This window comes from uncultured Paraglaciecola sp. (genome assembly GCF_963977085.1).
Lineage (GTDB): Bacteria > Pseudomonadota > Gammaproteobacteria > Enterobacterales > Alteromonadaceae > Paraglaciecola.
In genome coordinates this window covers 57,672-115,342 of the sequence record NZ_CAXBNC010000016.1, presented here as the reverse complement: position 1 = coordinate 115,342, position 57,671 = coordinate 57,672, and the positions used below count along the sequence as shown (strand labels likewise).

The 57,671-nt window shown below is 39.8% G+C and carries 43 protein-coding genes and 1 tRNA gene (2 of these 44 cut by a window edge); 35 read left to right on the top strand and 9 right to left on the bottom strand.

Annotation, left to right across the window (positions count from 1 at the left end; all coding sequences use genetic code 11):
- Nucleotides 1-1,141 carry the 3' portion of an EAL domain-containing protein gene (locus tag AAC000_RS17025; RefSeq protein WP_339724326.1) on the top strand. 83 nt of this gene lie to the left of the window's left edge, so the window shows 1,141 of its 1,224 coding nt (coding positions 84-1,224); its start codon lies off the left edge, out of view; the stop codon is at nucleotides 1,139-1,141.
- Between the two features lie 55 nt (nucleotides 1,142-1,196).
- Here AAC000_RS17025 and AAC000_RS17020 read toward each other — a convergent pair whose 3' ends face one another.
- The gene (locus AAC000_RS17020) at nucleotides 1,197-3,032 is read right to left on the bottom strand and encodes a glycoside hydrolase family 3 protein (RefSeq protein ID WP_339724325.1); all 1,836 of its coding nucleotides are present in this window, start codon (nucleotides 3,030-3,032) and stop codon (nucleotides 1,197-1,199) included.
- Nucleotides 3,033-3,613: 581 nt separating this feature from the next.
- Here AAC000_RS17020 and AAC000_RS17015 point away from each other — a divergent pair.
- From AAC000_RS17015 to AAC000_RS17005, 3 genes are all read left to right on the top strand, one after another.
- On the top strand, nucleotides 3,614-4,975 hold the full coding sequence (locus AAC000_RS17015; RefSeq protein WP_339724324.1) for a family 16 glycosylhydrolase: 1,362 nt from the start codon (nucleotides 3,614-3,616) through the stop codon (nucleotides 4,973-4,975).
- A gap of 85 nt (nucleotides 4,976-5,060) precedes the next feature.
- Nucleotides 5,061-8,504, top strand: coding sequence for a hypothetical protein (locus tag AAC000_RS17010; RefSeq protein ID WP_339724322.1), 3,444 nt, complete (start codon nucleotides 5,061-5,063; stop codon nucleotides 8,502-8,504).
- 151 nt (nucleotides 8,505-8,655) lie between these two features.
- A complete protein-coding gene (locus AAC000_RS17005; protein ID WP_339724321.1) occupies nucleotides 8,656-10,638 on the top strand; it encodes a vanadium-dependent haloperoxidase in 1,983 nt (660 codons plus the stop codon).
- 49 nt (nucleotides 10,639-10,687) lie between these two features.
- Here the strand turns inward: AAC000_RS17005 and AAC000_RS17000 are convergent, their stop codons facing one another.
- Nucleotides 10,688-12,259: a sugar porter family MFS transporter gene (locus AAC000_RS17000; RefSeq protein WP_339724320.1), complete on the bottom strand. Its 1,572-nt coding sequence runs from the start codon at nucleotides 12,257-12,259 to the stop codon at nucleotides 10,688-10,690.
- A 194-nt stretch (nucleotides 12,260-12,453) separates the two neighbouring features.
- Here AAC000_RS17000 and AAC000_RS16995 point away from each other — a divergent pair, with 194 nt between their 5' ends.
- From AAC000_RS16995 to AAC000_RS16985, 3 genes are all read left to right on the top strand, one after another.
- Nucleotides 12,454-13,620, top strand: a complete 1,167-nt coding sequence (locus tag AAC000_RS16995; RefSeq protein ID WP_339724319.1) for a histidine kinase — start codon at nucleotides 12,454-12,456, stop codon at nucleotides 13,618-13,620.
- 22 nt (nucleotides 13,621-13,642) lie between these two features.
- Complete coding sequence (locus tag AAC000_RS16990; protein WP_339724318.1) at nucleotides 13,643-14,464, top strand: LytTR family DNA-binding domain-containing protein; 822 nt, start codon at nucleotides 13,643-13,645, stop codon at nucleotides 14,462-14,464.
- A 117-nt stretch (nucleotides 14,465-14,581) separates the two neighbouring features.
- Complete coding sequence (locus AAC000_RS16985; RefSeq protein ID WP_339724316.1) at nucleotides 14,582-14,974, top strand: VOC family protein; 393 nt, start codon at nucleotides 14,582-14,584, stop codon at nucleotides 14,972-14,974.
- A gap of 96 nt (nucleotides 14,975-15,070) precedes the next feature.
- On the opposite strand, the gene AAC000_RS16980 is transcribed toward AAC000_RS16985, so the two are convergent.
- Complete coding sequence (locus AAC000_RS16980; RefSeq protein ID WP_339724314.1) at nucleotides 15,071-16,378, bottom strand: DEAD/DEAH box helicase; 1,308 nt, start codon at nucleotides 16,376-16,378, stop codon at nucleotides 15,071-15,073.
- Between the two features lie 308 nt (nucleotides 16,379-16,686).
- Here AAC000_RS16980 and AAC000_RS16975 point away from each other — a divergent pair, with 308 nt between their 5' ends.
- The 9 genes from AAC000_RS16975 to modC all read left to right on the top strand — a co-directional run bounded on the left by AAC000_RS16975 (nucleotide 16,687) and on the right by modC (nucleotide 22,753).
- The gene (locus tag AAC000_RS16975; RefSeq protein ID WP_339724312.1) at nucleotides 16,687-17,157 is read left to right on the top strand and encodes a CreA family protein; all 471 of its coding nucleotides are present in this window, start codon (nucleotides 16,687-16,689) and stop codon (nucleotides 17,155-17,157) included.
- An 11-nt stretch (nucleotides 17,158-17,168) separates the two neighbouring features.
- A complete protein-coding gene (locus AAC000_RS16970) occupies nucleotides 17,169-17,735 on the top strand; it encodes an NADPH-dependent FMN reductase (protein ID WP_339724310.1) in 567 nt (188 codons plus the stop codon).
- 117 nt (nucleotides 17,736-17,852) lie between these two features.
- A complete protein-coding gene (locus tag AAC000_RS16965; protein ID WP_339724308.1) occupies nucleotides 17,853-18,359 on the top strand; it encodes a rhodanese-like domain-containing protein in 507 nt (168 codons plus the stop codon).
- A 114-nt stretch (nucleotides 18,360-18,473) separates the two neighbouring features.
- The gene (locus AAC000_RS16960) at nucleotides 18,474-19,043 is read left to right on the top strand and encodes an RNA polymerase sigma factor (RefSeq protein ID WP_339724306.1); all 570 of its coding nucleotides are present in this window, start codon (nucleotides 18,474-18,476) and stop codon (nucleotides 19,041-19,043) included.
- The gene (locus tag AAC000_RS16955; protein WP_339724304.1) at nucleotides 19,040-19,414 is read left to right on the top strand and encodes a DUF6768 family protein; all 375 of its coding nucleotides are present in this window, start codon (nucleotides 19,040-19,042) and stop codon (nucleotides 19,412-19,414) included. Before AAC000_RS16960 ends, AAC000_RS16955 begins: the two co-directional genes overlap by 4 nt.
- Nucleotides 19,415-19,450: 36 nt before the next feature.
- Complete coding sequence (locus AAC000_RS16950) at nucleotides 19,451-19,990, top strand: DUF924 family protein (protein WP_339724302.1); 540 nt, start codon at nucleotides 19,451-19,453, stop codon at nucleotides 19,988-19,990.
- A 183-nt stretch (nucleotides 19,991-20,173) separates the two neighbouring features.
- Nucleotides 20,174-20,962, top strand: coding sequence for a molybdate ABC transporter substrate-binding protein (modA, locus tag AAC000_RS16945; protein ID WP_339724300.1), 789 nt, complete (start codon nucleotides 20,174-20,176; stop codon nucleotides 20,960-20,962).
- A complete protein-coding gene (gene modB, locus AAC000_RS16940; protein WP_339724299.1) occupies nucleotides 20,959-21,654 on the top strand; it encodes a molybdate ABC transporter permease subunit in 696 nt (231 codons plus the stop codon). The genes modA and modB overlap by 4 nt, the downstream gene beginning before the upstream one ends.
- Nucleotides 21,644-22,753: a molybdenum ABC transporter ATP-binding protein gene (modC, locus tag AAC000_RS16935; RefSeq protein WP_339724298.1), complete on the top strand. Its 1,110-nt coding sequence runs from the start codon at nucleotides 21,644-21,646 to the stop codon at nucleotides 22,751-22,753. Before modB ends, modC begins: the two co-directional genes overlap by 11 nt.
- A 269-nt stretch (nucleotides 22,754-23,022) precedes the next feature.
- On the opposite strand, the gene AAC000_RS16930 is transcribed toward modC, so the two are convergent.
- Entirely contained in the window at nucleotides 23,023-23,418 is a 396-nt protein-coding gene (locus tag AAC000_RS16930; protein WP_339721769.1) for a DUF3718 domain-containing protein, read from the bottom strand.
- A gap of 259 nt (nucleotides 23,419-23,677) precedes the next feature.
- Complete coding sequence (locus AAC000_RS16925; protein ID WP_339724296.1) at nucleotides 23,678-24,580, bottom strand: LysR family transcriptional regulator; 903 nt, start codon at nucleotides 24,578-24,580, stop codon at nucleotides 23,678-23,680.
- A gap of 141 nt (nucleotides 24,581-24,721) precedes the next feature.
- On the opposite strand from AAC000_RS16925, the gene AAC000_RS16920 reads away from it, so the two are divergent.
- From AAC000_RS16920 to rpsO, 10 genes are all read left to right on the top strand, one after another.
- Complete coding sequence (locus tag AAC000_RS16920) at nucleotides 24,722-25,174, top strand: MaoC family dehydratase (RefSeq protein WP_339724294.1); 453 nt, start codon at nucleotides 24,722-24,724, stop codon at nucleotides 25,172-25,174.
- A gap of 290 nt (nucleotides 25,175-25,464) precedes the next feature.
- Nucleotides 25,465-28,149 (top strand): TonB-dependent receptor, encoded by a 2,685-nt coding sequence (locus AAC000_RS16915; protein ID WP_339724292.1) that lies wholly within the window; start codon nucleotides 25,465-25,467, stop codon nucleotides 28,147-28,149.
- 171 nt (nucleotides 28,150-28,320) lie between these two features.
- On the top strand, nucleotides 28,321-28,626 hold the full coding sequence (locus AAC000_RS16910; protein WP_339724290.1) for a 4a-hydroxytetrahydrobiopterin dehydratase: 306 nt from the start codon (nucleotides 28,321-28,323) through the stop codon (nucleotides 28,624-28,626).
- A gap of 226 nt (nucleotides 28,627-28,852) precedes the next feature.
- A tRNA-Met gene (locus tag AAC000_RS16905) sits at nucleotides 28,853-28,929 on the top strand.
- A gap of 153 nt (nucleotides 28,930-29,082) precedes the next feature.
- A complete protein-coding gene (rimP, locus tag AAC000_RS16900; RefSeq protein ID WP_339724288.1) occupies nucleotides 29,083-29,541 on the top strand; it encodes a ribosome maturation factor RimP in 459 nt (152 codons plus the stop codon).
- A 51-nt stretch (nucleotides 29,542-29,592) separates the two neighbouring features.
- Nucleotides 29,593-31,086 carry a transcription termination factor NusA gene (gene nusA / locus AAC000_RS16895; protein ID WP_339724286.1) on the top strand — a complete coding sequence of 498 codons (1,494 nt, stop codon included), beginning with the start codon at nucleotides 29,593-29,595 and terminating at the stop codon, nucleotides 31,084-31,086.
- 21 nt (nucleotides 31,087-31,107) lie between these two features.
- The gene (infB, locus tag AAC000_RS16890; RefSeq protein ID WP_339724284.1) at nucleotides 31,108-33,708 is read left to right on the top strand and encodes a translation initiation factor IF-2; all 2,601 of its coding nucleotides are present in this window, start codon (nucleotides 31,108-31,110) and stop codon (nucleotides 33,706-33,708) included.
- A gap of 100 nt (nucleotides 33,709-33,808) precedes the next feature.
- Nucleotides 33,809-34,237, top strand: coding sequence for a 30S ribosome-binding factor RbfA (gene rbfA / locus AAC000_RS16885; protein ID WP_339724282.1), 429 nt, complete (start codon nucleotides 33,809-33,811; stop codon nucleotides 34,235-34,237).
- 5 nt (nucleotides 34,238-34,242) lie between these two features.
- The gene (truB, locus tag AAC000_RS16880; RefSeq protein WP_339724281.1) at nucleotides 34,243-35,202 is read left to right on the top strand and encodes a tRNA pseudouridine(55) synthase TruB; all 960 of its coding nucleotides are present in this window, start codon (nucleotides 34,243-34,245) and stop codon (nucleotides 35,200-35,202) included.
- Between the two features lie 146 nt (nucleotides 35,203-35,348).
- Complete coding sequence (rpsO, locus tag AAC000_RS16875) at nucleotides 35,349-35,618, top strand: 30S ribosomal protein S15 (RefSeq protein ID WP_339724280.1); 270 nt, start codon at nucleotides 35,349-35,351, stop codon at nucleotides 35,616-35,618.
- A 280-nt stretch (nucleotides 35,619-35,898) separates the two neighbouring features.
- On the opposite strand, the gene AAC000_RS16870 is transcribed toward rpsO, so the two are convergent.
- From AAC000_RS16870 to AAC000_RS16860, 3 genes are all read right to left on the bottom strand, one after another.
- The gene (locus tag AAC000_RS16870) at nucleotides 35,899-37,803 is read right to left on the bottom strand and encodes a hypothetical protein (RefSeq protein ID WP_339724279.1); all 1,905 of its coding nucleotides are present in this window, start codon (nucleotides 37,801-37,803) and stop codon (nucleotides 35,899-35,901) included.
- Complete coding sequence (locus AAC000_RS16865; protein WP_339724277.1) at nucleotides 37,803-39,899, bottom strand: toll/interleukin-1 receptor domain-containing protein; 2,097 nt, start codon at nucleotides 39,897-39,899, stop codon at nucleotides 37,803-37,805. The genes AAC000_RS16870 and AAC000_RS16865 overlap by 1 nt, the downstream gene beginning before the upstream one ends.
- Before the next feature lie 1,248 nt (nucleotides 39,900-41,147).
- Nucleotides 41,148-42,428 carry a citrate synthase gene (locus AAC000_RS16860; protein ID WP_339724275.1) on the bottom strand — a complete coding sequence of 427 codons (1,281 nt, stop codon included), beginning with the start codon at nucleotides 42,426-42,428 and terminating at the stop codon, nucleotides 41,148-41,150.
- Between the two features lie 468 nt (nucleotides 42,429-42,896).
- Here AAC000_RS16860 and sdhC point away from each other — a divergent pair, with 468 nt between their 5' ends.
- The 9 genes from sdhC to AAC000_RS16815 all read left to right on the top strand — a co-directional run bounded on the left by sdhC (nucleotide 42,897) and on the right by AAC000_RS16815 (nucleotide 55,904).
- A complete protein-coding gene (sdhC, locus tag AAC000_RS16855; RefSeq protein WP_339724273.1) occupies nucleotides 42,897-43,271 on the top strand; it encodes a succinate dehydrogenase, cytochrome b556 subunit in 375 nt (124 codons plus the stop codon).
- Nucleotides 43,265-43,612, top strand: coding sequence for a succinate dehydrogenase, hydrophobic membrane anchor protein (sdhD, locus tag AAC000_RS16850; protein WP_339724271.1), 348 nt, complete (start codon nucleotides 43,265-43,267; stop codon nucleotides 43,610-43,612). Before sdhC ends, sdhD begins: the two co-directional genes overlap by 7 nt.
- Nucleotides 43,613-45,382, top strand: a complete 1,770-nt coding sequence (gene sdhA, locus AAC000_RS16845) for a succinate dehydrogenase flavoprotein subunit (RefSeq protein WP_339724268.1) — start codon at nucleotides 43,613-43,615, stop codon at nucleotides 45,380-45,382.
- A gap of 11 nt (nucleotides 45,383-45,393) precedes the next feature.
- Nucleotides 45,394-46,104: a succinate dehydrogenase iron-sulfur subunit gene (locus AAC000_RS16840; RefSeq protein WP_339724266.1), complete on the top strand. Its 711-nt coding sequence runs from the start codon at nucleotides 45,394-45,396 to the stop codon at nucleotides 46,102-46,104.
- Nucleotides 46,105-46,176: 72 nt separating this feature from the next.
- On the top strand, nucleotides 46,177-49,002 hold the full coding sequence (gene sucA / locus AAC000_RS16835) for a 2-oxoglutarate dehydrogenase E1 component (protein WP_339724264.1): 2,826 nt from the start codon (nucleotides 46,177-46,179) through the stop codon (nucleotides 49,000-49,002).
- Between the two features lie 9 nt (nucleotides 49,003-49,011).
- Nucleotides 49,012-50,496, top strand: coding sequence for a 2-oxoglutarate dehydrogenase complex dihydrolipoyllysine-residue succinyltransferase (gene odhB, locus AAC000_RS16830; RefSeq protein ID WP_339724262.1), 1,485 nt, complete (start codon nucleotides 49,012-49,014; stop codon nucleotides 50,494-50,496).
- Between the two features lie 122 nt (nucleotides 50,497-50,618).
- Nucleotides 50,619-51,785: an ADP-forming succinate--CoA ligase subunit beta gene (gene sucC / locus AAC000_RS16825; protein ID WP_339724260.1), complete on the top strand. Its 1,167-nt coding sequence runs from the start codon at nucleotides 50,619-50,621 to the stop codon at nucleotides 51,783-51,785.
- Nucleotides 51,785-52,657 (top strand): succinate--CoA ligase subunit alpha, encoded by an 873-nt coding sequence (gene sucD / locus AAC000_RS16820; RefSeq protein WP_339724259.1) that lies wholly within the window; start codon nucleotides 51,785-51,787, stop codon nucleotides 52,655-52,657. Before sucC ends, sucD begins: the two co-directional genes overlap by 1 nt.
- Before the next feature lie 289 nt (nucleotides 52,658-52,946).
- The gene (locus tag AAC000_RS16815) at nucleotides 52,947-55,904 is read left to right on the top strand and encodes a PQQ-binding-like beta-propeller repeat protein (RefSeq protein WP_339724258.1); all 2,958 of its coding nucleotides are present in this window, start codon (nucleotides 52,947-52,949) and stop codon (nucleotides 55,902-55,904) included.
- 554 nt (nucleotides 55,905-56,458) lie between these two features.
- On the opposite strand, the gene AAC000_RS16810 is transcribed toward AAC000_RS16815, so the two are convergent.
- Nucleotides 56,459-57,671, bottom strand: partial view of a CRTAC1 family protein gene (locus tag AAC000_RS16810; RefSeq protein ID WP_339724257.1) — the 3' portion only. 482 nt of this gene lie beyond the right edge of the window; only the last 1,213 of its 1,695 coding nucleotides appear in the window; its start codon lies beyond the right edge, outside the window; it ends in the stop codon at nucleotides 56,459-56,461.

Here is a 57,671-nt window from a genome sequence, read left to right as displayed (position 1 = left end):
AGAAAACTTTTTTCCAAAAAATATTAGTGAGGAAGAAGCCACTGCCAAAATAATTGACGGATTAGAATATAATTTGGGTTTAGAAAGTTTAACTCAAGGTTCATTGGCCTTTATCAACTTTACCCACGATTCGTTAATAAACGGTTATCCTTTGTTGCTAGACAAAGAGAAAATTGTAGTAGAGATACTAGAAACGGCTAAACCCACTAAAAAGCTCCTTGCAGCTTGTAAAGAGTTAAAAGAAAAGGGTTATACCATAGCCTTAGACGATTACGAGCATGGCTCGCCTTGGATGCATTTTTTCCCCTACGTAGACATTATAAAACTCGACTATTCTCTGACATCAGAACAGCAATTTCAGGAAATTAAATCAGCACTCATCTCTTTTCCCGATATAAAACTACTGGCTGAAAAAATCGAAACTTATGCTGAATTTGAACACGCCTTAGGTATTGGTTGTGAGTATTTTCAAGGTTATTTTTTTAGTCGACCTGAAGTCATTAAGACTGTCGCTTTTAATCCTTCGCAGGTTGCCGTTGTTAACTTGATGTCTGAAATCAATAAAGACGAGCTTGATATTAAAAAGATCACGTCCATTTTTGAAGATGAAGTTAATTTAGCGTTTAAGTTATTGCGCTACGTACAATCTCCTATTTTTAAGCGTAAAGCTGCCATAGAATCCATAAGACAAGCCATATTGGTCTTGGGACTTGAAGAATTAAGACGTTTTATTTGTTTGTTGTTTACAGCGCAATTTTCAATAGGTAAACCTAAAGAGCTGACTGCTATGTCCTTATCAAGAGGGCGCTTTTGTGAATTAATGGTGAAAGCAGCCATGCCCACTCAGTCTAAGTCTTCTGCGTTCTTAATTGGTTTATTGTCTTTAATCGATGCTATGGTTGATGGCGACATTCAAGAACTGATGGATAAATTGCCCTTACATCAAGAAATGAAAGACGCCATTGCTAATCGACGAGGTGAGTCGGCCAAATTTTTAAAATTATGTGAATTATTTGAAAAAGCAGACTGGCCAAATATTGAACTGTTTTGTCAGCAATTAGGGATTGAATCGGAACAGTCTGGTCTATTGTATCAAGAGGCTTTGAATTGGGCTGACCTTAGGATGTCTGCTATACATTGATTTTTGGTTTTGAGTTGCAGTCAAAAAGCTGAGTTTAAATATGTCAGCACTTTGACTATTTTAAGTAATAGCTTAAGCCGAAACCGTAGGGAAATAAGGGGTTGTAGTGCTTGTCCCCTTTATTGACTTTAGTTTGCGATAATGTTGGCCAACTGAAAGATAACTTGCCAGTGAAATCATAATCCCCAAATAATAGGTCGCTGACACCTTGGCCTTCTGAGCCAGGGAGCCATGCAGCTATAAATGCACTGGATGCAAGGAGTTCTTGTTCAATAATCAGTGGTCTTCCCGAAACTAGGATAGCGATAACGGGCACGCCTTTATTACTGATGTTTTTAATTGTTTGTAGATCTTCAGGATAAAGTTTATTGAGCTCTAAAGAATCACCGCTGGCTCGTAATACTTTTACTTGGCCATTGATTTGTGAACCGGCTTCGGTGATGATTTTATCATCACCTCGAATATCCCCCATGCCTTCTGCGTAAGGGGTTTCACCAATAACAACTACAGCAAGGTCATGTAATTCAGGTGAAGCTTCAAGGCCATCGCCATTTATGCTGAGTTCTGAACGAGTGGCCACCTTTTGAATGCCTTGCCAAATTGAGGTGCCTCCCACAATTTCTTCATTGCCAGACACTCCTTGCCAATTAACAGTAAAACCACCGCATTGATGACCAATATTATCTGCATTTTTTCCCGCTACTAAAATCCGCGCGTGTTTTTTTAGGGGGAGAATACTGTTACTGTTTTTTAATAAAACCAAAGATTTTCTAACTGCTTTGCGTGCGACTTGTCGATGTTCGTCGCAACCAAATGAAGGGTGATTTGACCATTTGCGTTTTGCAGGCCTAGGTTTGTCAAATAATCCAAAGGCATACTTTACCGATAAAATACGTCTGACAGCGTCATTAATTCGGCTAATAGACACTGTGCCAAGTTCAATATGGCTGAGTAAATTGTCGATGAAAAGTTGCCAATTTCTGGGTACCATAAACATGTCAATACCAGCATTGACCCCTTGTGCTACCGCCAAATAAAAGTCGTCTTCTAAATAATCAATGCCTTGCATATCAGAGATGACAATGCCATCAAATCCCATTTTTTGTTTCAGGATATCCACAAGTAAAAACTTATGAGCATGACACTTGTCGCCATTCCAGCTACTAAAAGACACCATTATACTTAGCACGCCGGCTTTAATTGCGGCTTTATATGGTTGAATATGGGTTGCTTGAAGTTCTTCCCAGCTAAGGATTGTATCGCCTTGGTCTACACCATATTGTGTGCCGCCATCACCTACCCAGTGTTTGGCGCAGGCTAAAATATTATCTTGTTTTAGTTTACCTTGTAGGGTTTCAATCATCTTTTGGGCATAAAGAGTGACTAAATTTGGATCTTCAGCATAACTTTCGTAACTGCGTCCCCAATGATAATCCCTAGCAACGGCTAGGTTGGGGGCAAATGCCCAATCAACGCCAGTGGCTAACACTTCTTTGCTAGTGACTTCAGCAATATGTTTGATGAGTTTAGGATCGTTCGCCGCTCCTAATCCGATATTATGAGGAAATATGGTTGCGCCTTTGACATTATTATTTCCATGGATCGCATCTAGCCCATAAATAATAGGAATACCTATATGCTGCGAGTCTTGGTGAGACGATGCCTGCCAATAAGCATCGTTCATTTCTACCCAACCTTTGGGGCTATTATCATCAGGGCATGAACCTGCACTACTTAAAATTGATCCTAAATGATAATGTTTTGCTTGTTCTGGAGAGCAGGTCATACGGTCTGCTTGGGTCATTTGACCGATTTTTTGTTCGAGTGTCATTTTGCTCAACAATTCGTCAACTTTTTGTTGTATCGATTTGTTTTGTAGTACTTTTTTCATTAATGATCTCAAACTCGCCATTGAGTTTTGTTATTGTAATAAAAGCAAATAATAGGAGAGTCTCGCACAAATCCTATTGTAACCCTAAGTAACCATATTTAAATGTGACTATTACACAATGCAAACACGGTAAAATGGACTGATTGCAGGGTAAAATGGATACCCTCAGCAACTTAAATTTCACTGTTAACAATAGCTTGGAAACAATTTAATCGCGCCCAAAAATCAAAGGGATAGTCTACTGCTGCATAGTTACTTTATTGAGTCACTAACTATCGGCGTTCTTTATTATCTATAATTGACATGTTTTTCAATTAACTAAGGGGAAAATTTCTATAAGCATCTGAAATTTAATTAAAAATTAAATGAGTCTTAATCACATTCCGTAACTATTGTTTTAAATGTAGCCACCAATTTTTAAGTTTCGAACCCCTAGTAAAGTGAACATTATTAGTGGTTTTTCCCCTTGTTTCTTTTTAATCGCAACAAGAGTCCGTTTTGGCTTTTTTAATTTGAGTTAAATTTTGAATGACTTAGTGTTTATGATTTAGCTGGCAACACTTTTCAACAAGGTCTTCAGTATGTATTACCATTCGATAAGAAAACTGCTTTTATGTTGCTTACTCACCCTTATCTTTGGACTGGTGTCAGGTTGCGGGAGAGAGTCAGCCGTAGTTGAAACGACTCAATTACAGGCCCCTGTACATGCAACAGATTTTGTTTTAGCCATAAATATAGGTGGAGAAGCTTATATAGGTAAAAATGGCGTGGTGTATCAAGCTGATAATTTGCTCTTGGATTTTGTAAAGGGCCAATCAAGCAATATACGCGGTAGTCAAGATAGCGAGTTATTTGAAAGCTACCGCCTTGGTAATGTGCAATTAAATTTACCCCTGAAAAACGGAATATATGATTTAACTTTTCAATTTGCTGAGCCACAAGACATTGCCATTGGCGCCAGAGTATTTGATGTGTCGGTTAACAATAAAATAGTGATCAGTGAGCTTGATGTGCGATTGGCCAGAGATGGCAAACACTTGTCATCATTGGTTCGTACAGTCAGCAATGTTGAGGTATCCGACGGAAGTTTAGATATTGCTTTGATCCCAAAGATAGGTGAGCCGGTTTTGCATGGATTAGTGGTCAGGCAAAAAACGCCAGATAAGCGTGATTGGCAAATTGTTTGGGCTGATGAGTTTGATTATCAAGGTGCACCAGACCCTCATAAATGGTCGTTTGATGAATGGCCAGCTAGGAAGGTGAATGACGAAGATCAAACATACACAGCACGAGCAAAAAATGCGCGAGTACAAAATGGCAAACTCATTATCGAAGCCCATAAGGAGCAGTTTCAAGGAGCTGAGTATAGCTCGGCCAGAATCCATTCTTTGGGTAAAGGTGATTTTTTATATGGCAAAGTGGATGTAAGAGCAAAACTTCCTGCAGGACAAGGGACGTGGGCGGCGATTTGGATGTTACCTAGTGATCCTTTTCGTTATGCTGCTAATTGCCAAGCCGGTAATGACTGGCAAGGCAATAATGACTGTGATGCTTGGCCAAATTCAGGTGAGATAGACATTATGGAACATGTCGGTTTTGACATGCAAAATGTACATGGTACGGTGCATAACAAGGCGTATTATTGGGTCAATTGGCAGCAGCGTAAGGCCAGTGTTGAAGGTGGCGACGTTGATGAGGCTTTCCACGTGTATTCTGTAGAATGGACTGCTGATGCTATTACTGTGCTATTTGACGGAAGTCCTTATTTTTATTATCAAAATGAAGGGAAGGGCTGGGAATCTTGGCCCTATGATCATCCTTACCATTTAATCTTAAACCTTGCTATTGGTGGCGGGTGGGGCAGAGCCGGTGGACCAATTGATGAAAGCATTTTCCCCGTAAAAATGGAAGTCGATTACGTGCGAATTTCCAAATTGCAGTAGCCGACATACATTAACCGAAAATTGTAAAAGCAAAGATACAATCTTTGCTTTTTTATTGTTAGATGATTTAAAAGAGAGTACACAAATGAGCGGTTTGGACCCAAAAAATAGTGCGGTAAGCGGAGAGTTTATTGATAGAGATGGAGAGCGCTATTACGCTATCCGCAATGTCGAAAAAATGCCGGCGTTTTTTATTAGTTTGGTGTCCGACAGTGATCACTGGTTGTTTATTGCCTCTAATGGTGGATTAACTGCAGGCAGAGTATCACCAGAAATCTCACTATTTCCTTATGTGCCTGTTGACCGTATTTATGAAAGTAATAGGCATACAGGCAGTAAAACCCTACTTAAGGTAACAAAGGGAAATAAAAGCTTTGGTTGGGAGCCTTATAATAAGGACTTTAACCATCAATACTGTATCAGCCAAAATCTCTATAAAAATACTTTAGGTGATAAAATTTGCTTTGAAGAAATTAATCACGACTTAGAGCTGGCTTTTTGTTATAGCTGGAAAACCAGTGATAAGTATGGCTTTTGTCGTCAGTGTGAATTGCGTAATTTGTCTGATGATCCTATCTCCATCAAGATGATTGATGGATTACAAAACATATTACCGGCTGGTACACCTCGTTTAACACAAAGTAGTTCGAGTAATTTAATTGATGCTTATAAATGGAATGAGTTAGAGCAGTCAACTGGTTTGGCTATGTTTACTGTGTATTCTGGGATCACTGACCGAGCGCAGCCTAGTGAGTCGCTTAAGGCAAATACAGTATTTAGTTTAGGCTTTGAAGCACCTCAGATTCTTTTAAGTAACACACAACTTGATAAATTCTGGGATGATAAAACTCTGCAAGAAGAGACCCATAAACGTGGGATCCGCGGGGCATATCTGCTAAATGTTGAATTTGAGTTGGCGGCAAATCAGTCAAAGCCTTGGCAAATTGTCGCGAATGTTGAACAAAGTCAGTCACAGGTTTGTGAAATGAGCCAAGGGCTTGAAAATCCTCAAAACATTGCCAATGATATTGAACACTCAATCAAGCAAGGCTCGGACGAATTAGCGCGGATCATGGCCGGTACTGATGGTTTTCAAGTGACCAATGAAGAAAGTGTCACTGTGCATCATTATGCTAATGCTTTGTTTAATACGTTAAGAGGTGGGGTATTTGATGATCATTTCAATATTAGCAAGACTGATTTTATTGGCACCTTAAAAACCTTTAATTTACCTTTGTATAAAAAACACCAAGAGGTGTTAGTTAAGTTCCCAGAAAAATTAGCGTTTAACCAGTTTACGCGCCTAACCCAAGCCATTAACGATCGACAAATTGATCGTTTAGTTGCGGAATATTTACCTGTTACTTTTGGCCGTCGCCATGGTGATCCTAGTCGTCCTTGGAATCAATTTGAAATAAAACTCAAAGATAGCAAGGGCAATAGATTGTTGTCTTATCAGGGGAATTGGCGTGACATTTTCCAAAACTGGGAAGCCTTATGTTTTAGTTACCCTGAATTTATTGAATCGGTGATAGCTAAGTTTGTGAATGCTTCCACTATTGATGGCTACAATCCATATCGTATTACCAAAGGAGGTATTGACTGGGAAGTTGAAGAGCCGGAAGACCCATGGAGTTTTATAGGTTACTGGGGCGATCACCAAATTATTTATTTGTTAAAAATGCTGGAGTTATCCGAAAAATTTCATCCTCAGAAGTTAACTAACTTATTACACCAAAGCATTTTCTGTTATGCCAATGTGCCTTATCGAATTAAGTCATTTGAAGCCATGTTAGAAAATGCCAAAAGTACTGTGGATTATGATGAGCAATCAGCTATGAAGATTGCACAAAAAGTACAAAGTGTAGGGGCCGATGGTAAGTTGATTTGGGATGATAACGGTGCTGTCTATCAAGTTAATTTGTTAGAAAAACTCTTGGTACCCTTGTTAGCTAAACTCGCTAACTTAGTGGTGGAGGGAGGGATTTGGTTAAACACGCAAAGGCCTGAATGGAATGATGCCAATAATGCATTGGTAGGCCATGGCGTCTCAGTTGTGACGCTCAATTATTTACGTCGTTATGTGCATTTTTTACAAAATTTATTAGCTAAGCAAGAAAAGGACGTAGAGCTTTCAGCGCAAGTGGCAATATGGTTGCAAGATACCGCACAAGTGCTGACTGAATTAACGCCTAAATTACACCATGCAGTGATGACAGATGAACTACGATTTGAGGTTTTGCAGGCTTTAGGACAAGCAGCCTGTAAATACCGCACTAGTGTTTATCAAAAAGAGTCTTTTAGCCATAAAGTAATGACTAAACTGCAGTCTATCCAAGGTTTGTTAGATAAAGCGTTAATCGTTATAGATCACAGCATAAATAAAAACAGTAAAGATGACGGTTTGTTTCATTCTTATAATTTGTTGTCTTTGGGAGATAACAAAGCGCAAATTAAACATCTTTACCCCATGTTAGAAGGGCAGGTAGCCGCTCTTAGTTCAAGTGCAATTAGCCCAGCTAAAGCTGCAGATGTGTTGGATGCGCTTTATAGCAGTGACATTTTTCGAGCTGATCTGAATACTTTTATGTTATATCCAGATAAAAACCAAATAGGCTTTTTAGCTAAAAATATTGTGCCTACAGAGCAGGTTCAGAAAATTCCAGCGTTAATGGAAATGCTCAAGGGTAAAGACCCTAGTATTATGACCCAAGATGTAAGAGGTAATTATCGCTTTAATGCCAGCCTTAAGAATAGCAGTGATTTATTGGCACAACTGAATGAACTTGTGCCGCAATACAGTGAACTGACGGCAATTACCATGGCTCAAATTAAGAGCCTCTATGAGCAGGTATTTAATCATCAAGCATTTACAGGACGCTCGGGCGGTATGTTTGGTTTTGAAGGACTTGGCTGTGTGTATTGGCATATGGTGTCTAAATTACTGCTGGCTGTTCAAGAACACTTTATTCAAGCACTAGATAATGACTCTGAACCGCAGTTAGTTAAACGTTTAGGTGATCTGTATTATCGAGTAAGGCAAGGCATAGGTTTTAATAAAACGCCACAAGAATACGGGGCGTTTCCATGTGATCCTTATTCTCACACCCCTAAACATGCAGGAGCGCAACAGCCTGGAATGACAGGCCAAGTTAAAGAGGAACTCCTGACGCGTTTTGGTGAATTAGGTATTAGCGTTACTCGCGGAGCAGTACGTTTTTCACCAAGACTATTGCGTAGGCAAGAATTTACCCAATTCTCAAGGAACTTCAGATATTTGGACCTATCTGAGCATTGGCAAGAGATAACCTTGCCCAGCCACAGCATCGCATTTACTTGGTGCCAAGTGCCTATTGTGTATCAGTTAACTGAAGGTGATTCGACTCTTACCATCACACTTGACAGCGGAAAACAGCTTAGCAGTAACGTTATTGGCCTAGAACCAAGTATTGCTAATGAATTGTTTACCCGTAGCGGAAAAGTTAAATCTGTAAATGTGTTGCTTAATACTAACCACCTTTTTGAATAATAGTAGACGTTAAACTTACTAAACATGGAAAGAGGTAAAATTATGTTTATATAAATAAGCCCGATGTTTTTAATAGTCGCATTAACTAAAATATCTTAATATACGTTTTTTTTAGAATAAACAAGATAACCTAGATATTGGTGATATGACTATGGATAAAAGTGAGTTAAGAAAGCTAGTTAAAAATGTGGGAGCTGTGTTTTTAGCAAGTATTTTATTCACTGCTTGTGGTGGTTCAAGTAAAAAAAATGAAGACGTCATTCCTCCTGTCGTTTTAACGCCTGAAAGGGACGGGCATTCTGTCGCCCGTATGTGGAATGAAGTGCTTTTAACTGCAATACGAAATGACTATGCTCGCCCTACTGTGCATGCTAGAAATTTGTTCCATATATCTTCTGCAATGTTTGATGCTTGGTCAGTTTATAATCCGCAAGCCCATGGTTTTTTATTTGGTAATGAAGTCGCTGGTTTTTCTTGTTCTGCCGATAGCATCAATTTGCCAGACGATGTTTTGCCCCATCAGGAGCTTGCAATTAGCCATGCCGCTTATCGCATTATTCAACATCGCTTTCAATTTTCACCAGGTTCATTTGAAATTATGGAAACCGCAGATGAATTGATGCAGAGCTTAGGCTTTAATATTGATGATGAGTCAGTAGATTATTCTCAAGGTTCAGCTGCTGCTTTGGGCAATTATATTGCGGATTGTTACATTCAATTTGGTTTGCAAGATGGTTCAAATGAAGAAAACTTCTATGCTAACACTAGTTATCAACCTGTTAATCCGCCGTTAGCATTGAGTGGTGGAGATCCCGGTAACCCGAACATTGTTGATTGGAATCGTTGGCAACCTTTAGCAATAAATGGTTTTGTTGATCAAGCCGGTAACCCTATCGATGATGCACCTAGCTTTTTAGGTCCTGAATGGGGAAGCGTTGTACCTTTTTCATTGTCAGATAATGATAAAACCGAGTTTACTCGTGATGGTTTTGATTACCAGGTATATCATGATCCGGGTATGCCCCCTTTGATTGAAGGTGAGTTGAGTGACGAATATAAATGGGGATTTTCACTCGTTGCGATTTGGTCGTCTCATTTGGATCAAAATGATGGTGTTCTATGGGATATCTCACCAAAGAGTATTGGTAATATCAGCTCCTTTCCCGATTCCTTTACTGAGTTTAATGAGTTTTATAAACAAATTGAGGGAGGAGACCCAAGTACGGGTTATGCTCTTAATCCCGTAACTGATCAGCCTTACGAAGAGCAATTAGTTCCCCGCGGAGATTATACTCGTGTTTTAGCTGAATTTTGGGCCGATGGTCCAGAGTCAGAAACCCCTCCGGGACACTGGTTTGTAATTTTAAATACGGTGAGTGACCATGAGTTATTAGAAAAACGTTGGGCTGGAAAAGGCGATACTTTAGGAGCCCTTGAATGGGATATTAAATCCTATTTTGCTATGGGTGGTACTATGCATGACTCTGCAATCGCTGCATGGGGAATAAAAGGGCGTTATGACTATATTCGCCCTGTATCCGCGATTCGTGCGATGGCAGAAGGACAGAGCAGCGATCCTGCATTAAGTTCTTATCATGTAAACGGTCTACCTTTAATTGAAAACTATATTGAAGTGGTCACAGAATCAGATCCATTAGCTGCTGGTAAGCCAGAAAATGTTGGAAAAATAAAAATGTATGCATGGAAAGGACCTGAGCATATTAGCAACCCTGTGTTTGCTCAGGCAGGAGTTGACTGGATATTGGCAGAAAAATGGTGGCCATATCAAAGACCTACTTTTGTGACCCCTCCTTTTGCAGGTTATGTTTCAGGGCATTCAACGTATTCTAGGGCGGCTGCAGAATTGATGACTGCTATGACTGGGTCGGCATACTTCCCTGGAGGAATGAGTGAGTTTGAAGTGAAAGCAAACGAATTCTTAGTGTTTGAACAAGGTCCTAGTGTGGATATGACCTTGCAATGGGCAACTTATCAGGATGCATCTGACCAGTGTAGCTTGTCGCGTATTTGGGGGGGCATCCATCCTCCTGCTGATGACATTCCCGGACGAAAAATAGGTGCAAAAATTGGCACAGATAGTTTCGAATTTGTGCAGTCTTTTTTTACGGAATAAGTGGTATTAAGTTGGCTTACTAGAAACTAGTAAGCCAACTGCCCCTAGTTTATTTTACCAATATAGCTTCTAGCTCTTCCAAAGACTTACCTTTAGTTTCAGGTAAAAACTTAAGAATTATCAACAGTCCTATAAAAGCAAATCCACCATAAATCGCAAAGGTATAGGTGGCGCCTAAATTTGCTAATTCCCATGGGAATACCAACTGTACCAAAAAGCTAACGCCCGAGTTAATTAATCCTACAAATGAAATGGCAATGCCGCGAATTCGGTTAGGAAATAATTCTGAAAACAGCACCCACATCACTGGACCAAGTGAGACTGCAAAACAAGCTACAAACCCCAATATACTCACCAGTATGACAGTACCATTCATTTGGATTGCCGCAGACACTAAGGTGGATTCAAATTGCACTGCTTGTGCTGTTCCCAACATATCTGTAATGGCTGATTTAAAGGCTAAATCACTGCTAAAGGTGGCGCCAATTATGGGGTGTAATGCTTGAATGTCGATTTCTGTTGATAAGTTAGTGATTGCTTGTGCGGTTAATGTGTAAGTGGCAGCATTGAACTGATACGCCAAGCTAAACATACAGAGGATTATCCCTGACACTCCCATGACTAATAGAGATTTTCTGCCTATTTTGTCAATTAATGCGATGGCAATTAGGGTAAATACTACGTTGGTTATACCTACTAATATGGCTTGCATAAAAGAAGCATCAGTTCCTAAACCTGTTTGCTCAAAAATCATGGGGGCATAAAAGAATACTGCATTAATACCGGTAATTTGCTGCAATATTGCAATGGAGATCCCCACTATCATAACTAGGCGCATAGAGGGCTTAAGTAAGTCCAAAAATGCACCTTTAGTTATATTTTGTTCAAGATTAATGTTGTTATTTATTTGCTGAATTTCTTGTTCAGCATTTTGCTCGCCTAATGCACGTTTTAGAATAATACTGGCTTCTTGAGCACGGCCTTTCATCATTAACCATCTTGGGCTTTCTGGCACTATGGAGAGGCACACAAAGTATAGCAGGGCAGGGATGGCTTCAATTCCTAACATCCAGCGCCAATTCCACTGATCAATACCTAAAGATTGCACCCATTGCGTATCAGAATCGCCAGCCTGTAAAATTAAATAGTTGGTAAAAAACGCCACAGAAATACCGAGTACAATGTTTAATTGGTTAAGGGAAACCATACGCCCGCGATATTTGGCTGGGCCAATTTCTGCGATGTACATAGGTGCAATAATCAGAGCTGCGCCTACGCCTAAACCTCCTAACATTCTAGCCAAAACCAGCATTAAAAAATTAGGGGCAAATGCGGATGCAATGGCTGATACAAAAAACAAAGCTGCCGCAATTTTTAAAACCACTTTTCTGCCAAACTTGTCACTAAGTGGACCGGCTGTAATCATGGCAAAGGTGGCAGTGAGGGATAACGAGGCGACTGCCCAACCTAATTGGATTTTTGTTAGATTAAATTCGGGTTCAATAAATTTGACCACACCTGAAATAACAGATGCATCAAACCCCATTAGGAACCCTCCCAATGCAACTATGATGGATACGTAAAATACGTAAATAATAGAGTGAGGCTGATCGGTTTTCATTCTTATGCCTTATATGAAACGCTAGGATAAACTTGGCTAGCAAAGCTAGACTATTCGTTTTAAAAAGACCGACTAATTCGATAAGAAGGTCTGAAACCGCGATAAGACGGATTGAGCCGCTAGCCCACAGTCAGCGCCAAGTGTAAACTAAACCTCGCAGTCATTGCCAACTTAGTTGGCTGTTAAGGAATTTAATGCCTCATACATTTTTTCAAGAAACATCTTCTGCTGATGGCCGTAGCCAAATTTATCAATTTGGCCTGTTACACCTTGGTTTTTGGACCTTTGTAAGCATCATTAGTTTTTTTTCGTTGACGCTTTGGTATGGGCCCTATGACTGGTTTCATATATTACATATATTCTTACAGGCTATTATTGGATTAGGGTTTACCCTGTTCCTCTATTGGGTTTTTATGCATATTTGGGATAAGCCATTTGTGCATAGAACCAGTATTGGTTTGTTGATGGTTTTTTTAGTGGCCTTTGTTTGGACGCTAGCCAGAATAGAATTGTTTATGTGGGTGACCGAAGCTGGCAGCAAGTGGAATGAATTTGGCGGTTGGCATTTTGCCAGTGTATTTATCTTTTTGTGTTGGTCTGGCTTATTTCATGGAATGCGTTACAACGACTTATTACAAACCGAACATCGGATTATGCTCAAAGCAGAAGCGGAAACCCGGGAAGAACAAATTAAACGTATGCGAGCGCAGTCAATTGCTAGAGACGCACAAATTAAAATGTTGCGTTACCAACTTAACCCTCACTTTTTATGTAACACCTTAAATGCCATTAATTCTTTAATAGAAGTCAACGAATCCGAAAAAGCGCAAGGGATGACGGTACAGCTAAGCCGTTTTTTAAGGCATTCATTAGACAATAACCCCGACACCAAAATTACCCTCGAAAATGAAGTGAACGCACTAAATTTATACTTGGAAATTGAAAAGACCCGATTCGGTGACCGACTCAGTTTAGATTTTCAGATAGAACAAGACGCTAAGTTAGCAACAGTCCCCAGTTTATTGCTGCAACCAATTATCGAAAACTCAATGAAACATGCCATTGCACAAAATGAATCTGGAGGGACGATCAGTCTACATGCCAAGGTGTTAAACAATAGATTGATTATTCAACTGAGTGACACAGGCAGTGGCAGCAAAGTCGCACACAGTAAAGTAGGCAGTACTAAGGGACGAGGTGTAGGTTTGCGCAACACCAATGATCGGTTGAAAGCATTATATGAACAAGATTTTTCAATTAACATCGATATACTGCCATCCGGTGGCCTGAATACTAAGATTGAGTTGCCTTGTGAATACTTAAGTAGTGACAATCACTTTGCTAAACCCAGCCGTCGTTAGTCATCAATAAAAGAGGAAAAACATGAATAAATTAAGGACCCTGATTGTTGATGATGAACCACTTGCATTAAAATTGCTTAGAGCCAAGTTAAATAAAGTACCTAATGTAGAAATTGTAGGTGAATGTAAGAATGGTCGAGAAGCCATAGCCGCGACATTAGAATTGGCACCAGATCTAATTTTTTTAGACATTCAAATGCCCGGATTAGATGGATTTGACGTGGTCAAAAGTTTACAAAGTGATATTTTACCGCTGATTGTTTTTACCACTGCCTATGAACAATATGCGTTGGATGCATTTGATGTACATGCGGTTGACTATATTTTAAAACCCATTGATGACGAACGAATTGCCCGTGCCGTCCAAAGAGCACAAGAACGTTTAGAAGGCGTTGATGGGCAAGATAATAAACCACGAATATTGGGGGCGATTAATAGTATTAATCAAAGGGATAATTCTCCACAGGTGGTAAATAAAAGGCTGCCAGGCTCATTGTCCACTGAAACTTTTGTGGATAAAAAAGTGGTTATTAAGGACCGAGATGAGATAACTATTTTAAAACAGTCAGAGATTGAATGGGTCGATGCAGCAGGAGATTATGTGTGTTTACATGCCGAAGGACAAACCCATATTAAACGCAGCACATTGAAGGAATTATTGACTGAGTTGGATGAAAATATATTTAAGCGGGTACATCGCTCCACCATAGTTAATTTGAATTTTATTGATAAAGTCATCCCACATACTAAAGGTGAGTTTTTTTTATTACTTGGCGAGTTTGAAAGAATAAAAGTCAGTCGCAATTACAAAGATGCAATTAAGCATTTTTTATTGGGGGAGTAGGGCTTAATACTTAAAATAACTGGACTCTATACTAGTTGTATTTTACGTTTGGTAGTTTTTACATCACCGTTTAAGTTCACCAGATAATGGTTCAAAAAAACATGGAAGGAGTATTCATTGTTTAACTCGATACATCATGTCGCGATTATTTGTTCTGATTATGAGAAATCTAAACAATTTTATACATCAATACTTGGCTTAACTGTGATTGCTGAGAATTATAGAAAAACAAGAGATTCTTATAAGCTGGATCTTAAACTGCCAAATGGTGGTCAAATAGAATTGTTTTCTTTTCCTAATCCTCCACAAAGGCCCAACTCACCGGAAGCTTTAGGTTTAAGACATTTAGCCTTTAATGTCTCTTCAGTTGAAGAAACGTGCGATTATTTGGTAGCTAAAGGTATTGAAGTAGAAGACATAAGAGTGGATGAATTCACTAGCAAAAAGTATACTTTTTTTAAGGATCCTGATGGACTTCCTTTAGAAATTTACCAACAATTTGGCGTTTAAAAGTATGTTAAACGCCAGTTATTGTATCGCACCATAATTAACAGAAACGCAGCGTTATCAAATAACAATAATGCTGCGTATCAGTCGATACAATATTTAACCTTTACCTTTACCTTTACCTTTACCTTTATTGGGTTTAGCTGACCGTGTTTTCGACTTTTTAGCTTGATAGGGCGACGACTTGTCGTGACTGATTTTTATCGCGCTGGCCTTATTACTGCGACTATTCCGAGTGTTTTTTGCCACACTTTTTAATAAGCTAATGCGATTGCTTACTTCAAACCCTGCTTTTACGATTCGTTTGATTTTACTACCGATCAGCTTTTCTATTCGTGCAACTGTGTTTTCTTCTTCACGGCTAACGAATGATATGGCGTAACCTTCTTTTCCTGCACGGCCAGTTCGACCAATACGGTGAACATAGTCTTCAGGTAAATAAGGCAGGTTGTAATTGACCACATAATCCAAACCTTGAATATCAAGGCCTCTAGCGGCTACTTCTGTGGCTATTAATACTTGTAGTTTGGCTGATTTAAAATCGGCAATGGCTCGTCGGCGAGCACCTTGACTTTTATCTGCGTGGCATACTGCAGCGTCAATTTTACTGCGTTTTAACGCTGCCATTAATTCATCGGCTTGTTGTTTGGTACTGGTGAATACTAAAACCTGAAACCAGTTTTGCTCTTTTAACAAGGCTTTAAATAAATCAATTTTTCGCGACTCTTCTACAGGATACATAACATGTGATACTGTTTCAGCCGTGGCATTAATTTTGGTCACTCTTAACACTTGATGATTATTCAACAACTTATGAGACAACTCATTTACGGCTGGCGATGAAGTGGCAGAAAACAATAAGGTTTGACGTTTCTTAGCTGTGTACTTCAATATATTTTGTACATCTGTGACAAAACCCATATCTAACATACGGTCGGCTTCATCGAGTACCACAAACTCAGCGTTGGCTAAATTAACATTGCTAAGTTCTAAATGTTCAATTAAACGCCCAGGCGTTGAAATCAAAATATCGACACCATCTTTAAGTTTATTCGTTTGTCCCCCCATTTTTACGCCGCCATAAAGCGCTGTCAGCTTTACAGGTAAAAATTGTGCATAGGCACCTATAGTGTTGGCAAGCTGCTCCGCTAACTCTCTGGTTGGCGTGAGTATTAGTGCTCGTGGGCTACCTGATAAGGTCGCTTTTGGCTTATCTAACATTTGCTGCAAGATAGGTAAGGCAAAAGCTGCTGTTTTGCCCGTGCCTGTTTGGGCGTTAACTAATAAGTCTTTACCTCTTCGAGCGGGGACGATAGCTTGTTCTTGAACAGGCGTCATTTCAGTATAACCGCAGACGTCGAGAGCCTGCTGGATTTCAGTGGCTAAACCTAAATTTGAAAATTTCATAGTGATACTGATCCTAAGAAAGGGCAAGGGCAAAAAACGAGGACGGAATATACAGCATTTTCAGATTATTTGTGGTTTTTATAAGCGTAAACTGTGTTCTTTTATGTTTGATAACACATTCGATGACTTTGACAGAAAGTAAAAAGCCGTTAGCATGATAATCATACTAAACGGCCCAGGGAGGTGGCAGTTCACTACGCTGCCATTACTAAGTCGTCAAATTAGGATAAAAAGTTCAATAAGTACAAAAATAAAATAATTTTTAGTCTAAGTATACTAATAATAATCAAATAAATAGAGGTAAATATATGAAAAAGTGGTGCATAGGTATAAGTTTGTTATTGTTGACGGTTGCATGCGATAAAAATGAAGTGGGCGATATTTCATTAGGGGTTTTTACTACTCAGGATATTAAGTTAAATACTTTGGTTGACCCTATAGTCACAGGGGTAACCTGTCATGTAGCGAGTATTGAAGCTGACCTAAGTTTGTCAGACCCTTCTGATAGTTCAATCGCCTGCAGGCAAACAGGCGAGATCACTGCCCCTATGATTGCTGCTATAGATAAGTCTAAATCAGGTGAGGTGGTATTTAAAAAATCAAAAAGTATCTTTTTTAAAACTATGAAAATCCGCCGTGTATTTGATGAGCAAAGTCAAACTTTGATGTATGTATCCTATTCTACAAAAGAAACATCAGGTAGTTTTAAGCATAGTCTTTCAACAGTGCCGTTGTGGGGGACCAAAGCCTATCAATCCCCTATGAAACCGAGTGTGTGAATTTAAGAATAATGGATAAACTCAAATTAGTTGCTTTGTCTGGCAGCTTGCGTAATTTGTCTTATAATCACGCCGCTTTGCAAGCATTAAAGAATTTGTCTGTGAAGGTAGCTGATATTGATATTCTAACTTTGGGAAATGTACCGATTTTTAACCCTGACAGAGAGCAAGATGCAATACCAGCGGTGAAATCATTAAAATCCCATTTGAATGCAGCTAATGGTCTTATCATTTCTAGCCCTGAATACGCCCATGAGATCAGTGGTGTGATGAAAAATACTCTTGATTGGTTGGTCAGTGGGGAAGAGTTTGTGAATATGCCCATAATGCTTATCAATACTTCGCCTAGAGCTACCCACGCTCAACAGATGTTAAGAGAGGTAATTGTTACTATGTCTGGGAACATTATTGAAAAATCCTATGTGGCTATTCCACTGCTTGGTACTAGTTTGGACGTGCAAGGGATTATGACTGATAGCCAATTATCAGGTTTACTTAAAACTGGTTTAGATGAATTTTGTATAGCAATTAACGATCTTTTACGCTGTGATAGCCCTCAACCCCTAATCTCTAATTAATATATTAGTTGCGACTTTAGGTTACTTAATTGCTATGTATACACAATGTTATTGTTGTATTGATACTTTTTTACGTTGTTATGTTTATTGATTTTATAGATTACAGAGTACACCACAATGCGCTTATTATTTTTGATTCTATTAGCTGGTACCGTGATGGGGTTTACTGTGCGGGCAAATGATCTAAACAACGCAGTTGATGATATGCTTAAAGGTTCCATTCCTGTAATACACACAGCTGAATTAGACTCCCTATTAACCAAAAGTAATAAATTAGTATTATTTGATGCCCGTGAGAAAGCTGAATATGAACTCAGTCATTTACCTAGTGCTCAATGGATTGGGTATGATGATTTTTCTCTAAAATCTGTCGCCAATATTAGCAAAGACCAAACAATAGTGGTGTATTGTTCCATCGGGGTGCGTAGCGAACGTATAGCCGAAAAACTCAAATCAAATGGGTTTAAAAATGTTTTGAATTTATATGGTGGGATCTTTGCCTGGGCAAATGAAAGCAGAATACTGTTAGATGAAAATCAATTGTCTACACAAAGTGTACATGGCTATAACAAAAAGTGGGCTCAGTTACTGGAACCACATGTACATAGCCCTCAAGCACAATAGCCAACTATTTAAGTCAAATGTTTTTTAAGTTAAGCATTTTTCCGCTTACTTCATGCTCAAACCAATAAATGCAATTTTATTGAACCCAAAGCTGAATAGTCACGTCCTTTAATTATGAAGCGAAATAGTGAACACATTTTAACTGAATGGTTAGTGGTAAATTGCCAATTAGGTGATGCCGACGCCTTGCAACAGCTGATGAAAATTTGGTATCCCAAGTTATTGCGTTATGCCCATAGGCAATTGGCCGACCAGCAAAAAGCCCAGGATGCGGTACAAAACACCTTGGAAGTGGTCGCAAAATCCATAAGTAAAATTAAAGATCCAGGTTCGTTTGCAAAGTGGGTTTATCAAATTCTACAAAATAAAGGGGTGGATATTCTTCGGCAAAAACATAGGCAAGACAGACTATGTGAAGAGTATGTTCAGTTTCAGGAGGGACAAGCTATAGAGCATTCAACCTTAGCCAAAGAAGCTGAATATGTTGAGTTTGAACAAATGTTGAGTGGCTTGCAGCCCCAGCTTTACCAGCTGGTGCATCTGCATTATCTCGAAGGTTTCAGCATGCTTGAAATAAGCGAATTGTTAGTTATCCCAGCAGGAACCATAAAGTCACGCCTACACCAAGCAAGAAAATTAATACAAATTAATCTACAAAACAGTCAAAGTGGAGAAATACAATGAAAAATATCAATCAAAAAATCCTTGATGCATTAAAAGATGATAAAGCTGCCCACGAGTTTTCAGAGGAACAGGCCAATGCATTACAATTAATTGGGCAAAGTTTTAAAGGTACATTTCGATTAACTTTTTATGTAGTTTTGACTATTCAATTAGTATTTGCGGGACTGGCCATTTATTGTGCTTATCATTTGGTGAATGAGATGGATATTGCGTTAAAATTAAATTGGCTAGCAGGTACCTTGTCAGCGGTTGTTGCTTTTGCCATAGCACGTTTATGGTTTTTTATGGAGTTAAACCGTTTGTCTGTAATACGAGAGATTAAACGAGTCGAATTGCAAGTTTCGTTGTTAGCTGAGACGTATCAAAAGTAATATAGCGTGACTTTATTGCTGCAATAGGAAAAGTAATTGAATTATAAAGAGGTACTCCACTTTTGGGTTGAAGAAATTGAGTCATCAAAGTGGTGGTCAAAAGACAGTCAATTCGATGGGATGATTACTCAACGTTTTGCAGCCATGCACCGAGCCGCAAATGCTTGTGAATTATTTAATTGGCGTAAAACGCCACAAGGACGTTTGGCTGAAATCATCATTCTGGATCAGTTTTCCCGTAATATATTTCGTGACAATGCCTTGTCATTTGCTTCGGACCCCTTAGCGTTAGCATTGGCGCAGGAGGCAATCTCTATTGGCGCAGACATTGAATTAAATCAAAGTCATCGCAGCTTTTTGTATATGCCATTTATGCACAGTGAGTCGTTAATTATTCATGATGTGGCTGTTGAGTTATATACTAAAAATGCATCGCAATATTCTTTAGATTTTGAATTGAAACATCGAGATATTATTAAAAAATTTGGACGTTATCCTCATCGGAATTCAATTCTGGGTCGAACCTCAACACAGGTTGAACTGGAATTTTTAACACAAGCCAATTCTTCGTTTTAGGGGGATTGGAGCTCAAAACGCTCGCTGCACCTTTAAAGAACACGGTGCGATTTAGTCGCTAATTGAGTACTTGTATTTTAACTAACCCTTAATCTATTGAAAATTTATCACAACCAACAGGCTTGTGATAAAGTTAAAGAAATCAATTATCTAGCGTTTTTATGAGTGTATGAGTCCGAAGGTATGAAAATAAAAAACTGGCTTGGATTTATTCTGTTATTTAGTTTTACCTTAAGCGTCGAGGCAAAGTCTGTACATATTGCTGTGGCAGCAAATTTTAGTCACACCATGCAAAGCCTAGTAACAGAGTTTGAGAAAACATCTGACTTTGAAATGGTTTTGTCTTTTGGCTCATCAGGAAAATTTTATGCGCAAATCAAGCAAGGGGCGCCATATGAATTATTTTTTTCCGCTGATCAGGCCAAGCCAAATGCTTTACATAAAGACAAACTCATTATTGATGCTAGCCGTTTTACTTATGCTATTGGTCGCCTAGCTGTGTGGAGTACCCACCCAGACTTAGTCAATAAAATTGAATCCACATTAAAGCTGGGCGCTTTTAATAGACTGGCGATCGCCAATCCTAAATTAGCGCCATATGGGGCCGCTACTTTGGAGGTACTCAATTATTTGGCATTAATCGACGCTACTCAGGCAAAATGGGTTCGAGGTGAAAATATCGCTCAAACCTACCAGTTTGTCAGTTCTGGCAACGCAGATTTAGGTTTTGTTGCTTTGTCGCAGTTGTTAGGGGTAAATAAAGAGACAAGGATAAAGAATGGCTCTTATTGGATAGTGCCCGACTCTATGCATCAACCTATTAAGCAAGATGTTGTGTTATTGCGATCTGCTGCAAGCAGCCAAGGAGCCAAAGCATTTTTAGAGTTTATGCATACAAATACAGCCCGAAGTATTATTAAACAATATGGGTATCTGGTCTCCAATAGTGAGCAATTGGGGCAAGGAATATGAGTTTAACCGATAGTGATTTAACGACTATCTGGTTGACGTTGCAACTTGCCACTACTGTTACAGTGTTATTACTGATATTCGCGACTCCCATTGCCTGGTGGTTAGCCAGAACCAACTCTTGGTTTAAAGGGCCAATAAGTGCATTGGTGGCCTTACCTCTGGTGTTACCTCCTACCGTTTTAGGTTTTTATTTATTGTTGGCCATGGGGCCAAATGGTGCAATAGGTCAGTTAACCCAAGCACTAGGACTCGGCACGTTTCCGTTTACGTTTTGGGGACTAGTGGTGGCCTCCATGGTGTATTCCATGCCTTTTGTGGTGCAACCTATTCAAAATGCAATTGAAGCTATTGGTAATCGACCATTGGAAGCTGCTGCGACGCTCGGCGCTGGTCCAATTGATCGATTCTTTACCGTAGTGCTTCCTTTAGCTAAGCCTGGTTTTATGACGGCATCTGTACTGGGATTTGCCCATACAGTAGGTGAATTTGGCATAGTATTGATGATAGGTGGCAGTATTCCAGGAGAAACCCGTGTTGTGTCTGTACAAATATATGACCATGTAGAGTCATTAGAGTATGCCCAAGCCCATGCTTTGTCAGGTGTCATGGTTGTCTTTTCTTTTGTGGTGCTGTTAGTGCTGTATACCTTTCAACACAAGCGTAAAGCAGTAGGTATGACTTATGGCCAATAAGGGAGAAATTGATAAAGGAATACAAGCGCGACTGCAATTAAGTTATGAACGGTCAACAAAAAATCACTTTGAGTTAGAGGTTGATATTGATATTCCTGGGCAAGGTGTCACCGCTATTTTTGGAGAATCAGGTTCGGGAAAAACGTCGTTATTACGCTGTATTGCAGGCCTAGAAAATGAGGTGGCGGGCAGTTTATGTGTTAACGGTGAAATGTGGCAAGACGTCAATCTATGGGTTCCGACTCATAAACGTAGTCTTGGGTATGTGTTTCAAGAGGCTTACCTATTTGCGCATTTAAGCGCCTTGGGAAATTTGCGATACGCTATTAAACGCAGTAATCAACCTGCGAATACTGAGTTATTTGAGCAAGTAGTGAATGTTATGGGTATTGAAGGCATATTGTCACAACTAACTGCGCAACTTTCGGGAGGTGAAAGACAAAGGGTGGCAATAGCCAGAGCCTTATTAAGTCAACCTAAATTGTTATTAATGGATGAGCCACTAGCTTCGTTAGATACGCCACGTAAACTTGAAATTTTGCCTTACTTAGAGCGTCTACGTAACAGTTTTAATATTCCTATAGTGTACGTCAGCCACGCAGTGGATGAAATTGTTCGTTTGGCTGATCATGCCGTGATTATGCAACAAGGAAAAGTCACGGCGCAAGGTGATATAACCCAACTGTTTTCTATAGCTGATTTACCCTTAGGTGTAAGTAATGAGGTAGGTGCTATTCTGGAATGCCAAGTTGTGGAAAGGGATACTAAATGGCATTTAATGCGGGTTGCTTTTGACGGAGGTGAGCTTTGGTTACCCAATGTTGAGGGCTCACACAACACTTCCCAAAGGGTACGTGTGCTTGCCAGTGACGTTAGCCTAACGTTAACGCCCCATAGTGATAGCAGTATTCTCAATGTGTTGTCAGGGCAAATAGTAGAAGTAGTCAATGACCAAGATCCCGCTATGGCATTAATCAGATTAAAAGTAGGGGGGAGTTATTTGTTAGCGAGATTAACGCAAAAGTCTTTACATAACTTGAACTTAGTTAATGGCAAAAGTATTTGGATACAAATTAAGTCTGCTGCAATAGTGCGTTAGATATAAACATTCCATTAAGCAAGGAAAATGAGCGTCGTTCGCTTCGCTACATAAAAGAATAGATTGTTAAAAGCTAAGTCTTTTTTTCTGCGTCCTACTTTTGGCAATGGTTAATCTTCTTTTTAGGTCAACGCAAGAAAAAACGGCCTCAAAAGAGGCCGTTTTTAAAAATGGTAAGCAGTTTTCTGTTTAACAAGAATGCTACTTACCAACCATGTTGAACGTGTCGCTGGCCGAAGCCAAGTTCGTTCTAGAACAATTCTTTGCGCTTAAATCCTGTCGTTCAGTGCAGCAACGATAGGTGATGCTTCTAAACCATTCTCAGAAGCCCAAGCTAATACAGTTTTGCCGTCTTTTTCTGGTGAGCTTAAGTCACCTTTAGGCATTTTTTTCACCATCAATGTACCTGTTTCAACAGCGTTATTTAACATGGCTGTGCGAATAAGGCTGTTACCGCCACAAGATACACCGGTGTAATAATCTTTCAGTTTTAATCTAAAATCAGACTGAACACGTTTCATTTTTTTACGTAGTTCGCCTTTGTCATCTGCTTTAACGATAGTACAGATATTTTGTAAAGCTTCGCCTACATCAGCTTGTGCGTTACCCGCAGTGAATAAAGAGATAGTAGCGATAGCGATAGAAGTTTTAACTATTTTCAACATGGTTAAGTTCCTCGTGGTTAAGTTTATTTTGCAGCCTTGCTGCGTTTCGATAGAGCTATTAAAACCTATCTAAATTGATTAAAAAATCTGCGGGGTGATACTTGGGTATGGGAAATGATAACTTGGATAAGAATTTCAGCGCGTTGTCTGTTTTATTGTTTTAAATGTAATTTAGTTAATCAGCCTACTTTATGTAATTGCTCGCAAAGTAGGCTGATTAAATTCAACTAGCTAGAAAATTTTCTTGGGTGTCTATCAGCTATTCTGGGTGAAAAGCTTGAGCAACCTGTGCAATTTGGTCTCGCATCCAAATATGAGCATCATCTAAATCAGCACTCATGTGCCAATATAAAAAGTATTCAAGTGGCGGCAGTTCAAATGGTAATTCATACATTGCCAAATCATAGTGTTTAGCAAGATGGTAGGGTAAACACGCAATCAAATCTGTTTTTACGAGAGTGGAAGGCACTGTCAAAAAGTGCTGGCTACGCATGACTACTTTGCGTTTTTCGCCGGCTTTGTCTAATGCTACGTCTATGGGGCCAGCTCCGGTTTTTCTATGGGATACATTGATATGACCAAGTTGTAAAAACTCATCCATATTTAACCCTTGAGCTAATGAGGGATGATTTTTACGTGCCAATACAACAAATCTATCTTGGGCTATTTTTTGTTTACATAAATGTTGGTCGCTAAAAGATGAAGCATCGGCGTAAAAGTCTAAATTTCCACTGGCCATGGCAGAGACAATATTTTTGCGTTCAATCTCGTAATTGGTGAGAGAAATTTTTGGAGCGCTTTTTTCTAATTGCCCCAGTAGCCGGGGGATAATACTTACTTCAAGTAAATCTCGGCAAGCAAAATTGAAGGTTTTTTCTGCCTTAAGTGGATCGAAAATATGACTTTCTTGCACACTTTTACGTAGTAATCCTAAGGCTTCCCTAGCGGGCCCTATTATGTTTTGCGCCACAGGGGTGGGTGTCATGCTGTGCCCTGTTCGCACAAACAAAGGATCGTTCAGCATTTCTCTTAAGCGGGCTAAAGAGTTGCTAACTGCTGGTTGCGTAATACACAGCACATCGGCAGCTTTAGTTAAGCTGCCGGCTGTGTAAATCGCATCAAATACAGCAAATAAGTTTAAATCAATACGGTGCAAATTCATAAACACTACCTTTACATTAAATCTGCAAACAGGATACGTTATTTATTAGTTAAATCAATGTTTAGGTATAGTTAATATTCATTACATTGATATATCAAAACTTGATAAGCTTAAGCAATATGAAATAAAAGGGGTAATCTTATGAATAAAAAATTATTAGATCTAACAATAGGTGAGCAGCTTCCAGTGGGAGATTGGATAAGCATCTCCCAAGCAGATATTGATTTGTTTGCTAAAGCAACAAATGATCATCAATGGATACATGTTGATCCAGAACGTTGCGAAAAAGAGAGCCCATTTGCGACAACTATTGCCCATGGGTATTTAACCGTGACTCTAATGCCAAATTCGCTGTACCAGTCAATTCAACCAGATCCCATTTACCAGTCGTTGCTGAATTATGGTGTAGACAAAATCAGATTTATTGAGCCTGTTCGTGTTAACGATAAGATAAGGTTTGTTTCAACTTTACTTAAGACTGAGCAAAAAGCGTCTGGGAAATTGTTTTATTTTGAAACCACGGCTGAGATTGAAGGCAGAAGCAAACCAGCCATGAAAGGGGTATTTTTAACCCTATTGGTGGGTGCTCAGTAAAAAATATACAAGAAAATAGTCGTAATACGTTTATTTAAATGAAACAAAAAATCTTCTGGTCTGACCATATAATATATAAATATTCACATATAAGTAACATTAAATTTACATAATGTGTTCCTCAACCTACTATCATTGTGGAGTGTCTAAAATATTGTTTTTCAGGCACTTAGGTAATAATAATATTATTGGAATTAAATAGCTCAATAATCTTTGTTTTGGTTATTGGGCGTATTCCGTCCAAATGATGGTTGTTTAATATCCGATAGCTCACCTATTGGGGACACATTATGCAAATGAAAACAAAATTATCTACCTTAGCTGTGGCCGTTTCTGCACAGCTATTGGTAGCGAGTAACATTGCTATAGCTCAAGAACAAGAAGTAAAAGAAGAACAAGCAATTGAATTAATTATGGTCACGGGCAGTTTTGTAAGGCGCAGTGAAAATTTTGAATCGCCATCACCTTTGGCTGTGGTTGATGCGGTTGCCATAGATTCAATCGGTGCAAAAAATATTAGTGATATTACCCAAACTCTCACTATTAATACTGGCGCACAAAATAATCCAGATGCATTTACTCAAAATGCAACAGCAGGCACATCCAACATTAACCTGAGAGGGTTAGGGGTTGCATCAACATTGATATTGCTTAATAACAAAAGGCAAGTTGTTAATGCTCAGCCAACTAATGACGGTCTGAATTTTGTTGATACCAGTTCACTAGTTCCTATGATTGCTATTGGTCGTATGGAGGTAGTGAAAGATGGTGCCTCGGCTCTTTATGGCTCTGATGCGGTAGCTGGTGTGGTTAACTTTATAACAAAGCAAGATTACGATGGGGCAAAATTAACTGCTGACTATCAAGATGGCGCTCATGGAGATAATAAAGAGTATGTTCTGCAAGGGCTTTGGGGAGCGACTAGCGATGATAGTAGTGTCTTAGCTGCAATTAGTTATACCAATCGATCTCCGTTGTTTATCTCTGATCGTCGTTTGAGCCGCCCACAAGATGACACTAGTGCTTTAGGGAATCCTGGAGCCTATTTTGTTCCGGCTTTTGGTAATATTCCTATTGTTGATCCAGGCTGTGAAGAATACGGTGGCACCTTAGACAGAAGAGCACCTGCGGGCACTATTCCTGGCCTTGAAATTGGCTTATGTGGTTTTGATTTTGGCCCTTATTATAGTTATGTTGCCGATGAAACCAGAGTGAATGCTTATGTTAAAGCGGATTACAATTTAACTGACGACATCACGTGGACGACAGAGATTAGTCTGGCGCGTAATCGCGCTGAACGTGGGGGGGCACCAAGCTTCCCTATATTAACTTCTCCTGTTGTGCCTGCTGACCACCCAGAAAATTTCTTAGGATTAGAAATGGCTTTTTTTGGTCGAGCTGAAGGTAATGGTTTTCAAGGTGACGCGGCAAATACAGAATCAGATACCTTTAGATTTAGCTCAATGCTGCAAGGTGAGTTAGATAACGGATTTTGGGAGGCGAGTTATACAACTGCGGTCAATGATTTCTTCTTTAAAGTACCAGATGTATTAAATACCGAATTTAACCTGGCTTTAAATGGGCTCGGAGGCTCGGGTTGTAACCCGTTAACAGGTACGCCTGGTGAAGGATTATGTGAATACTTCAATCCATTCTCAACTTCCTATTCTACAGCGCCTAATTCTCAATATGTAGTTGACTCTTTTACTGGTGAACAAACAATTGATTCTAAAGCGGAAATGCAAGTCGCTGAAGCCTTTGCTTCTTTCGATGTTTTTGAAATGTCTGGGGGCGCAGCTGGTCTTGCAGTTGGGATGCAATACCGCGAAGAAAAGTTATCGCAAGACTACGATGCATTAGCAAACCAAGATAGTTTTACCTTTGTTATTGGGAACCCGGACTTTTCTGGCGAATTAGATGTGTGGGCAATGTTTGGTGAATTAGCCTTACCTGTTACTGCAGATTTAGACGTACAAATAGCCTTACGTTACGAAGATTACGGCGGTAATATTGGTGATACAGTTGATCCTAAACTAGCCATGTCTTGGCGAGCCACTGATGACTTCTCGATTCGCGCATCAATATCTACTTCGTTTAGAGCGCCTACTGTATTCTTACTTAATGGTGGAGCCACGTCCTTACAACAATTAACTGATCCAGTTCAAGAAGCAAACGCATTTGCTGCAGTAAGAACCGCGGGTAATGAAGATCTTAAGCCTGAAGAATCAACTGCCTATAACCTAGGCTTTTCATTTGAGCCGGTCGATGATTGGTCAATTGAAGTCGATTATTGGAATTTTGAGTTTGAAAATTTAATCATTCAAGAAAATCCTCAAGCCTTGTTGACCGCAAATCCACAAGATACAACGCGTATTATTCGAGCGGGCGATCCTTTAACTGGACCACTTTTACAGGTAAATAATACTTATGTGAATGCGAGTTCGCTGGAAACATCGGGTCTAGATTTTGTCAGTAGTTACAAAATTAGCACTGAAATGGGAGATTTTTCACCTAATATCAATGCAACCTATATCACTAAATATGATTTAGATGATCCACAAGCTGGAAGTGTTGATGCCGCCGGACGTCGAAACTTTACTAACATAGGTGTGTCATCTCCAGAATTGCGCATGAACCTAGGTCTGAATTGGCAGCATGAATCTCATTCTGCCAATATATTTGTTCGTTATATCAGTAGTTATGATGATGATCAAAATTGCGCTGACGGAACCTTAAGTGTGTCGGGGTGTGCTGATGGATTTAAAGAAATAGAAAGCCATGTGACTATTGATATGCAATATAATGTCAATCTAGGCAGTATTTTTGAAACCAAAACAGATTACGTCTTGACCCTTGGTGGTATAAATATCACTGATGAAGATCCACCTCAGGTGTTCACCAACAGTGGGTTTGACTCTAAGGTTCATGATCCGCGTGGTCGTCAAATTTACGCACGATTGGCTGTAGAGTTTTAACTAATAGCGCAATCTTAGTTATTTAAGTTAACTCAAATCCCCAGTAAATCTGGGGATTTTTTTGTAAAGAAGTTGTTCCGAGCCTTCCTTTTGGTAATTTTGACCTTTATCTTTTTTTTATCTGTGTTTTGGACGATGATTTCTAAAAGACTCAACAAAGGAAACTAAACAATGGTAGAAAAACTTAATCATGAGCAAATCACTGAAGCTTTAATAAGCTTAAATCGAGAAAAAGAAGCGCTATCACATTGGCAAGTTTGTGAGGGAAAACTCGTTAAAAGTTTTAAATTTAAAAGTTTTATACGGGCTTTTGGTTGGATGTCACAAATCGCTATCTGGGCGGAAAAACTCAACCATCATCCAGAGTGGTTTAATGTATACAATAAGGTGGAAGTTAAACTTACGACTCATGATGTCGGTGGAATAAGCGAGTTAGATTTTAAACTTGCAGAAAAAATGGAGTTGTTTTTTAACTAAAAGTATCTAAGTACATTCTTAGCAAGTATCGAGAAGATTTGTGGCAAGTATACTCAAAGAAGTGGTCGTTGCTTAAATCAACGAATTGTACGGCATTTAACCGGTTAAACATGTTTTTGGTATTTATCTGTATTATCCCCTTGCGTGACAAAGTTTGCTATGTATAATACGCCCCACTTGAGGAGTGGAAGCAAACAATAACTTCCAACTCAAAGAAGATTTCAAGCGCGGGATGGAGCAGTCTGGTAGCTCGTCGGGCTCATAACCCGAAGGTCGTAGGTTCAAATCCTGCTCCCGCAACCACTTTTTAAAACTTGGCTTTTCGCCAGTTTTTTGTAACATTAGTGGACTAGGGTCCAGAAACAAATAACCCCGCTTGTACGGGGTTTTTTTGTACTTAAAGTTTTAGTTCTGTTTCTGGGCATTTGGCCCTTTTTTTGTTTTTGGAGCAATATTTTGTCGCAACTCGAACAAAAGCTGACGGATATGTTAACCGCACCTGTTGAAGCGTTAGGCTTTGAGATGGTGGGCGTAGAGTTTTTACGTGCAGGTAAACATTCGACGCTACGTATTTTTATTGATCATCCTGATGGTATTGGTGTTGAACATTGTGCCGAGGTAAGCCGTCAAGTCAGTGCTGTACTGGATGTTGAAGATCCAATCAGTACCGAATATAACTTAGAAGTCTCATCTCCAGGAATGGATAGGCCTTTATTTAAAGAAGCCCACTACCTTGAGTGTTTAGGTGAAGTTGTGACGCTTAAGTTAAGAATACCTATGGGTGATAGACGTAATTTTAAAGGAAAAGTGTTAGCCTGCGAATCCGGTAATCTAACATTAGAAATTGATAACCAAACCCATGTTTTGGCTATTGCGAATATAGAGAAAGGTAATCTAGTTCCATCTTTTGATTAAGGATAGCGACCTGACAAAAGCTGTCGGAAAAGAGTAATCAGTGAGGCAACAATGAATAAAGAAATTCTGTTAGTGGCTGAAGCCGTTTCAAACGAAAAACAGGTTCCAAGAGAAAAAATTTTCGAGGCGTTAGAATTTGCTATCGCCAGCGCCACCAAAAAGAAGAATGAAGGCGAAATCGAAGTACGCGTTAGTATTGATCGCGAAACGGGAAGTTTTGATACTTTTCGCCGTTGGTTAGTCGTGGCTGATGATCATGAGCAAGAAAATCCTATGGCAGAAATGTCATTGTCTGCTGCCCAGATGGATGAGCCAAATAAAGAAGTAGGTGAGTTTGTTGAAGAACAAATCGAATCTATCGCCTTTGACAGGATCACTACACAAACAGCAAAACAAGTTATTGTTCAGAAAGTACGTGAAGCTGAACGTGACCAAGTATTAGCTGAGTATGAAGATCGTGTTGGCGAATTAGTCACAGGTACAGTTAAAAAAGTGAATCGTGACAATGTCATCATTGACCTAGGTAATAATGCTGAAGGTGTTATTTACCGTGACGATATGTTGCCTCGTGAAACATTCCGTGCCGGCGACAGAGTACGTGGTTTACTGTATGTAATCCGTCCAGAAGCACGCGGTGCACAGCTATTTATTAGTCGTACACATCCAGATATGTTAGTGGAGTTATTCCGCATTGAAGTGCCAGAAATTGCCGAAGAGACTTTGGAAATTAAGGCCGCTGCACGGGATCCAGGCTCAAGAGCTAAAATTGCCGTTAAAACTAACGACAAACGTTTAGACCCTGTGGGGGCTTGTGTTGGTATGCGAGGATCACGTGTTCAAGCCGTTTCCGGCGAACTTAGTGGTGAGCGTGTTGATATTGTACTTTGGGATGATAACCCTGCACAGTTTGTGATTAATGCTATGGCACCAGCGGAAGTTGCTTCAATAGTGCTCGATGAAGACAAACATTCAATGGATGTGGCGGTTGAAGCAGATAATTTGGCACAAGCCATTGGTCGTAGTGGTCAAAACGTTAGATTAGCTAGTCAATTAACAGGCTGGGAATTAAACGTCATGACAGTAGAAGACTTATCTGCCAAACATGAAGAAGAAAACGCTAAGGTCTTAACAGTGTTTACTGCTGGTTTAGATATAGATGAAGATTTTGCTTCTATTTTGGTGGACGAAGGTTTCACTACACTTGAAGAAATAGCCTATGTGCCAATTAACGAGTTACTTGACATCGAAGGATTAGATGAAGAGATGGTTGAAGAGTTACGTAATCGTGCTCGTGCGACCTTAACGACTCGTGCATTAGCTACAGAAGAAACCCTTGAGGCTGCAGAGCCTAAAGAAGAGCTGTTAAATCTTGTGGGTATGGACAGACATGTTGCCTATACACTAGCAAGTCGCGGCATTACAGATCTTGAAGGCCTTGCAGAACAAGGTACCGATGAGATTTCAGATATAGAAGAATTAAGCGAAGAGAAAGCCGGTGAGTTAATCATGGCCGCTCGTAATATCGTTTGGTTCAACGAAGAATAGGTCAACAGGAGGAATTCCCATATGGCAGAAGTATCCATAGAAAAACTTGCCACTGATATAGGTACGACCGTTGACCGTTTGGTTCAGCAATTTAAAAGTGCCGGTATTGATAAAGTTGCCGGCAATGATGTAACTGAAGACGAAAAACGCATTTTATTAGACTTTTTAAGCAAGCAGCACGGTGGAACAGGTTCAGAAGCGCCTAAACGTATGACGTTACAGCGCAAAACAACTAGTACTTTGAGTGTCGGCAAGTCTAAAGCTGTGACCGTTGAAGTGCGCAAGAAACGTACTTACGTTAAACGTTCTGATGTTGAAGAAGCTAAAATGGCTGAAGAAGAAGCTAAACGGTTAGCCGAAGAACAACAAGCTAAGCTTGAAGCTGAAAAGCAAGCTGCTGAAAAAGCAAAATTAGCTGCTGAGGAAAAAATTCAAAAAGCCGCTGAAGCTAAAGCGAAAGCAGAGGCTGAACGTGTAGCCCGTGCTGAAAAAGCCAAAGAAGCGCGCGTTGCTGAAGAGTCAGCGTTAAGTCCAGAAGAAAAAGCAGAGCAAGAGCGTACTCGTGTAGAAGCCGAAAAGCTTCGCAAAACACAAGAAGAAGAAATTCAACGCAAGCTTGAAGAAGATGCTAAAAAGGCAGCACAAGAAGCTAAAAAATTAGCTGAAGAAAATTCTCGTCGCTGGAAAGAAGAAGAAGAACGTCGTAAGAAACAAGAAAAAGAAGAAGTGCACGTTCACTCAAATCGCTACGCGCAAGAAGCCGAAGATGCAGATGACATCAAAACAGAACTTGGTGGACGTAGACGTAAAAAATCTAAGAAAAATGCGGGTTCTGAATTGAAGCATGCCTTTAATAAACCAGCTCAGCCTGTTGAGCGAGTTGTTCGTTTAGGTGAAACTATCACAGTAAGTGAACTGGGTAGCAAATTAGCGATTAAAGCCACTGAAGTCATTAAAGCCCTAATGAAGATGGGTGAAATGGTGACAATTAACCACGTACTTGATCAAGAAACTGCTGTATTAGTAGTAGAAGAAATGGGTCATAAATACGAATTGGTTAACGATAATGCCCTTGAAGATGAGTTGATTGCTGACGCATCAGGTGGCAAGAAGTCTTCTCGTGCACCAGTAGTCACAATAATGGGTCACGTTGACCATGGTAAAACCTCATTGTTAGATTACATTCGTCGTGCAAAAGTTGCAGATGGTGAAGCCGGCGGTATTACGCAGCACATAGGCGCATATAGCGTTGAAACAGATAGTGGTCGTATCGCATTTCTAGATACGCCTGGACATGCCGCGTTTACTGCAATGCGAGCACGTGGTGCAGTAGCAACAGATATTGTTATTTTGGTTGTGGCTGCCGATGATGGTGTAATGCCACAAACAAAAGAAGCCGTACAACATGCAAAAGCTGCTGGTGTACCTTTAATTGTTGCTGTTAACAAAATTGATAAAGAAGCGGCCGACTTAGACAGAGTTAAAACTGAATTGTCGCAGCTGGAAGTGATTTCAGAAGAGTGGGGCGGTGAGCATCAATTCGTTAATGTTTCAGCCAAAACTGGCCAAGGTATTGATGAGTTATTAGAAGCAATTAGCTTACAAGCCGAAGTGTTAGACTTACAAGCTGTGCCTACAGGACCTGCTAAAGGTATTGTCATTGAATCCCGTCTAGATAAAGGTCGTGGACCTGTTGCCTCTGTGCTTATCCAAGAAGGTGAGCTTCGTGCTGGTGATATTATGTTGTGTGGTGAAGAATACGGACGTATTCGTGCCATGCGAGATGAAAATGGTAAAGATGTAAAAGTCGCAGGTCCGTCAACGCCAGTAGAAATACTAGGTTTATCAGGTGTACCTATTGCTGGTGAAACTGCCATAGTGGTGCAAGACGAGCGTAAAGCCCGTGAAGTAGCCACTAAACGTCATACTAAGCAACGAGAATTAAAATTAGCTAAACAACAGAAAGCTAAACTTGAAAACATGTTTGCCAATATGGAAGCGGGCGATGTTAGCGAGTTAAATGTGGTACTTAAAGCCGATGTTCAAGGTTCTGTTCAAGCTATATCTGAATCTTTGACTAAATTGTCAACTGATGAAGTGAAAGTCAATATTGTTGGTAGCGGTGTAGGTGGAATTACTGAAACCGACGCTAGTTTAGCTGCCGCTTCAGGCGCAATTGTGGTTGGTTTTAACGTTCGTGCTGACGCTTCTGCTCGTAAAGTAATAGATACAGAAGAGATTGACTTACGTTACTACAGCATTATTTATCAATTGATTGATGAAGTGAAACAAGCCATGAGTGGCATGTTAGCACCTGAATTCAGACAAGAGATTATCGGTTTAGCTGAAGTACGTGATGTGTTCAAATCGCCTAAAATTGGTGCTATCGCTGGTTGTATGGTGACTGAAGGTATCGTTAAACGTAGCAGTCCTATCCGCGTATTACGTGACAACGTAGTAATTTACGAAGGTGAACTAGAATCACTTAGACGCTTCAAAGACGATGTACAAGAAGTCCGTAACGGGGTGGAATGTGGTATTGGTGTGAAGAACTATAATGATGTTAAAGCTGGCGACCAAATCGAAGTATTTGAAACCGTTGAAGTTAAGCGCGAACTATAACATTTATAGGTTTAACAAGTTTTAATTACAGTTGAATAAACGGGGGCTTCGGCCTCCGTTTTGTTTGCAAAAGACACGTGAGTGTTGGGAGAAACAACAAATGGCAAGAGAATTTTCTAGGACCGACCGAGTCGGCCAACAAATTCATAAAGAAATCGCCAGCATTTTACAGAATGAATTTAAGAACCGAGATCCTCGCCTTGGTATGGTTACCGTAGCGGGTGTTGAAGTATCACGAGATTTAGCCCACGCAAAAATCTATGTGACATTCTTTGAAAATGACGAAGAACAAGTTAAACATTATTTAGCTATTCTTGAAGACAACAAAGGATTTATTCGCACATTGTTAGCCAGTCGTATGCGTATGCGAGCAGTACCTGCAGTAAAATTTGTTCGAGATGGCTCATTGGCTGAAGGTATACGAATTGCTAATTTAGTAAGTGAAACCTTAAATAAAGACGCCGAGCGGGCAAAATTAGCAGGTCGTTCACTTGACGATCAAGAGTCAGATGAAGGTAAGCAAAAGTAGTTGTTATGGCCAGAAAAAGAAAAGGTCGTGCCGTTAACGGCATTTTACTGTTGGATAAAGGCTTAGGACTGTCATCTAACCACGCATTACAACAAGTTAAACGTATGTTCAACGCAGCAAAAGCGGGGCATACCGGTGCGTTAGATCCGCTAGCGACTGGGATGTTGCCGATTTGTTTAGGTGAGGCGACAAAATTCTCACAGTTTTTATTGGATACAGATAAAACTTATCAGGTTACCGCTAAACTTGGGGTGCGCACCACTACGTCAGATGCCGATGGTGAGGTGGTTGAAACACACCCCGTCAATGTAACTGAAGCAGAGTTGATTGCCGCCTGTGAACAGTTTAAAGGGCCTATTAAGCAAGTGCCTTCTATGTTCTCCGCCTTAAAACATCAAGGTAAACCACTGTATTTTTATGCCCGTCAAGGTATCGATATACCAAGGGAAGCCAGAGATATCACAATATTTAGTTTATCCATTGACAGATTTGAAACGGATGAAGTGGATATGACTGTACACAGTAGTAAAGGTACTTATATTCGTTCTTTGGTGGATGATCTTGGGCAGGTATTGGGATGTGGTGCTTATGTGAGTAAGTTGCATCGTACCCAAGTGACAGATTACCCAGCCGATAGAATGATAACAATGGCGTCATTGCAAGCGCTCAGAGACGAAATTGACAACGACACCGCAGATTTATTAGATGACCAAACTTTTACTGTATTGGATCAGTTATTAATGCCGATGGATTCTGCCGTTAAAACACTTGAATCGGTTACAGTAGAACAAATTGCCGAAGGCTTTTTTAGAAATGGTAATCCAGTGAATTTTATTGGCTCGACTGAATATGCTGAAAATTCATTAATTCGTGTGTATAGCAAGGACAGTGGCTTGTTTTTAGGAGTTGGTTTTATAGATCCTGACGGTAAAGTTGCCCCTAAACGCTCCGTTGTTTACGGCTAATTATTTAGATTTTGTATAAGTGTGATATTTGCCGATATAAAACTTGTTATTAAGTTTAGCGTCGCTATAATACGCGCTCTTTTTTGACTCGCTGAATTAGTGATTGGCGGGTTGTATCTTTAAACTCTTATTTATTGGAGAAAATTATGTCACTAAGTACACAAGAAACGGCAACAATCATTGCTGAATATGCGGTTAAAGAAGGCGATACAGGTTCTCCTGAAGTGCAAGTCGCTTTGTTAACTAGCAACATCAATAAATTACAAGGTCACTTTGCGGATCATAAGAAAGACCACCACTCACGTCGTGGACTGCTTCGCATGGTTAGCCAACGTCGTAAGTTACTTGATTACCTTAAAGGTAAAAACACCGAACGTTATCAAGATCTTATTAAACGTTTAGGCCTACGTCGTTAATCGACTTAAGCTTACAAAAAAGACGCGAAAGCGTCTTTTTTTATGTCTGAGAGAAAAGGTGCAAAATAGATGACTAGGGCGCGATTAGAGCTTCGATTGTTTAAGATGTCTAATTTAGTTTTACCCTAAGTCCTGACGCTTAACGACATTGAATTTTATCTGAGAAAGGATTTAAAACGCTTAAGCTAGACTAGTAAATACTAAAGGGAGGTGGCTAGACTTTACTCAAAAAACGAGGAAACTTGTTAATCAACGATAAAAGTTCGCTGATTCGTTTTATTTAACGGCTGGCCAGGTCGCTTTCTGCTTCTGAGAAATTCCACTCTATATGCTCTTGCATTGCTTCACGGGATAGTTCGTTCAGTAGCATTTTCATTTCGTTGTCAGACAGCTGGTCTTCTGCCATCAGTGCTTGTACCTTTAGATAAAGCTGTAACATACTTTCAAAACCTGCGGTAGACGCTTGATAATTCGCTAACTCTATCCATAGCGCAATAACCCCACCAAGCATGACTAGAAACTGAACAGCTAACATAATAAGATAATTCCATTGGCACCAAAATCCTAAAACTATCTTGCTCGAAGAGTCAATAACCTTACAGCTGCTTACAGTACTGGTTAAAGAAAAGTCAGGATTGGCAACTAGCAATGTAATTTGCATTGTCAGCATCCCTAACCCAATTGCTAATGCGAAACTGAATAAAATTTTTGAAATTCCTGAAAATCTTTTCATTGCCATCTTAGGATGGGCATGCAACCACGACGGAGATTCTTTTAATGAAAGCGGTGTATCTACCAGCTTACGTTCAAGGTAATTTATTTGGTCATCAACCCAGTATTTCTTTATATCTGCAATATTCAGGTCGATGTTCTTTTGCCACCATATCATCTCTGCAACTGAAATAGCTTGAGTGACGATAGGAAAAATAGCGCGGTAGCGTCTTGGCATCATTGGTTTTGTTGTGGGCGGAACACCTCCCAAATTTAAAAAACACCGTAATCGAAGGGCTTCGGCGACCATCCGATTTAATTGATAGTGCCACTTGTGTTTGGCTTTTTTCGACCAGTAAATAAGCAAAGCGGATGTTGCAACAAAGAGTAAAATAAGCAATGTAATTCCGATCCCCGCTGCAGTATTGAGCAGGTTTGATACTATCTCATAGCCCATCAAGCCAATAAAAGCGGTGAACATGAACCATTTTATTTGCGTGCGATAACGTTTCTGCGCAGTTAGGGCGGCTAAATCAGCTTCTGCGAATATTCCTGCCACTTCCCCAAGCCCTTTTTCATTAACAGGATCAACCGGTGAAGCAGTAATAGGTTGGCGGCTATTAAAGTGTTTAAGTTGATGAATTAATGCCGAAAATTCTTGGCGAAGGGATTTCAATAATGCTGAATGTTTAGACGAGGTACAGTCGTGGCAAACATAAAGAGAGGTTGCCGCATTATTTTCTTCAGTTTCAAAATGCCGAAAGGTGGCGGTGATAGGCTCACCGCTATGTTCACTTTGGCGTGTGACGTGAATATGTTCGACTAAGCCGCCATTTTGACCATCAAAACGGCTGACATTGCGCAGACTAGGGTGGATAAAATTTTCTGCGGAGTGCGTCATACCACACTTCATTTTTACCACATCTGCCGTGCCGCCTTGGCTGTCCGTATCCTGCCCATCCCAAACCGCTATCAATACATTACTATAACGACTTAAGAATGCGCCCTGATTTAAATAAAGGGTATTTCGTAGCTGACCATAATTCAGATCATGATAGGCGTAATCAAGATCTTCTGCTGCCAGCTCAGGCGTGACTACAATTAAATTGTGTAGATATTTATTTAGATAATACTCGCAACATACCTGACTTTCGTGATCAGCCTCAGAAAAATCTTTTAAAAAATGCTCGCGGGGCATGGGCAAAACAGGAATAACATCGGTATTTAAACTGTTCCATTGGACTGATTCTTCCATTAGTGACTCAATGGCTTCTATAGCGAGCAAATCTGGGCCAACTGCCATACCTGTCATTAGCCATATAGGCGTGTCGTTACCGACTTCTTTACGCCATCTTTGTAAAGTAAGCTTGATTTTTTCGGTCAGCTTGATGGGGTCGAGTTGACCTTGTTTATCTTGAACTTGTGCGTCCCGATGGCCGGTAATACCAAGCAGTAGTGGAAGTTTTCTACTCATTACTTAAAAGGGACTTTATATACTAGTGGTTTTGATGATGTTCCATCTGTCCAATCTATTCTTATAAATAGAGGGCTGACAGGCCATGTGTAGTGAAAAATAGAGGAGGTGCGCGTGTCTTGGCGCTGCTTCCACGTGGTATTGACGTTAATTTCAGACGATTTCTCAAGTCGTTGCAGTAGTGTTGTGCCACGAACATTAACCGGTGTACCAAATGACAGCGTACTCTTTGGCTTGTTAGCATTTTTAGCTTTTTCTTTGTTATATAATGGCTGACGGAGTAATTCCATATGCGCTATCAGCGGAGCCAAATCATCCTTACTGATAGAGAGCATCTGCCTAGCATCCAGACCAACATAAATGTCTTTAATGAGGTCTATATCTTCTTGGTTAGCCTGAAGCCAAACAAAGCTGCATCCCCACTCGTTGCAACCAATAAGTGATTCTGGCTTGGCTTTAATTTTGGTGAGACGTGCATTTGATATCGCCTTTTTTTGTTCAAACTGATAGCGATATGTGGCTTTGTTCCCGTTGTTTGAATAGTAGGTCAGGCTAATATTGTCTGCCGCTTCAATATCCGAAAAACTAATATCTTTAGTATGATAAAAACCGTTTGTACTTAACATTTCGTTGTCAATTCCTGGATATTGACTCCAGATTATTTTGCTAAAGTACTCGTTAGTCACTGGGGCCAATATACCGAAAAATCGATTCATTGCATTGGTCAAAAAAAGTGCTGGTGCGTTTATGTCATTGCTGTGTAGTCTGCGAGCGTTCGAAGCATTAACGTCCACACCAGTTTCTTTTACGTTACTAATATCACCATCGGCAAAAATAAATTGATAGAAGAGGTTTTTCCCGAGCCGTGGTAGGAAAATTGTCATTTGACCCTTTTCATTGGTCGTCACGGCAAGATCACCTTTAGCTTCTAAAGGATCCAAGAATAAAATGTTGTTGAGTTTATTTGCACTAAATCCAAAGGTCATTTTACTAACCACCGGTTGTAGGCTGGTCAGTGTTTCTATTTGGGTTAAACTGCCAACGTGGCAAAGCATGAATCCCGAAGCGTAATTCATTGATGCATTACATTTTAATAATGACGAGTTTTTCAGTTTTTCTTTTAATTGTGTAATGTCTTTGAATTTACCTTCTTCGATAATTCGTTTAATTTGTGGTGTTGAAAATGTCATCTCGTCACTTCTACTGCCATCCTCTAAGTCACGCAGAGTGACAGCAACTTCTGAAGCAGCAGGCAGGCTTTCATCTATTTTTACTTTAGTGTTCAGCAATGATTGAATGGACGTGTTTTGTTGCCCGTTGTCAAAATCAAAAGTCACTTCGAACTGTTTTGTGTTAATTGCGGGGCTCATCATTAGCCCTCTTAGCCCATCTAATTGAAGTGTAATAGAGCCGCCGCTGTATGCCCTAGTTACTTTGATATTGAAGTGGCTGGTTTCCAATTCACTTAACGAAGACAGTGGTGTTGGCAAATCCGGCTGTGATTGTCTTTGGCTGATAAAATAAAAAGCGAACAATAACAATATAGCTGTTGATACCACAGCGAGAACATTTTTAAGGATAAATCGACTAATGTGCTGAAATAAAGTGGGACCATCAATAGGCCCTGTAACTATAGTGGTATTATTAATCTCAGCGACAATGGCTTCTAATTTTTGCGGATAATCCGCAGTCCAGTTATCGACCCAATGTGGAAGCCCAAGGAAAAGTTCGAGGGAACGTGGTACAGATATTTCTTCCAATCGGATTGTGAAAATTTTACGGTTATAACTGGTGGCGCGCTCTACTTCTCGCTTAACATAGATTGAGCGTTCTACGTGTTCCGATAGCAGTAAAATAAGGCTTTTAGAGTTTATCACGCCTTCGATTATTTCTTCGGAATAGTCTCTGCTGGGACGCACATTACGTGAAGCAATCCAACAAGTTAAACCTCTACTTTCTAAAAATGCACAAAGTTCATCGGCTTCTTGTTGATTCTGCGAAGCGTAACTTATAAAAGCATCGTAAGTAGGTTGTTCGGTTGGCTTGATTGACATACTGCTTCCATTCGCTGATAAGGTTTTCTCAAAGTCTTTCATTTTGCATACCAATATACAATCTATTTCTTGTCCACTGAAAAATAGGTTTGGTTGAATGCCGATAATTACCAATGTTTTCATTATAATAAAACAGTAAAAGTATTGTAAAACAATGCCTTACAACAAATTGCATTGGATTTTAGCTAGCCAAAATCCATCTTTAATGGTTCAGGGACTGCTTTCCCGCCTTCAAAAACTTTTGTAAATAAAGTTATTTTTTACTGCTGAAAATAGTAATTGGCTTAATGGAAATCGAAACTACAAACATTTGGATGTTGGAGTTAAGCGGGGGATTTAAGTTCTACTTCTTAAAAGAAGAACAATTTTTAACTTACACAATTACGCATTCATGATGATCGGCATCTTAACTTTTCTAAAATTGTTCTTGAATTATTCCACCTTGCTTCTTACTCCTACATGGTGGTCGCTTATCGGGTTGTTGTGTTTTCTAAGAATCTAGTTTCACCTAATTAAGAGCGCTATTTTTAATATTGATGAATATCTATTTATCAATATTACTATAAGGATGGTGTGTTTTATCCCGCAAATGATTGACGTGGAATACCAATGATTTTTAAGATAATGCCAGTATAGGAGGGCATCTGCCTTGGTGGGGGGATTTAGTGCGCTGCTACATTTTGATAAAGACACTTATTAGTTTGTGCTATTGATATAAAATTCTAGCTCAATGTTGACTCATTTTCTGCCGTTATTTGTTTACACTTATTTTACAATTGAGAGGTGTAATGAAAGATAACTACTGATTCCATCTTAATATTGTCTTGTTATTCATTTATGTAAAGACTTTATGCACCATTGGTAATACCAATTTTTTAATTTTTTAGAGTAAAAAAGTTAATTTCAAGGCCAAACTTGTCGGTTTTTTTGGGTGTTACTCGCATCAATTACCTATAATGGATTGTTATTTGCTCGATAGTTCGCATTTTTCGCCCGTAAATATCACTATTGGTTATATTGATTGGTAAGTTTATATTTTAGATTGGTATATCAATTGGTTGACAATTTGTGTGGTAATTAATAATTACAGGTGCACAACTTAATATTGGCGTGTGGAGTAAGGAGCGGATTGCTGGATGTACAGATTATTTTGGGGAACAAAAATAGAATTTGTTAGAAAATTATGGCTTGAGCAAAAAATTCCATGAAATTAAGTCAATTTTTGAATTGGTTTTCGGGATAGAAAAAAAGCTGCCAGAGGCAGCTTTTTAGATAATTGAGGGTGTTTTATTACTTTTCTATCTTACTGTAAGGACGTTGTGCTTCACCCGTATATAACTGACGAGGACGGCCAATTTTTTGTCCTGGTTGGCTTAACATTTCATGCCAATGAGATACCCAACCTACTGTACGTGCTAAAGCAAAAATACAGGTAAACATATTGGTAGGAATGCCAATTGCTTTTAGAATAATCCCAGAGTAGAAATCTACATTCGGGAAAAGTTTTTTCTCTGCGAAGTAGGGGTCACTCAAAGCAATTCTTTCAAGTTCCATTGCAACATTCAGCAAAGGATCATCGATTTTAAGCTCGGCTAATACTTCATGACAGCTTTCACGCATAACAGTGGCACGAGGATCAAAGTTTTTATAAACCCTATGGCCAAAGCCCATTAAGCGGAACGGGTCAGCTTTATCTTTCGCTCTAGCGATAAATTCTGGTATACGGTCAACAGAGCCTATTTCTTCCAACATGTTCAAACACGCTTCGTTAGCACCGCCGTGAGCAGGTCCCCATAAAGAAGCAACACCAGCCGCAATACATGCGTAAGGGTTAGCCCCAGAGGAACCCGCCAAACGCACTGTAGAGGTAGACGCGTTTTGTTCGTGGTCAGCATGCAAAATAAAGATTCTATCTACTGCTTTAGCAACTGCTGGGCTAATTTTATAGTCTTCAGCAGGAACAGAAAACATCATATTAAGGAAGTTTTCTGCGTAGCTTAATTTATTGCTTGGGTACACAAATGGCTGACCGATGTTGTACTTGTAACACATAGCAACCAAAGTAGGCATTTTCGCGACTAAGCGGTATGCGCTACGTAAACGTTGTTCTGGATCATGGATGTTTAGGTCGTCATGGTAAAAAGATGCCATAGCGCCTACTGTGCCACATAACATTGCCATAGGATGTGCGTCGCGTCTAAAACCACGGAAAAAGTTATTCACTTGATCATGGACTAAAGTATGGCGAGTAATAGTATCTTTAAAGTCTCTGTATTCTTCAGTATTAGGAGTTTTATCATGCAAAAGCATATAAACCACTTCAATATAGTCTGCATCGCGGGCTAATTCTTCGATGGAATAACCTCTGTGTAACAGAATACCCTTGGCCCCATCAATATATGTAATCGATGATTCACATGAGCCAGTTGCCATAAACCCGGGGTCATAGGTAAAGTACCCATTAGCGCCTAGAGACCTTATGTCTATTACATCGTGGCCTGCAGTTCCTGACAAAATCGGAAGTTCGATTTCTTTGTCACCCGCTTTTAAAATGGCTTTATTGTCTGCCATATACTGTTCTCCTCAGAATCGTTTTTTGTTCGATAAACAGCATATTTTGCTATTTACTAGGGGGGAAATTGCCGCTATTTGAACTTACAATGACTTATAAAGTCAATTTTTATGCGTTTCCGCTTATTAAATATTCACTTCTTTAGCCACGTCAAGCAAATAAAATTTTAGCATAGCTTGGTTAAGTTTCGTATTAGGCACGCATCCTATTCTATACAGAGTGATCTAATCCACTTGTTATTATTTATAAACCTTTAATAAAGAACAACAATTGTATTTATTTGAATGGCTGGATATACTTCTGGGGCTTAAAGCGCTCCATATCGAAAAGATTATTTCTAGTTAACTTTTCATTAACAAAGTGGTAACAATGTTATGGACAAGAAATAGAGTTTTAGCAAAAAATTTACACGCAAATGTTATTAGCCTAAATGTTTAAACCACCTACGGGTAAAAAGAGCGATAAACGTGAAAAAACAAAGACCAGTTAATTTACAACTCAATACTATTAGTTTTCCTCCTGCAGCTATTACTTCCATTCTCCACCGCGTTACAGGCGTCGCAATGTTTTTTGCGTTGATGTTTGTGATCTGGGCTTGGGCAACGTCTGTATCTTCTTTAGAAGGTTTTGACCTTGTTAAGGAACAAATGGCTGGCCCTTTAGGTAAGTTTGTTGCCATTGGGACCATTTCTGCCTTGATTTATCATGTGTTAGGTGGTGTTAGGCACATGATAATGGATTTAGGGCATTGGGAAGAGCTTCGTTCAGGAGATCTCAGTGCAAAAGCAATTATTGCTGCATGGATTGTCTTAACCATCTTAGTAGGAGTTGTATTATGGTAACCGGTCAAGCAAGTTTAAAACGTAATGGTGTTCAAGATTTTGTAACCATTCGCGCCACTGCAATCATTATGACTGCATTTTCGTTGTTCATGGGATGGTTTTTTATCAGCACCCCTGAAGTGACTTATGTCATTTGGACAGATTTATTTTCTGGTCTTGCGATGAAAATTTTTACCTTCATGACGTTGGTTTCAATTATGTATCATGTGCGTATCGGCATGTGGCAAGTCTTAACTGACTATGTAAAAGCACCCGGTTTGCGTGCGTTTGTTCAATTTGTTCTTAACCTAATTGCATTTGTTTATGTAGTTGTAGGTTTATTTGTTTTGTGGGGTGTGTAAATGAGTATTCCTGTTCATGAGTATGATGCGGTCGTAATTGGTGCTGGCGGCGCGGGTATGCGCGCAGCATTGCAGATTTCAGAGTCAGGTAAATCTTGTGCTCTGTTGTCAAAAGTCTTTCCTACACGTTCACATACTGTGTCAGCTCAAGGTGGTATTACTGTCGCTTTAGGTAATGCCCATGCAGATAATTGGGAATGGCATATGTACGATACGGTCAAAGGTTCTGATTATATCGGAGACCAAGACGCTATCGAATATATGTGTAAAACCGGTCCAGAAGCCATTATTGAAATGGAAAATATGGGATTACCTTTTTCACGTTTCGAAAACGGAAAAATCTATCAACGTCCTTTTGGTGGCCAATCGCAAAATTTTGGTGGTGAGCAAGGCGCTCGTACTGCTGCCGCCGCCGATAGAACAGGTCATGCTTTATTACATTTGCTTTATCAGCAAAATGTGAAAAACAAAACAAAAGTATTCAGCGAGTGGTATGCACTTGACCTAGTCAAAAACCAAGATGGCGATGTAGTGGGTTGTACTGCTATTGATATCGAGTCTGGCGAAGTCGTTTATTTCAAATCCAAAGCGGTAGTGTTGGCAACAGGTGGAGCAGGGCGTATTTATGCTTCTACCACTAATGCACACATCAACACTGGCGACGGTTTAGGTATGGCACTTCGTGCTGGTGTACCTATGCAAGATATGGAGATGTGGCAGTTCCACCCAACAGGTATAGCCGGTGCGGGTACTTTGGTAACCGAAGGTTGTCGTGGTGAAGGTGGTTATCTGCTTAATAAAGATGGCGAACGCTTTATGGAACGTTACGCACCTAATGCTAAAGATTTAGCTGGTCGTGACGTAGTGGCCCGCTCCATGATGACAGAAATTCGTGAAGGTCGTGGTTTTGATGGTCCTTTAGGTCCACATTGTAAGTTAAAACTTGATCATTTAGGGAAGGAAGTTCTGGAGTCTCGTTTACCGGGTATCTTGGAACTTTCTCGTACTTTTGCACATGTTGACCCAGTAAAAGAGCCGATTCCTGTTATTCCAACTTGTCATTACATGATGGGGGGGGTACCAACCAATGTTGACGGACAAGCCCTTAGTATTGATGCAAACGGTAACGCAGCACCCATTAAAGGTTTATTCGCCTGTGGTGAAATTGCTTGTGTATCTGTGCATGGTGCCAACCGTTTAGGTGGTAATTCACTATTAGATTTAGTGGTGTTTGGCCGAGCAACTGGGCTACACCTGGGTGAAGCTATTGACGGAATTGATGCCCGTGAAGCATCCAATGATGATGTTGATGCGGCTATGGTACGTTTTAACCGTTGGGAAAACTCTACGGTAGGCAAAGGCGAAGACCCTGTTCAAATCAAGAAAGACTTGCAGCAGTGTATGCAATTAAACTTCTCGGTATTCCGTGAAGGTGATGCAATGGCTACAGGTTTGAAAGAATTAGGTGATATCCGCGAAAGATTAGAAAATGCGCGTCTAGATGACAAAAGTAACGACTTCAATACAATGCGTATTGAGTGTCTAGAATTAGATAATTTGATGGAAACTGCTTATACAACAGCAGTAGCTGCTAATTTCAGAACTGAAAGTCGTGGCGCTCATAGCCGTTTCGATTTCCCAGATAGAGATGATGCTAATTGGTTATGCCATTCTGTTTATTTACCAGAAACTAAATCAATGATAAAACGTGAGGTGAATATGACACCTAAATTGCGTGAAGCCTTTCCACCTAAAGCAAGAACGTACTAGGAGTAACGACCATGCAATTAAATTTTTCAGTTTACCGTTACAACCCTGATGTTGATAACGCTCCTCGTATGCAAGACTATCAATTGGAGGTCGAAGAAGGCCAAGATATGATGGTTCTGGACGCCTTGATAGCATTAAAAGAAAAAGATCCCACTCTGTCATTCCGTCGTTCGTGCCGTGAAGGTGTGTGTGGCTCAGATGGCGTCAACATGAATGGTAAAAATGGTTTGGCCTGTATTACGCCACTTTCTGCGCTTAAAGGTTCTAAAATAGTGGTTCGTCCTTTACCTGGATTGCCTGTAGTGCGTGACTTAGTTACCGATATGACACAATTTTATACTCAGTATGAAAAGGTCAAACCGTATCTTATTAACGAAGATAGTCATGCGCCAGCCCGTGAATTTTTACAGTCACCTGAAGAAAGAGAAAAACTCGACGGTTTGTACGAATGTATATTATGTGCATGTTGTTCAACATCATGTCCGTCATTCTGGTGGAATCCTGACAAGTTTATTGGTCCTGCAGGTCTGTTGCATGCTTATCGCTTTTTGGCAGACAGCCGAGATACAGCAACAGATGAGCGTTTAGGCGAGTTAGATGATGCCTTTAGTGTATTCAGGTGCCATGGCATTATGAATTGTGTCAGTGTTTGTCCTAAAGGATTAAACCCGACTAAAGCGATCGGTCATATAAAATCAATGCTGCTTAAACGAGCAGTATAGAGTTTACCAAGAATAAAATACCGTGTGCGCAAGCACACATAATTGCAAGTCTGATTAAAGCAAGGGACGACAATGCAACAAAGCGTGATGAAAGCATGGTGGGATTCTTCTCACATGGCTGGTGGCAACGCTACTTATATAGAAGAAATGTATGAAGCCTATCTTGATGATGCGCAAAGCGTATCTGATGAATGGCGAGGCATTTTTGAAAACCTACCTAAACTTGATGGCGTCGAAGTTGAAAGCAAGCATAGTCTCGTTCGTGATCAATTTCGTACATTAGCAGCGCTTGGTCCTGCTGCTCGAGCGGGTTCTGGTGTTACTCAGTCGAATATAAGCGGTGGCGACGAAAAACAAGTTAAAGTACTGCAGTTGATTAATGCCTATAGATTTCGAGGTCATCAACATGCCAATCTTGATCCTCTAGAATTGTGGAAACAACCTAGAGTCCGAGATTTAGAACTATCTCATCATAATCTATCTGAGAAAGATTTTGATACCACCTACAATGTAGGTTCTTATGCTATTGGCAAAGAATCTATGCCATTGGGTGAGTTATTTGCGTCTCTCAACCGTACCTATTGTGGTTCTATTGGTACCGAGTACATGCATATTACCGATACTGAGCAAAAGCGTTGGGTTCAGCATCGTATTGAATCAGTGCAAGCCAAACCAGAAATTTCTCGAGAAGAAAAGGTCAGCATCCTTAAAGGTTTAGTGGCGGCTGATGGTATGGAAAAATACCTAGGTGCTAAATTCCCCGGTGCTAAACGTTTCTCACTTGAAGGTGGTGATGCTCTAGTTCCCATGTTAAAAGGCTTGATTAGTCATGCTGGTACTAAGGGCACTAAAGAAGTGGTTATTGGTATGGCTCACCGCGGTAGAATTAATACCTTAGTGAATGTACTGGGTAAGAATCCATCGGTATTGTTTGATGAGTTCTCTGGTAAACATGATGATTCACTCGGTGCTGGTGATGTAAAATATCATGCCGGTTACTCTTCTGATTTTGCTACGCCAGGTGGTAACTTACATTTAGCCTTAGCCTTTAACCCATCTCATCTTGAGATCGTTAATCCGGTTGTTATTGGTTCTGTTCGCGCGCGATTAGACAGACGTGGTTGTACCGATGGCTCAGTTGTATTGCCGATTACAATACATGGTGATTCGGCTATAGCAGGCCAAGGTGTAGTACAAGAAACCTTTAACATGTCGCAAACCCGTGGTTTCCAAGTGGGTGGCACAGTTCGTATCGTAATCAATAACCAAGTCGGTTTTACTACTTCTAATATTGAAGATACGCGTTCTACGCAATATTGTACTGATATTGCCAAGATGGTGCAGGCGCCAATATTCCACGTAAATTCAGATGATCCTGAAGCAGTTTTGTTTGTGACTAAATTGGCACTGGATTATCGTAATCAATTTAAACGTGATGTTGTAATTGACTTGGTTTGTTATCGTCGTCATGGACATAACGAAGCCGATGAGCCGAATGCCACTCAGCCTTTGATGTATCAAAAGATCAAAGTGCACCCAGTTCCCCGTAAAATATATGCAGATCAACTTATTGCAGAGGGAAGCATAGATGCTCACGAAGTTAAGAAATTAGTGAGTGACTACCGTGCCGCCTTAGATCATGGCGCCTGTGTGGTGGAAGAATGGCGTCCAATGACAGAACATTCAGTTGATTGGTCTCCTTATCTTGGACACGATTGGGACGTTAATTTTGACAGTGCCATCAGTGTTGAAAAAATAAAAGAATTAGGTGACAAGCTTTGTACTTTCCCTGAAGAGCATAAGTTACAATCACGTGTGGCTAAGCTGTACAAAGACCGCGCGTCTATGGTTAGTGGCGAGAAAGCACTCGATTGGGGAATGGCAGAAAATTTAGCTTATGCGGCTATTGTTGACGGAGGCAGTAATATCCGTATGACAGGTCAAGACTCTGGTCGTGGAACATTCTTCCATCGCCATGCTGTACTGCATAACCAAACTGATGGTTCTGCCTATATGCCTTTAGCTAATTTGCATGCTGAACAAGGTAAAATGGAGATATATGATTCTGTTTTATCTGAAGCTGCTGTACTTGCCTTTGAGTTTGGATACGCAACGGCTGAACCAGGTACTTTGACCATTTGGGAAGCGCAATTTGGTGACTTTGCCAATGGTGCACAAGTTGTAATAGATCAGTTTTTAAGTTCTGGTGAAGCGAAGTGGGGACGTTTGTGTGGATTAACTATGTTGTTACCTCATGGTTATGAAGGACAAGGCCCTGAGCATAGTTCTGCTCGTCTAGAACGTTTCTTACAGATGTGTGCAGATCACAATTGGCAAGTATGTGTGCCTTCAACACCTGCTCAAGTATTTAATATGTTACGTCGTCAGGCACTACGTCCGATGCGTAAACCACTTATTGTTATGTCACCTAAGTCTTTATTACGTCATCCTTTGGCTGTATCAAGTATTGAAGAGTTGGCTGAGGGTGTGTTCCATAATGTTATCGATGAAATCGATGATATTGACCCAAGTAAGGTGAAGCGAGTGGTGATGTGTTCTGGCAAAGTTTATTATGACTTGTTAGAGCAGCGTCGTAAAAATGAGCAAACCGACGTAGCGATTATACGTATTGAGCAACTTTATCCTTTCCCACATGGCGAAATTGAAGAAGTGATCAGTAAATTCAAGCACGTTAAAGATTGGGTTTGGTGTCAAGAAGAGCCACAAAACCAAGGTGCTTGGTATTGTAGTCAACATCATTTTTGGGCGGCCTTGCCTGTCCCTGCGACATTAACTTATGCCGGTCGAAAAGCCTCAGCTTCTCCTGCGGTAGGCTATATTTCAGTTCACAACCAGCAGCAGAAAGATTTGGTTGATGATGCATTAACAATTAAATAAGGAACCAGTATGACAATAGAAATAAAAGTACCGGTATTGCCTGAATCAGTGGCAGATGCATCAATCGCTACCTGGCATGTAAAGGTTGGCGATAAAGTGAGCCGCGATCAAAATCTCGTAGATATTGAAACAGATAAAGTAGTGTTAGAAGTAGTCGCTCCTGCAGACGGTGTCATTAGCGAAATTTTACAAGCTGAAGGCGAAACAGTGCTAGGCGAGCAAACTATAGCTAATTTTGAAGAAGGCGCGGGTGCAAGCGCAGGGGCCGCTGCTCCTGCTCAAGCCAGTGAACAAACAAGTCAACCATCCGGTAATAAAGGTGAGTCAGTGGAAATTAAGGTACCTGTTCTGCCAGAATCAGTGGCAGATGCAACAATTGCAACTTGGCATGTAAAGCCAGGTGAAGCCATTTCTCGAGATCAAAATTTAGTTGATATTGAGACAGATAAAGTTGTGTTAGAAGTTGTAGCACCAGCAGACGGTTCGTTAAGTGAAATTTTAGCGCCTGAAGGTGAAACTGTAACTGGTGAGCAAGTGATTGCTAATTTTGTTGCGGGAAGTGTTGCTAGTGCAGCGCCAGCAACAGCGGCAACTGAAGCCTCATCTGATGAAAATGATGCACTTAGCCCGTCAGTTCGTAGACTATTGGCTGAAAAAGGGTTAGATGCTTCTAACATTAAAGGGACAGGTAAAGGTGGTCGTGTCACTAAAGAAGACGTTGAAAAGTCTTTACAAGCGCCAGCTAGCAAACCTGCTGCATCATCTGAAGCTGCACCTGTTGTTGCGTTAGGTAATCGTACTGAAAAACGTGTGCCAATGACACGTTTACGTAAAACCATAGCTACGCGTCTATTAGAGGCGAAAAACAGCACGGCTATGTTGACGACGTTTAACGAAGTCAACATGAAGCCAATTATGGACTTACGTAAACAGTATCAAGAAAGTTTTGAAAAACGCCACGGTATTCGCCTTGGTTTTATGTCTTTCTATGTTAAAGCCGTGACCGAAGCACTTAAACGTTTCCCTGAAGTAAACGCTTCTATTGATGGTGATGACATTTGTTATCACAATTATTTTGATATCTCTATTGCTGTATCCACACCACGTGGTTTAGTGACGCCAGTACTTAAAGACACTGATGCTTTAGGCATGGCAGGCATTGAAGGTGGAATTAGAGAATTAGCCCTTAAAGGTCGTGATGGTAAATTAAGCATGGCTGATATGCAGGGTGGAAATTTCACTATTACTAATGGTGGAGTGTTTGGCTCATTAATGTCAACACCTATACTTAACCTTCCACAAAGCGCAATTTTGGGTATGCACAAAATCCAAGACAGACCTATGGCAGTGAACGGTAAGGTGGAAATTTTGCCAATGATGTATTTGGCATTGTCATATGACCACCGCATTATTGATGGTAAAGAGTCTGTCGGCTTTTTGGTGACCATCAAGGAAATGTTAGAAGATCCAACACGTCTATTATTAGATGTGTAACTAATTGATACAGGTGAGGTTTTCCTCGCCTGTATTGTCGTCGTTATTGTATTTCGTAGCGACATATAAAATAAAGCGGCTTATTAGCGGCTTTTTTCTTAAATTAAACGGGTAGAAAAACCATGAATTTGCATGAATATCAAGGCAAGCAGTTATTCAAAGAATACGGCTTGCCAGTCTCTGAGGGGGTCGCAACCGATTCTCCTGAAGAAGCCGCAGCAGCAGCTGATAAAATTGGCGGAAGTGAGTGGGTAGTTAAATGCCAAGTTCACGCAGGTGGCCGTGGTAAAGCAGGTGGTGTTAAATTAGTTAAAACTAAGGAAGAAATCAAAGCCTTCGCTGAAAAGTGGTTAGGCAAAAACTTGGTTACTTTCCAAACTGATGAACATGGCCAACCTGTTAGCAAAATTTTGGTTGAATCATGTACTGATATCGCCGATGAGCTTTATCTAGGTGCCGTTGTTGACCGTACGTCTCGTCGTATTGTTTTCATGGCGTCTACTGAAGGCGGTGTTGAAATTGAAACTGTTGCTCACGAAACTCCTGAAAAAATTCTTAAAGCTGAAATTGATCCTATAGTGGGTGCTCAGCCTTACCAAGCCCGTGAAATGGCGTTTAAATTGGGCCTTAAAGGCGTACAAATAAAACAGTTCACACAGATATTTCTTGGTCTTGCAAAAATGTTTGTTGATTTGGATATTGCCCTTATCGAAATCAACCCACTGGTAATTAAAGCTGACGGTGATATTCACTGTCTAGATGCGAAAGTAGCGATTGACGGAAACGCTACCTATCGTCAACCAAAAGTGGCTGCTATGCACGATCCATCACAAGATGATGCTCGTGAGGCTGAAGCGGCCAAATGGGAACTTAACTATGTTGCTCTAGACGGAAACGTTGGCTGTATGGTTAACGGTGCCGGTCTTGCTATGGGTACCATGGATATTGTTAACCTTCATGGTGGCAAACCTGCTAACTTCCTTGATGTGGGCGGCGGCGCAACCAAAGAACGTGTTGCTGAAGCATTTAAAATCATTCTTTCTGACAGTAACGTTAGTGCGGTATTAGTGAATATTTTTGGTGGCATCGTTCGTTGTGACATGATTGCTGAAGGCATTATTGGTGCGGTTAAAGAAGTAGGTGTTAACGTACCAGTTGTTGTTCGTCTTGAAGGTACTAACGCGGAATTAGGTCGTGAAGTATTAGCTGCCTCAGATCTAGATATCATAGCTGCAAGCAGTCTTACTGACGCAGCTCAGCAAGTTGTTAAAGCTGCGGAGGGCAAATAATGTCTGTATTAATTAATAAGCATACTAAAGTTATCTGTCAGGGTTTTACCGGCGGTCAAGGTACTTTTCACTCTGAACAAGCTATCGCATATGGTACACAAATGGTCGGTGGTGTAACACCTGGTAAAGGCGGTACAACTCACTTAGATCTACCTGTATTCAATACAGTACGTGAAGCAGTTGAGACAACGGGTGCTACTGCATCTGTAATCTATGTACCTGCAGCATTTTGTAAAGATTCTATCGTAGAAGCGGCTGATGCAGGAATCGAATTGATTATCTGTATCACTGAAGGTATTCCCACAATCGATATGTTGTTTGTGAAAGAATATTTGACTGCGAAAGGCGTGCGCATGATCGGTCCAAACTGCCCTGGTGTTATCACTCCTGGCGAATGTAAAATCGGGATCATGCCTGGTCATATCCATAAGCCTGGTAAAGTGGGTATTGTGTCTCGTTCAGGTACATTAACCTACGAAGCAGTTAAACAAACTACTGATGAAGGTTTTGGTCAATCTACTTGTGTAGGTATTGGCGGCGACCCTATCCCTGGTTCAAACTTCATCGATATATTGAAATTGTTCCAAGAAGATCCAGAAACAGAAGCTATTGTAATGATCGGCGAAATTGGTGGTTCTGCTGAAGAAGAAGCAGCTGAATTTATCAAAGCTAACGTCACTAAGCCTGTTGTATCTTACATTGCTGGTGTAACTGCACCTGAAGGTAAGCGTATGGGTCATGCTGGCGCAATTATCGCCGGTGGTAAAGGTACAGCTGACGAGAAGTTTAAAGCGCTTGAAGCCGCAGGTGTTAAAACTGTGCGTTCTTTGGCTGATATCGGTAAAGGTTTACGGGAAATTACTGGTTGGTAGTTTCTAAGTAATTCAATACTAGTTGATTTGAAAACCCGCTTTTAGCGGGTTTTTTTATATCTGTTTATAATTCACACCGTACACTCCCAATATTCAAGAATCACTCTGTCATTATGGTAGTCTTTTTCGCCGGAATAAGTTTGGTTATTTATGTACTTCGGACACGGCTTACATTTAAATTTAACTTAGTTTACACTCAGACCCTCAAAATATAGGTGGATTTGGATGGTTAGTTAAATCCTCTTATTCAAACATTAAAGATCTAAAAATAAAGGGATTTAAATAAGTAATGCGTTTCAAACTATTAAAAAAAACTATCTTTACTTTATTGATATTAGCGAGTGCATGTGGAGGAGGCTCTGAATCGAATGATTCTGAAGTTAGTAATGATGCCCCTGTGATTGCACCTATGACTGAGCAATCAGTTGCAGAACGAAGTCAATTTACCTTCAGTGCTCAAGCATCTGATAGTGATGGCTCAATAAGTAGTTATGAATGGAAACAAATTAGCGGTTTTACTTACGTTACATTATTAGAAACGAGCTCTGCGCAATTAAGTTTTTTAGCAAATGGTGTAGTAGAAGATCAAACGTTAGTCTTTGAGTTAACAGTAATAGATAATAAGGGAAAACCTTCTACTGAAACTCTCACAGTAAAAATCACTGCCTATGAGAATATCCCAGCTGCGGATATTCTAGATGTGGGGTTATCGGCGTGCTTGTCTAATATTGATATTGAAAAACAAGATGCGGGATTAGCAGAACTTCATTGTGACCAATTACCTATATCTTCAATTGATGAATTGAGCTCATTTCAATATTTACAGAAGTTATCTATTACCAATACACAAATTTGGAATATAGACGTTTTAGAGTCACTAAAAGAATTAACCGAGATAGATTTTTCAAACAATCAAATATATATATTAGATCCTATTTCATCGCTGACTAAGTTGACCTATGTAAACTTTAAATATAATAGCTTTGAAATAAGAAAGAATATTTTTGAAAATTTGAAAGAGTTAAACACACTCATTCTTTCTTCTAATTTATTTGGTGTTAACCTCACTATAGATGCAGGGTGGTTTAAGGAAACACCAAAACTTACCAGTTTAGACCTGTCATATCTCTATATCAGAAATATAAATTTATTAAAAGATTCTGCACAAATAGCGAATTTAACCCTTTCAAACACAAATGTAGATAATTTAAGTTTTATTGAATCAAACTCTCAATTGGAATACTTAGATATTAGCTCTACTCAGGTTTCAAACTTAGAAAACATAAAGAATGCACAAAATTTATCTGAACTTAATATTTCTAGATTAAATATTAGCGATTTCTCTGGTTTGAAAAGCTTGAGTAAACTCAAGAAACTAGTCGTCAATAATATGAGAGAGGGAGTAGATTTTAACAGTTTGGCGAACATGGTTAATTTGGAATACCTTTACGCAAACACTTTGTATTATAACGTTACAAATTTTGACGCAATTGCTAATCTTGTCAATTTAAAAGAATTAGATTTATCATACACTTACGTTAATTCACTAAGTTTTATATCTAACTTAACGACGCTTAACAGTTTAAACTTGAGTAACGGTCGTTCTATCTCGGATATATCGGCTCTAACTCATTTGACCCAGTTAACTTCATTAAACCTAAATTCTAATAATATTTCAGATCTTACTCCGTTAAATAACTTAATTGATTTAACGCACTTGGATCTTGGGTTTAATAATATTAGTAATCTACATGGCCTAGCAAACTTAAGTTCACTTGTGAGTTTGAACTTAGAAAGAAATAGAATTAAAACTATTGATGGTTTAGAAAATCTAGGTTCACTCGTTAAGTTAGACTTAGGCTGGAATGAAATAAAAGATATTTCTCCGTTAAATTTGATGACTTCACTTGTCGAATTGAACCTAGAGGTAAACGAAGTCGATAGTATTCTGGCGTTGACAAATTTAATCAATATCGAAACGCTGGACCTTAATACAAATGATATTGTTGATATATCTCCACTAAAAAATCTTAGTAAAACAACTTACTTAAATTTGAGAAGTAACAGGATTCTAACCGCTTCAAGTTTGCTTTCTTTTGATTCATTTCAATTCTTATCGCTAGACAATAATATCAATATTTCTTGTGGAGATATCGAACGATTAAAAAATCAATTTGGAAAATTTGCAGATTTGCCTGATGAATGTGCCGGAGTAGCACCTAGTACGAGAAAGTGGACCTACAGATTGTCCTACAACAATATGAAGTCAGCGCCTGCTATAGGAAATGACGGAACTTTATATATATGTGGTTGGGATGGCTATCTTCATGCGATAAATCCCGATAGTACAATAAAATGGAAATTTTTAATTGGAGGCAATATTTCGGCATCTCCTGCCATTGCGAGTGACGGCACTATTTATGTCGGGCACGATGACGCAGTTTACGCGTTAACTCCTGAAGGAAATGCAAAATGGATATATAAAGGAGATGATTATGGGTATTCTTCAGTGGCAATTAGCAGAGACGGAAATATTGTAGTTGGAGGGCATAATAAACTGCATGTTATTAATTCAAATGGGCAACTTCTATGGAACTCGGGAAGCGACATAGGAGGAAATACCCCTGTTATCGCAAACGATGGTTCTATTTATGTTGGGTCATTTGACTACAAATTATTTGCCTTCACTGCTGATGGAATTGAGAAGTGGACATTCCCAACAACTAGTAATTACGTTAGCGATATAGCCATTGCAAATGATGGAACCCTTTATTTAGGATCAGGTAGCTCTTTGTTCGCTATAAATGCTGACGGCTCGCAAAAATGGATTTACTCAAAAGATGATGTTAAATCTTCCCCAATTATTGCAGAAGATGGCACGGTTTATATTAGTATGTACCCCAATCAAGTTCATGCATTAGAGCCGAGTGGAATGCTTAAATGGAAGTTTACGGCTAGTGGCAACATTGATTCTACAATGGTCATTAGTGAAGACGGAACTTTATATGCAGCTTCTCGATATGGTGTATTCCATGCAATTACTCCAACGGGAGAAACTAAATGGGATCTATCAATTGGAGGAGGTTATTATCAATCATCTTTAACAATCGCATCAGATGGTACTATTTACGCTGGTAGTGATAGTGGTTTTTTAGTTGCAATAAATGGTGATGGAGGCGGGTTGTCTCATTCTCCTTGGCCAAAACAAGGTAAGAACATTCGAAATACGAACAACAAAAATGAATAACCTCTTTTAACACAATAATTTCCTTGTAACTTTTAGTGTTTTGTTCGATAAAAAATTAATCGGGGTCGTAACAAAGTTAATTGATGAGGAAATTATTTTGTATTCTTAGTCGAAATAATTTAACTAGTTGGTCATGTTAATTACGTTGAGATGGTAAAGGGGCTCTTAATTTTTCAGATTATATGTAGTAGCTCAGACCTGGTACTCAGAAACTAGTAAAGGCATTCTTTACTTGCTAAAAATAACTGAGTTTTGAGGATTATTTTTAGCAGTAGCATCGGGGACACCATGAATAAAACTGATTAAGCATAAAAGTAAACTTGGTAAAGCTATTTTTGACTGTATCGTCATCCATTCTCGCCATGTTATTTTTAGGGAATAGTCGGTATCCTGTATAAAAAACACGCTAAAAAATAGCAGCAAATATATACATGTTGTAATTTTTTGTAATCGAAAAACGCGGAATGTATATGTTTATATTAGGAATCTTGCCAGCAAGTTTTATGCTTCAAAAACAACCGCCGATAAGCGGTTGTTTTTGAAGACAAGAATAATCAGTCGTTGCGGGTAATTGTTATAAACTGATCCATGCTTAGATCGTCTAATTGGCTTTGTTGACCATCTGGCCAAACTATCTTGACTCGTTGCAAAGCAGTCGCTTGACCCAAGCCAAAGTGTGCTTCAACAGGATTTTGAGATACGTAGTTGTTACCCGCTCTTAATTCTCGCATTTGTTCAACACCGTCAGCAGTAACATAAATACGTGCACCTAAGGCTTGAGTATTTCCTGATTTCTCTACCAGTTTAATATTTACAAAGTGGTGACTGGTGCCTGAGTTACAAAACAATTTAGGCCCTTGATTGTAATTGGCGGTATATAAATCTATATCCCCGTCTTTATCGTAATCAAAACAGACTAATCCTCGACCCATGGCTGTGTCATCAATACCTAACGCCACTGAGGATTCAGTAAAAGTGCCATCACCATTAGACATAAACAGGCGAGATGGATCCTCTTTAAACCTAAGATCAATATCGTCACCTTCCATGCCATTGACATGGAATAGGTCTAAGTGTGTGTCGTTATTAAAATCTGCAAAACATGCAGCCCATCCCCAATAACCGTCACGTACACCTGCTTCGTCAGTTTTGTCAATAAAAGTGCCATCACCTTGGTTTTGATACAGGCGATTACCTGGCGTTAATGATCCAAAATGAGTGACACCGTCTTTAAACGTAATGGCAGTGACAAACCAGTCGAGATCACCATCATTATCATAATCTCCAACGGCAGATCCCATACCCGCATTGTCACTGATAATCTCTCTGTCGGTACGATCGGTAAAAGTACCGTCTTTATTATTTCTAAAAATACGGGTGCGGTGATTGTCAGATACCAACAATAAGTCTTGCCAGCCGTCATTATTAATGTCTGCAAAGGTGGGCGTAAAAGATTTGTCCCGGCTACCGAATTGCCGCATTACCGGTGTTATGTCTGTTTCATTACTGACGTCAGTAAAAGTGTTATCCCCGTTATTTCGCCAAAAATAGGCATAGTGTTCGTTAGACTGACTACTCCAATGGGTAATGACCAAATCAAGATCATCATCCTTATCGTAATCACCCCAGGTCGCCCCAAAGTTATTGCCTGGCAAAACTAAACCTGAGTTTTCAGTGATGTCTAAAAATTTGTCATTACCTCGGTTTAAGTAAAGTTTTGGAGCAGAGCCACCGACACTACCTACAAACAAGTCCAGTAAACCATCA

Coding starts and splice junctions, on each gene's coding strand:
- AAC000_RS17010 (WP_339724322.1), top strand. CDS start 5,061: ATGAGCGGTTTGGACCCAAAAAATAGTGCGGTAAGCGGAGAGTTTATT.
- infB (WP_339724284.1), top strand. CDS start 31,108: ATGGCAGAAGTATCCATAGAAAAACTTGCCACTGATATAGGTACGACC.
- AAC000_RS16815 (WP_339724258.1), top strand. CDS start 52,947: ATGCGTTTCAAACTATTAAAAAAAACTATCTTTACTTTATTGATATTA.
- AAC000_RS16970 (WP_339724310.1), top strand. CDS start 17,169: ATGGATAAACTCAAATTAGTTGCTTTGTCTGGCAGCTTGCGTAATTTG.
- AAC000_RS16980 (WP_339724314.1), bottom strand. CDS start 16,378: ATGAAATTTTCAAATTTAGGTTTAGCCACTGAAATCCAGCAGGCTCTC.
- AAC000_RS16965 (WP_339724308.1), top strand. CDS start 17,853: ATGCGCTTATTATTTTTGATTCTATTAGCTGGTACCGTGATGGGGTTT.
- AAC000_RS16990 (WP_339724318.1), top strand. CDS start 13,643: ATGAATAAATTAAGGACCCTGATTGTTGATGATGAACCACTTGCATTA.
- AAC000_RS16975 (WP_339724312.1), top strand. CDS start 16,687: ATGAAAAAGTGGTGCATAGGTATAAGTTTGTTATTGTTGACGGTTGCA.
- modB (WP_339724299.1), top strand. CDS start 20,959: ATGAGTTTAACCGATAGTGATTTAACGACTATCTGGTTGACGTTGCAA.
- AAC000_RS16960 (WP_339724306.1), top strand. CDS start 18,474: ATGAAGCGAAATAGTGAACACATTTTAACTGAATGGTTAGTGGTAAAT.
- AAC000_RS17000 (WP_339724320.1), bottom strand. CDS start 12,259: ATGAAAACCGATCAGCCTCACTCTATTATTTACGTATTTTACGTATCC.
- AAC000_RS17015 (WP_339724324.1), top strand. CDS start 3,614: ATGTATTACCATTCGATAAGAAAACTGCTTTTATGTTGCTTACTCACC.
- rpsO (WP_339724280.1), top strand. CDS start 35,349: ATGTCACTAAGTACACAAGAAACGGCAACAATCATTGCTGAATATGCG.
- sucC (WP_339724260.1), top strand. CDS start 50,619: ATGAATTTGCATGAATATCAAGGCAAGCAGTTATTCAAAGAATACGGC.
- truB (WP_339724281.1), top strand. CDS start 34,243: ATGGCCAGAAAAAGAAAAGGTCGTGCCGTTAACGGCATTTTACTGTTG.
- AAC000_RS16910 (WP_339724290.1), top strand. CDS start 28,321: ATGGTAGAAAAACTTAATCATGAGCAAATCACTGAAGCTTTAATAAGC.
- AAC000_RS16840 (WP_339724266.1), top strand. CDS start 45,394: ATGCAATTAAATTTTTCAGTTTACCGTTACAACCCTGATGTTGATAAC.
- AAC000_RS17005 (WP_339724321.1), top strand. CDS start 8,656: ATGGATAAAAGTGAGTTAAGAAAGCTAGTTAAAAATGTGGGAGCTGTG.
- AAC000_RS16930 (WP_339721769.1), bottom strand. CDS start 23,418: ATGTTGAAAATAGTTAAAACTTCTATCGCTATCGCTACTATCTCTTTA.
- AAC000_RS16925 (WP_339724296.1), bottom strand. CDS start 24,580: ATGAATTTGCACCGTATTGATTTAAACTTATTTGCTGTATTTGATGCG.
- AAC000_RS16995 (WP_339724319.1), top strand. CDS start 12,454: ATGCCTCATACATTTTTTCAAGAAACATCTTCTGCTGATGGCCGTAGC.
- odhB (WP_339724262.1), top strand. CDS start 49,012: ATGACAATAGAAATAAAAGTACCGGTATTGCCTGAATCAGTGGCAGAT.
- AAC000_RS16955 (WP_339724304.1), top strand. CDS start 19,040: ATGAAAAATATCAATCAAAAAATCCTTGATGCATTAAAAGATGATAAA.
- sucD (WP_339724259.1), top strand. CDS start 51,785: ATGTCTGTATTAATTAATAAGCATACTAAAGTTATCTGTCAGGGTTTT.
- rbfA (WP_339724282.1), top strand. CDS start 33,809: ATGGCAAGAGAATTTTCTAGGACCGACCGAGTCGGCCAACAAATTCAT.
- modC (WP_339724298.1), top strand. CDS start 21,644: ATGGCCAATAAGGGAGAAATTGATAAAGGAATACAAGCGCGACTGCAA.
- nusA (WP_339724286.1), top strand. CDS start 29,593: ATGAATAAAGAAATTCTGTTAGTGGCTGAAGCCGTTTCAAACGAAAAA.
- AAC000_RS17020 (WP_339724325.1), bottom strand. CDS start 3,032: ATGAAAAAAGTACTACAAAACAAATCGATACAACAAAAAGTTGACGAA.
- AAC000_RS16915 (WP_339724292.1), top strand. CDS start 25,465: ATGCAAATGAAAACAAAATTATCTACCTTAGCTGTGGCCGTTTCTGCA.
- sdhD (WP_339724271.1), top strand. CDS start 43,265: ATGGTAACCGGTCAAGCAAGTTTAAAACGTAATGGTGTTCAAGATTTT.
- AAC000_RS16870 (WP_339724279.1), bottom strand. CDS start 37,803: ATGAGTAGAAAACTTCCACTACTGCTTGGTATTACCGGCCATCGGGAC.
- modA (WP_339724300.1), top strand. CDS start 20,174: ATGAAAATAAAAAACTGGCTTGGATTTATTCTGTTATTTAGTTTTACC.
- AAC000_RS16920 (WP_339724294.1), top strand. CDS start 24,722: ATGAATAAAAAATTATTAGATCTAACAATAGGTGAGCAGCTTCCAGTG.
- sdhA (WP_339724268.1), top strand. CDS start 43,613: ATGAGTATTCCTGTTCATGAGTATGATGCGGTCGTAATTGGTGCTGGC.
- AAC000_RS16865 (WP_339724277.1), bottom strand. CDS start 39,899: ATGAAAGACTTTGAGAAAACCTTATCAGCGAATGGAAGCAGTATGTCA.
- sucA (WP_339724264.1), top strand. CDS start 46,177: ATGCAACAAAGCGTGATGAAAGCATGGTGGGATTCTTCTCACATGGCT.
- AAC000_RS16860 (WP_339724275.1), bottom strand. CDS start 42,428: ATGGCAGACAATAAAGCCATTTTAAAAGCGGGTGACAAAGAAATCGAA.